The organism is Chimaeribacter arupi (genome assembly GCF_002858805.1).
GTDB lineage: Bacteria > Pseudomonadota > Gammaproteobacteria > Enterobacterales > Enterobacteriaceae > Chimaeribacter > Chimaeribacter arupi.
In genome coordinates this window covers 1-41,075 of sequence record NZ_PJZI01000042.1, presented here as the reverse complement: position 1 = coordinate 41,075, position 41,075 = coordinate 1, and the positions used below count along the sequence as shown (strand labels likewise).

Below are 41,075 nucleotides of genomic sequence, written 5' to 3'. Positions count from 1 at the left end.
AGCCGTTTTGCATGGCGCAGCCACCCGCAGGGCGAGCGCCAGGGAGGGCGCGAGTGCATCCCGACCGCACCGCCCTGATAAAAAGCAGGCCCCGATGAAAATCGGGGCCTTCTGCTTTTGTGGCGCGGGAACATGCTTTTTGCTGCCCTGATCAGAAAATTTTCTTTTTTTCGGCCGTTGCCGGGTGCTTAAATCCGGCAAAACGGCGACATTCGCGGCAAAGCGCACAGAGCTTAACCATTTGCCAACAAACAGAGAAAATCTTCTTGACCCTTTGCACCGACCTCCCTATAGTAGCGCCCCGTTGAGACGCGATAGCGACGAGACGAAAACGGTGAGGTGTCTGAGTGGCTGAAGGAGCACGCCTGGAAAGTGTGTATACGTGAAAGCGTATCGAGGGTTCGAACCCCTCTCTCACCGCCATATTCAAAAGCAGAAGGCCCTGATGAAAATCAGGGCCTTCTGCTTTTGTATCCTTTTCCTCCCTGCCCGCTAACCCGGCCCGTCCCCAAGCTGGTCCAGTTGCATAATCCGGCTGCACATCACCTGGTTTTTACCGTTGCGCTTGGCCTGGTAGAGGGCGTCATCCGCCATTTCCACCGCTTTGCTCATCACCATCCCCGGCAGATAAATCGCGGCCCCGATAGACACCGTGACGGACAAGGTTGCGCCCTCCGCCAGCCGCAGGGTACTGGACGACATCGCCTGCCGGATCCGCTCGGCGGTCTCCACGATGGGTTCGGTATTGTGGCGCTCCATAATCACCAGAAACTCCTCTCCCCCGTAGCGCCCGGCAAAATCGGCGCTGTCGATGGTCTGCATCAGCACCTCGCTCAGTTGCACCAGCAGCTGATCCCCCACCAGATGCCCGTGGGTGTCATTCACCTGTTTGAAATTATCGATGTCAATCAGCAGCAGGCCGCCCGGTTTCTGGTGGGCCTGCAGTGACATCAGTTTGAAATCGATGCTGGTGCGGTTATTGAGCCGTGTCAGGCTGTCGAGCGTGGCGCGGTCGCGCAGCGAAAAATAGGCGTGAATATGCCGCTCGGCAAAATTGAGCGCATGGTAGCAAACCGCAAGGCAGCCGGTGACCGCACACTGGTAAAACAGCACCTCATACCAGGGCACCTGCAGCGGCTGGCTATAGGCCAGCGCTATCCGGTAAAACGCGATCAGGATAATGACGCGGTAAAACAGCCGGTGGGTTTTATGCCGCCAGACGCGCAACAGCAGCAACGGCAGCAGGATGGAGGCGATCAGCAGGTTATCCAGCGAGAGCGGCTGCGTCAGCGCCACATTGACCAGAAAACTGGTGACCCCACTCAGCCAGCCACCAAAAAACGTCACCAGGATAATCGGGATCATCGCAAAGCTGAAAAAGAGATGGGTGGAAAGCGCAAGCCGGTCCGGGATCAGGTAGTACAGCGCCAGCCCGGAGAGCAGGCCGAACGCGACCCGTTTCCAGGCTTCGCTCTGCCAGGAGAACGCCGATTGGCTGCTCAGCAAAAAATAACTCAGGGAAAGCGTCGCATAGGTAACACAGATGTCCGCATAAAGTGCCGGATAGGATAAAAACAGGTGCATGATTGTTGCCTCTCCCTCTGCTGCCGCCCGGTACGCTTGCGATTTCAAGCCATTACCTCACTATAGATGAATCACACCCGCCGGGTGCCCGCGCCGCTGAGGGTGTGAGGGCGCCGACATTTTCTGCTGATAATGATAACCCCTGCTTATCAGCGCCATACAAACCCTTCTTTGCATGTGCTTTATTGCACACCCTCCCCGCCAGAGTTTGACTTACATCTATAACCCCCGTTGCTGACGGGCGTATGGTATGCGCGCTTATCCCGGCGGGCTGGTCAGGCTCCGCTTTTATTCTCTCTTTTGGGTTGTTCTGTAATGAAAATGCATGGATTCCGCGCCCTCCTCCGGGGCAATGCGCTGGCAGAGGCCTGCCGGCATGAACCGTATTCGCTTCAGCGCCTGATGAAAGATGCCGTGGCAGGCATCACCGTGGGGATTATTGCGATTCCGCTGGCCATGGCACTGGCGATTGCCAGCGGGGTGCCGCCCCAGTATGGCCTCTATACCTCGGCGATTGCCGGGCTGGTGATTGCGCTGTGCGGCGGCTCGCGCTTCAGCGTCTCCGGCCCGACGGCGGCTTTTGTGGTGATCCTGTTCCCGGTGTCCCAGCAGTTTGGCCTGGCCGGGCTGCTGGTGGCGACCCTGCTCTCCGGCGTGATGCTGGTGCTGATGGGCATCGCCCGTATCGGCAGGCTGATTGAATATATCCCGCTGCCGGTCACGCTGGGCTTTACCTCCGGCATCGGCATTACCATCGCCACCATGCAAATCAAAGATCTGTTCGGGCTGGAGATGGCAACCGTGCCGGAACATTTCACCGACAAAGTAGTGGCGCTGGCGCAGGCCCTCCCCAGTTTCAGCGCGGCAGATGCGGTGATTGGCATCACGACGCTGGCGGTGCTGGTTCTCTGGCCGCGGCTCGGTGTGCGGCTGCCGGGGCACCTGCCGGCACTGCTGCTCGGCACCGGCGTGATGGCGCTGCTGGCCACCCTGGGGCACCCGGTCGCCACCATCGGCTCACGCTTCAGTTACCTGCTGGCGGACGGCACCCAGGGCATCGGCATCCCACCGATCCTGCCGCAACTGGCGCTGCCGTGGAACGTCACCGCCGGGAATGAGCCGGCAGTGACGCTGAACTGGGCGCTGGTGTCCGCGCTGCTGCCGGCGGCGTTTACCATGGCGATGCTGGGGGCGATTGAGTCTTTGCTCTGCGCGGTGGTGCTGGACGGCATGACCGGCAGCAAACACCACGCCAACAATGAGCTGATTGGCCAGGGGATCGGGAATATTGTGGCGCCGTTTTTCGGCGGCATCACTGCCACTGCCGCCATTGCGCGCTCGGCGGCCAATGTGCGTGCCGGTGCCACCTCGCCGGTGGCGGCCGTTATCCACGCCCTGCTGGTGCTGCTGGCGCTGCTGAGCCTCGCCCCGCTGCTGGCCTATTTGCCGATGGCGGCGATGGCGGCGTTACTGCTGATGGTGGCCTGGAACATGAGCGAGGCGCACAAAGTGGTGGGCCTGCTGCGCCGTGCGCCGAAGGATGACATCATCGTGATGCTGCTCTGCATGAGCCTGACGGTGCTGTTTGATATGGTGCTGGCGATAAGCGTCGGTATCGTGCTGGCTTCGCTGCTGTTTATGCGCCGGGTGGCGCGCATGACCCGCCTGACGGAAATCCCCGGCCAGCCCGCCGGGACGCAACTTTTCCGCGTCAGCGGCCCGCTGTTTTTCGCCGCGGCCGAGCGGATCTTTGAGGAGCTGGCGGCGCGCACCCAACAGGCCGAACGCATTATCCTGCAATGGGATGCGGTGGTGGTGCTGGATGCCGGGGGCCTGAACGCCCTTCAGCGCTTTATTGACACCCTGCCCGCCGGGAAGCAGCTCTGCATCTGTGAGGTGCCTTACCAGCCGCTGAAAACGCTGGCACGCGGCCGGGTGCAGCCGGTGCCGGGGCGGCTGATGTTCTGTGCCACCTTGCCGGACGCGCTCCACGCCACGGCGGCCTGATCGGCAGGCGTAAAAAAAGGCGATACGCTTATCGCCTTTTTATGCCTGCTTTCACCCCGCCGAGGCGGTGTGTGCATTACTTGCTGGTGTCGAGTTCCGGGAAGTTTTTCACCAGGTCGTCGATGGCTTTCATCTGCATCAGGAACGGCTCCAGCTTGTCCAGCGGCAGCGCGGACGGGCCGTCACATTTGGCGTTGGCCGGGTCCGGGTGCGCTTCGATGAACAGACCGGCCAGGCCGACTGCCATACCGGCACGCGCCAGCTCAGCAACCTGACCGCGGCGGCCGCTGGAGGCCGCGCCAAACGGGTCACGGCATTGCAGCGCGTGGGTCACGTCGAAGATCACCGGGTGGCCGTTGGTGGCCTGGACCATGACGTTGATGCCCAGCATGTCAACCACCAGGTTGTCATAGCCGAAGTTGCTGCCGCGGTCACACAGGATAACCTGATCGTTCCCGCCCTCTTTGAACTTCTCAACGATGTTGCCCATCTGGCCAGGGCTGACGAATTGCGGTTTCTTCACGTTGATGACGGCACCGGTTTTCGCCATGGCTTCAACCAGGTCAGTCTGGCGTGCCAGGAAGGCCGGCAGCTGGATCACATCCACCACGTCCGCCACCGGCTGCGCCTGCCAGCTCTCGTGCACGTCAGTGATGATTTTTACGCCGAACGCCTGCTTCAGTTCCTGGAAGATTTTCATGCCCTCATCCAGGCCCGGCCCACGGTAAGAGTGGATAGAGGAGCGGTTGGCTTTATCAAAAGAGGCTTTGAACACGTACGGAATACCGAGCTTCTGCGTCACGGTGACGTAGTGCTCACACACGCGCATGGCCATGTCACGTGATTCCAGGACGTTCATGCCGCCAAACAACACAAACGGCAAATCGTTCGCGACGTTGATATCGCCAATGCTGACCACTTTTTGTTTCATGCTTTCGCCTTTATTCAGGGAGATAAATTGACTATGTCACAGCGCACGCTTAATGCAGCACAATCCGTTTCTCCTCAAGCGCATCGATTTGCGACTTGAGTACCTGCGACACCGGATCATCCGGACACTGTTCAACAAAATAGCGCAGATCGGCGTGGGCAATATGCTCACAGTCGAGGTGGGCATAGATAAGCCCCCGATCGCGCCGTTCGTACGGGTCATCCGGGTCAAACGCCAGAATGGCCTGGCTGGCTGCCAGCGCCAGCTCCATCTGCCGCTCTTCCATCAATGACGCCTTGAGCGTGTCCAGCATTCTGCGTACTACCAGGGAATTATCGCACTCATCAATGTCCTCATCCTCCAGTTGTGCGCCGAAACCCAGGTTGCCCTTGATCCACGCCTCCAGGGTATGTTCGTTGAGGGTCTCCCCGTTCAGGGGATTGATGAGCCACATTTCATTGTCGAGCCAGTCCGCCCGCAGGATGAGCTGGGTCGGGAAAATCACCGGCGAGAGCGGAAGATCAATCGCACCGGCGATGTGTAAAAACAGGGTGCCGAGGGAGACCGGCGTCCCTTCGCGCGACGCCAGCACCTTATCCAGCCAGATGGCATCCGAGAGGCGGTAAACGCCCCCTGCGCCGCCGAAGCCCCAGGTCTGGTAGAACAGCGCGATCAACGCCTCGAGCCGCTGCTCCTGACTTCCGCCCGGCGGCACCGCCTGCCGGGCCTCGGCCACCAGCGCACGCAACTGCCGCGCTACGTCGCTGCCCGGAAAATCAGCGCGTATCGCCTCGGAAATGCGGATGATCCCGGCACTCAGCGGGACATCATCAAAAGCAAACTCAGCCACACTACTCATTTATTATCCTAACAACAGCGGCACTTTCGTGACCGCCAGTTTCACAATCAGGGCCAGGCAGATCAGCGCCAGAATGAAGGCGGCCCAGCGGGCAGACTGACTGCGTGGCTTTTTGCTCAGGGCAACGAAGCCCAGCGCAATATAGATAATAACGCCGAATAACTTCTCCGTCAGCCATGCACCTTGCGGGCTGAAGGGATAAAAATGGGTGATAATGACCAGCGAGACGCCGCTGAGCAACAATACCGTGTCATTAATATGGGGGACAATCCGTACCCAGCGTTGCTGCAGGCGCGGTGAGCGGCGGCAGAGCCAGTAAAAGCGCACCACCAGCAGCGTCACGCTGAGCAGTACCGTGAGAATATGCAGATCTTTTACCCATACATAAGCAGCCATGCCATTGTCCTTAATCAGAAGTTATGCGGTGAATATCACGTCACAGAAACGGTCAGCCGGCCCAGCGGCCGAGGGTAATACGGTCATTGCCGCCATAATCCTGCCGGGTGGTGACCTCACTGAATCCCCTGTCAGTCAGGCAGGCGCGCACTGCAGCCGCCTGTTGCCAGCCATGTTCCAGCAGCAGCCAGCCGCCGGGCTGCAAAAAGCCCGGCGCAGCCGTAATGATGTGCCGCAGGTCTGCCATCCCCTGTTCGTCGGCCACCAGCGCCGACGCCGGTTCAAAGCGCACATCGCCTTCGGCCAGGTGCGGGTCAGCGGCATCGATATAGGGCGGGTTGCTGGCGATGAGCTCAAAACGTGCGCCCGCGACCGGCGTGAACCAGCTGCCCGCGAGGAACTGCACATTGCGGATGCCGAGCGTCGCGGCGTTCTGTTGCGCCAGCGCCACGGCCTCCGGCTGACGGTCCACGCCGGTGACCTGATCCTGCGGGCGCTCACTGGCCAGCGCCAGCGCAATCGCCCCGGTGCCGGTGCCGAGATCCAGCACCCGGCAGGCGCTGCCCGGCAGGCGTGCCAGCGCCTCTTCCACCAGGCATTCGGTATCGGGACGGGGGATAAGCGTCGCAGGGGACACCGCCAGCGGCAGTGACCAGAATTCACGCACGCCGACCAGATAAGCGACCGGTTCACCCTGCGCCCGGCGCGCCAGCAACGCCTCAAGCCGGGCAAGCTGCTCATCACTCAGCAGGGTTTCACCAAAGGCGAGAATAAAGGTGCGCGCCCGGCCGGTGACATGGCCGAGCAGGATTTCTGCATCGCGGCGCGCGCTGTCACTGTGGGTGAGGCGCGCTGCGGCATCCGCCAGCCAGCTGCGGAAATCCATTACTCTTGCTCAGACAGGGCAGCCAGCTGATCGGCCTGATACTCCTGCACAATCGGCTGGATTAACGCGTCGAGTTTCCCTTCCATCACCTCGTCCAGACGGTAAATGGTCAGGTTGATACGGTGATCGGTCACGCGCCCCTGCGGGAAGTTATAGGTGCGGTTACGGTCAGAACGGTCGCCGCTGCCGAGCAGGTTACGGCGGGTTGAGGCTTCCGCCTGCTGGCGTTTGGCCATTTCCGCAGCATGGATGCGCGCACCCAGCACCGAGAGCGCCTTGGCTTTGTTTTTGTGCTGTGAACGCTCGTCCTGGCACTCCACCACGATGCCGGTCGGCAAGTGGGTGATACGGATGGCGGAGTCGGTGGTGTTAACGTGCTGGCCGCCCGCGCCGGAGGAGCGGAAGGTATCAATTTTCAGATCGCCGGCGTTGATCTCCGGCAGCTCCGCTTCCGGCACTTCCGGCATCACGGCCACGGTGCAGGCGGAGGTGTGGATGCGCCCCTGGGATTCGGTTTCCGGCACGCGCTGCACGCGGTGGCCGCCCGACTCAAACTTAAGCTGGCCATACACGCCCTCGCCGGAAATTTTGGCAATCACCTCTTTGAAGCCACCATGTTCGCCTTCGTTGGCGCTCATGATCTCTACCCGCCAGCGGCGGCTTTCAGCATAGCGGCTGTACATGCGGAACAGGTCACCGGCAAAAATCGCCGCCTCATCACCGCCGGTGCCGGCGCGCACTTCCAGGAAGCAACTGCGCTCATCGTCAGGGTCTTTCGGCAACAGCAACAGCTGCAACTGCTGCTCCAGTGTCTCCAGGGTCGCCTTGCTCTCTTTAATCTCTTCCTGCGCCATGTCGCGCATTTCCGGATCGTCGAGCATCAGTTCGGCGGTGTGCAGGTCGTCCTGCACCTGGCGCCACTGCTGGAAGCAGCGGGTGACATCCGACAGCTGGGCATACTCACGCGACAGGGCGCGGAAACGATCCTGGTCGGCGATAACGCTGGCATCGCCAAGCATCGCCTGGACTTCTTCATGGCGCTCTTGCAACGCGTCCAGTTTGGCAACAATAGAGGGCTTCATGCGTGGTAGTTAACCTTGTTTCTCATAGCGGATGTCAGATGTTTTTCGTTGAAAATTATGGCTTTTCCAGCCCAAGGCTGTCACGCAGAATTTGCAGCCGCTCCACATCACCGGATTGCGCCGCCTGCTGCAACGATTTGGTCGGCGCGTGGATCAGGCGGTTGGTGAGCTTATGCGCCAGTTCATGGATCACCGCCTGCACGTCCGCGCCCTGCGCGATGGCGGCCAGCGCCCGCGCTTCCATCTCATTGCGCACGCTGTCTGCATGGGCGCGGTAATCCCGGATCATCTCCACCGCGCCCTGTGAGCGCAGCCAGGCCATGAAGTTGGTGCTCTCCTGCGCCACGATGGTTTCCGCCTGAATCGCGGCGGCCTTACGCTGGGCCAGGTTGTTCTGGATGATGGAGTGCAGGTCATCCACGCTGTAGAGGTAGGCGTTGGAGAGCTTGCCGACTTCCGGCTCAATGTCACGCGGCACTGCGATGTCCACCAGCAGCATCGGCTGGTTGCGGCGCGCCTTGAGCGCCCGTTCCACCATGCCTTTGCCGATGATCGGCAGCGGGCTGGCGGTGGAACTGATAATAATGTCGGCATCCGCCAGGCGGGCGTCGATCTCCGGCAGGGTGATCACTTCCGCCCCGACTTCGTCAGCCAGCGCCTGCGCGCGTTCCCGCGTGCGGTTGGCGATCATCATATGTTTGACGCGGTGCTCGCGCAGGTGGCGCGCCACCAGCTCGATAGTCTCGCCCGCACCGACCAGCAGCACGTTGAGGTCAGCCAGCGATTCAAAGATCTGCCGTGCCAGGGTACAGGCCGCAAACGCCACGGAGACCGCACTGGCGCCAATGTCGGTTTCAGTACGCACTCGCTTGGCGACAGAGAAGGATTTCTGGAACAGGCGCTCAAGCTCGCCCGACACGGAGTGCCCGCGTTGTGATTCCGCAAAGGCTTTTTTCACCTGCCCCAGGATCTGCGGCTCGCCCAGCACCAGCGAGTCCAGCCCGCTGGCCACGCGCATCAGGTGGCTGACCGCCTCATTATCATGGTGCCAGTAGAGGCTCTGGCGCACCTCGTCTTCGCTGAGCTGGTGGTAATCACACAGCCAGGCGACCAGTTGCTCCTTGAGGTTCTCCTGCTCTTCCACACTGAGATAAAGTTCCGTGCGGTTACAGGTAGACAGCACAACGCCCCCCTGCACCAGCGGTTGCCGGAGCAGGCTGTTCAACGCCTCATCGAGGGTATCCGGGGAGAAGGTCACCCGTTCACGCAACGACACCGGCGCGGTTTTATGATTGATACCTAATGCAAGCAGGGTCATGGGAATGGTTTTGAATAATACTTATCTTGATATGGGATTGGTCTGAACGGCATTCTACTTGATGCGCGGGATCAATAAAAGCAACACCGCATTATCAGTGCAATTGATGAAAAGCCCGTTCCCGGTCATTTTCAGCCACATAAGAAGATTGACGCTTACCGGCAAGCCCGTTAGCGTGGAAAGCTGTGTTAGCATTAACGTATCACTTTAAAGGATATGATGGATTATTATGCCAAAGCCACCGCGTAACGCCGCACGCCTGAGCCTGCTGCGCCTGCTCCCGCTGGCCAGCGTCCTGCTGGCTGCCTGTACCCTCACTGCCCCGCGCGGCCCGGCCACCAGCCCGGACTCCCCGCAGTGGAAACAGCACCAGCAGCAGGTGCAGCAACTCACCACCTACCAGACCCGCGGCGCCTTCGCCTACCTCTCTGACCGGCAGAAAGTGTACGCCAACTTCTTCTGGCAGCAGTCCAGCCCGACCCACTACCGCCTGTTGCTGACCAACCCGCTCGGCAGCACCGAAATGGAGCTGCGGGTGCAGAACAGCGTGGCGCAGCTCATCACCAAAGACGGCAAAAAGTACGTCAGTGACAACCCGGAAGAGATGCTGCAGAAACTCACCGGCATGGCGATCCCGCTCAACAGCCTGCGCCAGTGGATGCTGGGCCTGCCGGGTGACGCCACAGACTTCACGCTGGATGACCGCTACCGCCTGAACACCCTGACCTACAGCCAGAACGGCACGGCGTGGAACGTCGAATATGCCGGGTATGATGATGAGGTCACCCCTGCGCTGCCGAGCAACCTGACGCTGACCCAGGGCGAACAACGCATCAAACTGAAAATGAACCGCTGGACCCTGAAATAACATGACGCACTTCTGGCCCTCCCCGGCAAAACTCAATCTGTTCCTCTATATCACCGGCCGGCGGCCGGATGGCTACCATCTGTTGCAGACGCTGTTCCAGTTCCTCGACTATGGCGACACCGTGGGCGTGGCCCCGCGTGATGACGGCAACATCGTGCTGGCGACACCCGTGGCGGGTGTGCCGGAGGCGCAGAACCTGATGGTGCGCGCGGCCCGGCTGCTGCAACAGCATTGTGACCAGGCGCAGATTGACAGCCTGCCGCGCGGTGCCACACTGAGTATTGAGAAAGTCTTGCCGATGGGCGGCGGGCTGGGCGGCGGCTCCTCCAATGCGGCCACGGTGCTGGTGGCGCTGAACCAGCTCTGGCAGTGCGGCCTGAGTGACGACACCCTGGCCGGCCTGGGCCTGCAACTGGGGGCCGATGTGCCGGTGTTTGTGCGCGGCCATGCGGCGTTTGCCGAAGGCATCGGCGAGCAGTTGCAGCCGGCAGCGCCGGAAGAGAAGTGGTATCTGGTGGCGCACCCCGGCGTCAGTATCCCGACGCCGGTGATTTTTGCCGATCCGGCACTGACGCGTGACACCCCGGTGCGGTCGCTGGAGACACTGTTACGCAGCCCCTACGCAAATGATTGCGAAGCGATTGCAAGAAAACGTTTTTACGAGGTTGAACAGCTTCTTTCATGGCTGTTAGAATACGCGCCGTCACGCCTGACTGGCACCGGAGCCTGTGTTTTTGCTGAATTCGACACAGAATCCGCTGCCCGGCAGGTGTTAAATCAAGCTCCTGAATGGGTAAACGGTTTTGTTGCGCGAGGTGTGAATATTTCGCCGCTGCACCGTGCCCGCCGGGAGTGTGGAAACGTGAATTGATACCGGTGCGCCCGCTGCGCCTGTGTTAACCGCCCTCCACTGATATACCGTATGTATATTGCGGCCATGCCACACTTCGCCCGGTGATGTGGCCGACGATATCTTCTCTGGACGCAAGCCTGAGGTTCTTCTCGTGCCTGATATGAAGCTTTTTGCTGGTAACGCCACCCCGGAACTAGCACAACGTATTGCCAACCGTTTGTACACCAGTCTTGGTGACGCCGCTGTAAGTCGCTTCAGCGACGGCGAAGTCAGCGTGCAAATCAACGAAAATGTACGCGGTGGTGATATTTTCATCATCCAGTCCACCTGTGCACCCACCAATGACAACCTGATGGAACTGGTTGTGATGGTTGATGCGCTGCGCCGCGCTTCCGCAGGCCGCATCACTGCTGTTATCCCCTACTTTGGTTATGCCCGTCAGGATCGCCGCGTGCGCTCTGCCCGTGTGCCGATCACCGCGAAAGTGGTGGCGGACTTCCTCTCCAGTGTTGGGGTTGACCGTGTGTTGACGGTGGATCTGCATGCTGAACAGATTCAAGGCTTCTTCGATGTGCCGGTAGACAACGTCTTTGGCAGCCCGATCCTGCTGGAAGATATGTTGCAGCAGAACCTGGAGAACCCGATTGTGGTTTCCCCGGACATCGGTGGTGTGGTGCGCGCCCGCGCGATTGCCAAACTGCTGAACGACACGGACATGGCCATCATCGATAAACGCCGTCCGCGTGCCAACGTTTCCCAGGTGATGCATATCATCGGTGACGTTGCCGGCCGTGACTGTGTGCTGGTTGATGACATGATCGACACCGGCGGCACCTTGTGCAAAGCAGCGGAAGCGCTGAAAGAGCGCGGTGCCAAACGTGTGTTCGCCTATGCGACCCACCCGATCTTCTCCGGTAATGCGGTTGAGAACATCAAAAACTCGGTGATTGACGAAGTGATCATCTGCGACACCATTCCGTTGTCGCCGGAGATCCGCGCGCTGAGCAAAGTGCGTACGCTGACGCTGTCCGGTATGCTGGCTGAAGCCATCCGCCGTATCAGCAATGAAGAGTCCATCTCGGCAATGTTCGAGCATTAATCGGCGTGGCCGCCTGCGGCCACCGGGTAGTGTTCGTTGCCATAAAAAACCGCCGGTTATGCCGGCGGTTTTTTTATGTGCGGAAGCTATTGCCCGCCAGGCTCCCCGCCTGGCGCGAAAAGATTAGCGCGGGTGATGTGACCGGCTGCAGCGTTTATCAAAATGCTTCACCCACCAGTAGCGGTCGCACACCTGTTCACGCCCGCCCAGCCTGGCCCCGGCCAGCCACAGCAGCGCACCGACAAAGATGCTCATGATGGCGCCGTGGGCAAAATATTGCGGCAGGTTAAGCTGCGGCAACTGGTTGAGGATGGAGTAGCCGACGCCGACTATCATGGTCAGCAGGCCCAGCCCCATTAAAAGGTTACCCGCCAGCGTTGCATGTTTACGTCTCATTTCACACCTCCCTGAAGTCACCCGATCGGTTACCGGGGCTAATTGATGAAAGTATAGGCAGAGCTTATGGCGGGAGTTGCGGAGAGGATCACAGAAGGCAAAGAACTTTTGACAATTCTTTACTAAAACGCCGGTTTTTAATTAACATTAACAATAATATACAAAGTTCATTATTCAACTTTTAAGGTTTTTCCCCCTGCCGCGCCCCGGCTTTTGTCATCATGCCTTTCCACAGGTAAACTAGCCGGCTCTATTTCTTATGAAGCGAAATCCCGTGAGCAGCATAAAACTCATTGTTGGCCTGGCAAACCCAGGCGCTGAATATGCCCAGACCCGCCATAACGCCGGGGCCTGGTATGTCGATCTGCTGGCGCGTCAGCACAATGTCTCCCTGAAAGAAGAGAGCAAATTCTTCGGCTACACCGGCCGCCTGACGCTGGCCGGGCAGGATGTGCGCCTGCTGGTGCCCACCACCTTTATGAACCTGAGCGGCAAAGCCGTGGCGGCGATGGCAACGTTCTACCGGCTTAACCCGGATGAGATCCTGGTGGCCCATGATGAGCTGGACATCCCGCCGGGTGTGGCAAAAGTGAAACTGGGCGGCGGCAACGGCGGCCATAACGGCCTGAAAGATATCCAGAGCAAACTGGGCAATAACCCGAACTTTTACCGCCTGCGCATCGGCATCGGCCATCCGGGTGATAAGAATAAAGTGGTGGGGTTTGTGCTCGGCAAGCCGCCGGCCAGCGAACAGCAGCTGATTGACAGTGCGATTGATGAATCCCTGCGCTGCACCGAGATCCTGATGAAAGAGGGTCTGGAAAAAGCCGTACAGCGGCTGCACGGCTTCAAAGCGTAATCACAGCGGGCCTTGCGCCCGCTGCCTGTCATCAGGTGCGGCGCACGTCGCCCTCCCCGGCCTCACCGGGTTCCGGCTGGTAATCCTCTTCCGCCACAAAATAGTGCGGGTCATCCAGCTCATGGCTGCAGAACGGCCCGGCCTTCGCCAGCAACCGCACACAATCCGGGCTGAGGTGGCGCAGGCGGATGCGTTTGCCCGCCTCCAGGTAACGGGTGGTGAGCTTGTCGATCGCTTCCACGCCGCTGGCGTCCATCACGCGGGTGGCGGCGAAATCAATCACCACCTGATCCGGGTCGTTTGCCGGGTCGAACAGCTCGGCAAACGAGGCGGCCGAGCCAAAGAACAGCGGCCCTTCCAGCTGATACACGGCCAGTTCCCCTTGCTGCTGACGGTGACGCACGCTGATGCGCGCATGTTGCCAGGCAAACACCAGCGCAGAGATAATCACGCCGCTGATGACCGCGACCGCCAGATCGGTAAAGATGGTGATCAGCGTCACCGCCAGCATCACCAGCACGTCCGCTTTCGGCATCCGGCGCAGGCGGCGCAGTGAGCTCCACTCAAAGGTGTTGTAGCAGACCACCAGCATGATACCGGCCAGCGCCGCCACCGGCAGCAGACCGATATATGTCGACAAACTGACCACAAACAGGATCAGCAGCAGCGCGCCGACCACGCCGGAGAGCCGCCCGCGGCCGCCGGAGGTGAAGTTAATGATCGACTGCCCGATCATGGCGCACCCGGCGAAGCAGCCGAACACGCCGCAAAGCGCGTTGCCCGCCCCTTGCGCGATGCTTTCACGGTTGCCGTTGCCCTTCTTGTTGCCCATCTCGTCCAATACCGTCATGGTCAGCAGCGATTCAATCAGGCCCACCAGTGCAATCACCACTGCATAAGGCAGCACGATGCGCAGCGTCTCGAGGGTCAACGGCGCGGCCGGCAGGTGGAAGCTCGGCAGCGTCCCGGAGATGTCCGCCATGTCGCCTACCCGCAGGGTGTGCAGGTTAAAGCCGATCGCCACCGCCGACACCACAATCAGCGCCGCCAGGGAAGACGGGATAACCTTAGTGAGTTTCGGGAACAGGCAGACCACCAGGATCGCCAGCAGCACCAGCGCATACATCATCGGCCCCTGCCCGGCGATCATATGCAGCTGCGCCAGCATAATCACAATCGCCAGCCCGTTAACAAAGCCGTGCACCGCCGGCAGCGGCACCAGCCGGATAAATTTCCCCAGGCGCAGCACACCGATGGCGATCTGGATAATCCCGGCGAAAATTGTCGCCCACAGGACGTAGTCCATGCCGTGTTCACTGGCGAGGCTCATCAGCACCACCACAATCGACCCGGCCGCGCCGGAGACCATGCCCGGTTTGCCGCCGAACAGGGCGGTCACCAGCCCGATGATAAAGGCGGTATGCAGCCCGACAATCGGTGACAACCCGGCCACCAGTGAAAATCCGACCGCTTCCGGCACCATAGAGACCGCCACAACACAACCGGCCAGCACGTCATTTTTGACGCCGGCCAGTCTGGCGTTCGTTATTCCAGACATAAGGAATCCATATTTTATTTGGGTAGCACAACCGCTTCCCCCTAAGGGGACAATGAGATCACCGCAGGCGCAGTGGAGTGCAGCGCATCAGGCTGCCGGGAGGGGAAAGGCTCAGGGTGGACCAGGCAGAAAATACATCCGGCGCGTTTCCTGTCAGTTAAAAAGTGGTAGCAGTATCGGCAAAGCGTGCGCCAAAGGCAAGCCCGGCAGGCGGTGCCGAGATGCGGATCGAGATAAACATGCTTTCCGTGTATAATAAAGGATAAGTGTGCAATTCATTCATGCGGCCTTTGTTAAACGCATGATATTTAAGCGATTAAGGTGAGATAAACATGGGATTCAAATGCGGTATCGTCGGCCTGCCGAACGTGGGTAAATCTACGCTGTTCAACGCCCTGACCAAAGCGGGTATTGAGGCGGCGAACTTTCCGTTCTGCACCATAGAACCCAACACCGGTGTGGTGCCGATGCCGGATCCGCGTCTGGACCAGCTGTGCGAGATCGTCAAACCTCAGCGCGTGGTACCGACCACCATGGAATTCGTTGACATCGCCGGCCTGGTGAAAGGCGCGTCCAAAGGTGAAGGCCTGGGCAACCAGTTCCTGACCAACATCCGCGAGACCGAAGCCATCGGCCACGTGGTGCGCTGCTTTGAGAACGACAACATCATCCACGTGAACAACAAAGTTGACCCGGCGGATGACATTGACGTGATCAACACCGAGCTGGCGCTCTCTGACCTCGACACCTGCGAACGCGCCATCCAGCGTGTGCAGAAGAAAGCCAAAGGCGGCGACAAAGACGCCAAAGCCGAGCTGGCTGCGCTGGAAAAATGTTTGCCGCAACTGGAAAACGCCGGGATGCTGCGCGCGCTGGACCTGAGCGCGGAAGATAAAGCGGCCATCCGCTACCTGAGCTTCCTGACGCTGAAGCCGACCATGTACATCGCCAACGTCAACGAAGACGGGTTCGAGAACAACCCGTACCTGGACAAAGTGCGTGAAATCGCGGCAGCCGAAGGCTCCGTGGTGGTGGCCGTGTGTGCGGCCGTCGAGTCTGACATCGCCGAGCTGGAAGATGAAGACCGCGCCGAGTTTATGGCTGAACTGGGTCTGGAAGAGCCGGGCCTGAACCGCGTGATCCGCGCCGGTTACCAGCTGCTGAACCTGCAGACCTACTTCACCGCCGGGGTTAAAGAAGTCCGCGCCTGGACCATCCCGGTAGGTGCCACTGCCCCGCAGGCGGCCGGTAAAATCCACACCGACTTTGAAAAAGGCTTTATCCGCGCCCAGACCATCTCCTTTGATGACTTCATCACCTACAAAGGTGAGCAAGGTGCCAAAGAGGCCGGTAAAATGCGTTCTGAAGGCAAAGAGTACATCGTCAAAGATGGCGACGTGATGAACTTCCTGTTCAACGTCTGATGTGATGCCGGGCTGACCGCCCTGCCACTCGCCCCTGATAAAATCCACGCCATGGCGTGGATTTTTTTATCCCCTCTTCATGTGATCCCCACCGCCCCCCTGAAGCGCGCCAGACGCGGCAGCCCACCCGATGCGCGCGGCCAACGCGCCGCCCGGCATATTGGCCTGTTTCCATCGTTCATTGGCCGGCGGCCTGCTCACGGCCCCCGGTGCAAGCGCCCTATACTCGCCGCTCACAGGCATCCTGGCGGGTTACCGCTCGCTGCCCTATCCGCCTGGTGGGTCGTCCTGCTTTTCCGTCAGGCGTTCAGGGCACCGCACTGACCCTGCCCGGATGCCGCATTTCTTCTTTTCTGGAGCGTCACCACCATGAGAAATATGCATCGACAGGTGCTGATCCTTGCCGGTTCACAGGCCATCTTCCAGTCAATTTCGGTGTTGATCATGACTATCGGTGGGCTGGCCGGTGCCCTTTTGACGAGCAGCCCGGCGCTGATGACCGTGCCGCTTTCCATGGCGAGCCTGGGCACGGTATTGGTCATGTTCCCTGCCTCGTTATGGATGAGCCGGACAGGCAGAAAACCCGGCTTCCTGACCGGCGCGTTAAGCGGCATGGTGTCGGCGGCCATTGCCATGATGGCGATGATCCACCATTCCTTCCTGCTGCTCTGCCTCAGCATGTTCTTTCTGGGCGTTTATCAGGCATTTGCCCAGTTTTACCGGTTTGCCGCGGGTGAAGTCTCCCTGCCCGCCTGCCGTACCCACGCGATCTCCCTGGTGCTGGCCGGCGGCGTCGTGGCCGCCCTGCTGGGGCCGTTTCTGGCCAGCTGCGGAAGTACCCTGTTCAGTGTGCCCTATGTGGGTTCCTTCCTGTTTATGGGCATCATGGCGTCGGTGGGCCTGTTGCTGTTATCACGCTTGCAGATGCCGGTGCAACCTGCTGAATTTTTGGCAGAAGAGGCAGCACGCCCCTGGAAAAAGGTGGTGTCCCAGCCCGCGTATCTGGTGGCGCTTTTTTCCGGCGCATCGGGGTTCGGGATAATGGTGCTGGGCCTGACGGCGACGCCGATTGCCATGAAACATGAGGGTTTTACGCTGGCCTCCATCGCTGCGGTGGTCCAGCTTCATATCCTGGGGCGCTTCATCCCCTCCTTTTTCACCGGGAAGCTTATTGACCGGTTTGGCGTCATTAACCTGATGCTGGCGGGCATTCTGCTGATGCTGGCTTATATGGGGCTGGCGTTTTCAGGGGCCACATGGGGAAGGTTTGCCGTGGCCTTAATCCTGATGGGTATAGGCTGGAATTTCCTCTACATCGGCGGCACCAGCCTGCTTGCCACTACCTACACCTCAGCAGAAAAGGGGGTTGCCCAGGCGGCCAATGATATGAGCGTGTTTATTTTCAGCCTGCTTTGCTCGCTGGGGGCCGGCCCGCTCCTGAATACGTTTGGCTGGAAGCTCATGCATCTGCTGTTAGTGCCCTGGGCGCTGTTGCTTGCCGTGCAGCTGTTATGGCTTGCCTGGCAGAAAAAACGCTACCCACCGGCGGCGGATGAGGCCGGCCTGCCTTTGCCCTAAACGGCATCGCGGCCGGAATGCGCCGGGAAACAGGGTTGACCCGATTTCATCGATGAATGGCCCACGCGCCTGTCACGGCTGCCCCGCCCCGCCTTTATAGTAAGCCAACTCGCCGCCGCCCCGCCTGAGTGCCGGGCAGGGGCGCGGCGGCCTGAACCTGATTAATCACTGGAGCTATCAATGAAATTAACGCAAATCCGTAATGCCACGCTGGTGCTGGACTATGCCGGTAAAAAATTCCTTATCGACCCGATGCTGGCAGAGAAAGAAGCCTGGGATGGCTTTGCCGGGAATGCGCGCCCCCATCTTCGTAACCCGATGGTGGCCCTGCCGGTGACGGTGGAATCGTTACTGTCAGCAGACGCGGTGATCCTGACGCATACGCATACCGACCACTGGGACGAGGCCGCGCAGCAGGCCATCCCTAAAGAGAAGGTGATCTATACGCAAAATGAGCATGACGCCGCGCTGGTACGTAGCCAGGGCTTTCTGAATGTGCGCGTCCTGAAAGAAGAGAATGCGTTTGTCGATGGGCTGACGATCTATAAAACTGACGGCCAGCACGGCAGCAACGACTTGTATGCCGATCCGCTGTGGGGCGATTTACTGGGCGATGCCTGTGGGCTGGTCTTTACCCACCCTGATGAAAAAACGCTCTACATTGCCGGCGATACCGTCTGGGTCAAGCCTTATGTCAGAAGCCTTCAGCGTTTCCAGCCGGACGTGGTGGTGCTGAATACCGGCTATGCGGTCAACGACCTTTACGGGCCTATCATCATGGGTAAAGAGGATACGCTGCGCACCCATAAGATGCTGCCTGAAGCGACCATCGTTGCCTCGCACATGGAGTCAATCAACCATTGTCTGCTGACCCGCGCTGAGCTGCGTGAGTTTTCGCTTGAACACGGCATTCAGGATAAGGTGCTTATTCCGGCAGACGGTGAAACAATGGCCTTCTGACCGGTTTCCATCTGACGGGGAAATGCCCTGGCCCACGCCGGCGGTGGCTTTCCCCCTTCCACACGTCGTGGTGTCGCCACCGCTCAGCCGGTGGCGATGCCCTGCCAGAGGGTGATGTTTATGTCTGCACTGACGGTTGCCGTCATCGCTACGGCGGGCTTCAGCCCGTTTCACTTTTCCGTGCCCTGTATTCTTTTCGGGCAGTCCATGCCGCAGCCGGACTTATTCCGGGTGGAGATCTGTGCTGAGCAGCCCGGTGTGGTGCTCTCTGATATTGGGTTGTCAATCAATGTCGGGCATGGGCTGGAGCAGCTTGACGTGGCAGACATTGTGATTGTGCCGTACTGGAATAACCCGGACGAAAAACCCTCCCAGGCCCTGCTGGACAAGCTGATAAGCGCATGGCAACGCGGCGCTGAGGTGGTGGGCCTCTGTTTGGGGACGTACGTGCTCGCCTATTCTGGCTTACTTAACCAGCGCCGGGCGGCCACCCACTGGGAGTATGAAAAGGATTTCACTGAGCGGTTCCCGGCCGTGCATCTGGACAGGAACTCGCTCTATACCTGCGATGAGCGCCTTATTACCTCTGCGGGCACGGCAGCCGGGATTGATTGTTGCCTGAATATCATCCGTGACCATTACGGCTCGGCGATTGCCAACCGGGTGGCACGGCGCATGGTGGTGCCCCCGTACCGTGAGGGCGGGCAGGCCCAGTTTATTGAACGCCCGGTGCCGGTCTCCACGCGGGACAGCAAAATGAACGCGCTGATTGACTACCTGCGCCGCCATCTGGATAAACCCCACGACATCGACTCACTGGCCGGGTTGGTCAACATGAGCCGGCGGACGCTGACGCGGCATTTCTTCAAGGCGACCGGCACCACGCTGGGTGAATGGCTGAACGCGGAGCGCCTGCAAAGGAGCCAGGAGTTGCTGGAAACCACAGACAGCAGCATTGAACGCGTGGCTGAGATGGTGGGGTTTCAGTCGCCCGTCTCATTCCGGCAGAGTTTTAAAGCGCGGTTCAGCGTCAGCCCAAGTGAATGGCGCCGGGCCTTTCGCGGCCCGGCCCACCGGCACCCTGACGGGGAGTCAGGCCGCGTTTCAACTACGCGGCCCGGTGTGGTTTGAAGGGGGAATGGCTGATGCGCCGGCGGGCTGCGCGGTTTTTCAGCAGCCCGTTTCCCGGCCGGGGTTATTTCGCCAGCAATTCTCTGCGGACAATCTCTGCGCCTGCGCTTAACGCACTCAGTTTGCCCCGTGCCACGTGGCGGGATAACGGGGCCATGCCGCAGTTGGTGCACGGGTAGAGCTTGTCAGCGTCAACGAATTGCAGGGCCTTGCGCAACGTTTCGGCCACCTGCTCAGGGGTTTCAATGGTATTGGTGGCCACGTCAATGGCGCCTACCATCACTTTTTTACCCCGGATCAGTTCAATCAGCTCCATCGGCACATGGGAGTTCTGGCACTCCAGGGAGACGATGTCGATACTGGATTTTTGCAGCTTAGGGAAAATTTCCTCATATTGACGCCACTCGGTGCCCAGCGTCTTTTTCCAGTCGGTATTGGCTTTGATGCCGTAACCGTAACAAATATGCACCGCCGTTTCACACTTCAGCCCTTCAATGGCTTTTTCTAACGCAGCAATCCCCCAGTCATTCACCTCATCAAAGAACACGTTAAAGGCCGGCTCATCAAACTGGATAATATCAACGCCCGCCGCTTCTAACTCTTTGGCTTCCTGATTAAGGATTTTGGCAAATTCCCAGGCGAGTTTTTCGCGGCTTTTATAGTGGCCGTCATACAGCGTGTCGATCATTGTCATCGGGCCGGGCAAGGCCCATTTGATCGGCTGGTCAGTGTGCCTGCGTAAAAATTTGGCATCGTCCACAAACACCGGTTTTTGGCGGCTCACCTCACCCACCACGCTCGGCACGCTCGCCTCATAGCGGTTGCGGATTTTCATTACCTGACGATTCTCAAAATCCACGCCGTCCAGGTGCTCAATAAAGGTCGTGACAAAATGTTGGCGCGTCTGCTCACCATCACTGACAATATCAATCCCGGCCTGTTGTTGTTCTGCCAGGCTTACTTTCAGTGCATCCTGTTTGCCCTCAATGAGTTCTTCATCCTGCAATTTCCAGGGTGACCAGAGTTTCTCAGGCTGCGCGAGCCAGGAGGGTTTAGGTAAGCTGCCGGCAGTCGACGTAGGTAATAACTTTTTCATAATAGATGACCTTGTATTTTTAGTTGATCAAAGAACAGCATCAGCAAGCCATTGTTCAAGTGCAGGCTGGTAGGGTTTAATAAAGTGCGTTTCCGTAAACTTACCCTGCTCAACCGCCAGCTGGCTGCGCTCTTCCCGATCATAAACAATCCGGGTTAATGAATAATCCTGGTGCGTCAGGCTCGGTTGATATATTTCCCCTGCCGCTGAATTCGCATTGTAAATTTCAGGCCGGTAGATTTTCTGGAACGTCTCCATCGTGCTGATGGTGCTGATAAGCTCAAGGTTGGTGTAATCATGGAGCAAATCACCGTGGAAATAAAACGCCAGGGGCGCAACGCTATTGGCCGGCATAAAATAGCGCACTTGCAACCCCATTTTCCCGAAATAGTAATCGGTCAGTGAGGGTTCATCCTGCTGATATTCGACGCCCAACACCGGGTGCCGGTTATTGGTGCGCTGATAGACGTTCTTACTGGAGACACTCAGGCAGATAACCGGTGACTTTTTAAAAGCCTCATGATAAGCGGCTGAGCCAACGAAACGTTTAAAGATATTCCCATGCAAATCACCAAAGTTCGCCGGGATGCGGAACACGGGCTGGTCTTTATTATGCTCCGGCAGCACGACGCTGAAATCATAATCGCGTACGTAAGAGGAGAAGTTATTGCCGACAATCCCTTCGGTGCGCTCACCGGTTTTCTTATCCACAATGTTCGTCTTCAGGATTTCAATCACCGGGAAGGCGCTGCTTTTGCCTTCCCCCTGAATAGTCAGGTCAACGGACATGATCTCAAGCTCAACGGCATAGCGATCGGCTTTAGGGTTATCCCAATGCGCCAGGGAATTAAAGCGGTTGTTAATCATCACCAACGCGTTATGCAAATTCTCGCGGCGTTTTTCACCCCTGGCCAAATTAGCGAAGTTGGTGGTGATACGTGTATTTTCAGAGGGATTATAATTTTCGTCGAAACGAAGGCTTTTAAGCGTAAAGGCGAAATTTTTAGTCATGGTAATCTGGGTTCCTAATGGCTGATATAAACCTGGTTTGCATTTTACTTTTCAGGATGTCCCGATTTTCATTGCTTGCTTTCTCATTCCGGCGTCTTCATATTATCTTTCGTTACTAACAATGCCTCTTTTATGCCTGAGCCACTGGGTGAAGAAAAGTGATTTAATTTCACTGAACATGAACCCTTTTCATGATCGGGCGGCGCTGCCCTGCGGCATGGCACCTGCCCCCGGCACCCCGGCCCGGCAACCTGGTACAGCCCCGGAAATTACAGGTATACTTACCGGCATTATTCAACAGATTCAGAAACCAACATGACAAAACTCACCTTACAAGAGCAGATGCTGAAAGCAGGCTTAGTCACCAGCAAAAAGATGGCCAAAGTCCAGAGAACGGCCAAGAAATCACGGGTTCAGGCGCGTGAGGCCAGAGAGGCGGTGGAAGAGAATAAAAAAGCCCAGCTTGAGCGTGATAAGCAGCTCAGCGAGCAACAGAAACAGGCGGCGTTATCCAAAGAGTATAAAGCGCAGGTAAAGCAGCTGATTGAGATGAACAGAATCACCCCGCCGAAAGGGGATATCCGGTTCAACTTCACTGATAATAACCTGATTAAACAGGTGGTTGTGGATAAGGTCACGCAGGATCAGCTGATCAGCGGCCGTCTTGCCATTGCCCGCCTGGTGGTGGATAACAAACCTGAGGGTGAATACGCCATTATCCCGGCCAGCGTCGCCGAAAAAATTGCGCAGCGTGATGCCAACAGCATTGTGTTACAGAGTGCGCTGAGCCAGGCAGAGCAGGACGAAGACGACCCGTATGCCGATTTCAAAGTGCCTGATGATTTAATGTGGTAACCCGCGCCCGGCCAGGGCCGCCGTTCAGAACGGGCAGGCATGGCGGGCGTTGATCTGTTCCCCGCTGATGGGATGAATAAAATTCAACTCACTGGCATGCAACATCAGCCGCGGCGTCAGTTCGGTGCCCGGCAGCAGGCGGCCGCCATACAGGTCGCAACCTAAAATCGGGTGGCCCAGCTCCCGGCTGTGAATACGGAGCTGATGGGTACGCCCGGTCTCCGGGGTCAGCGCCACCCGCGTCACCGGCAGTAACTTCCCCTTCTCCAGCTCATGATAAACGCGCTCTATCACCCGGTAGCGCGAACGCGCGGGCTTGCCATGAAGCGGGCAAATCGACATCAGCGGGAACAGCGCCGGGTCTTTGGCAATCGCCGCCTCTATCACCCCTTCGTCCTCCTCCAGATGCCCGCAAAGCAGTGCGCTGTACACTTTGGTTACCGTGCGCTCACTGAACTGCCGGCAGAGCGCGGCATTGATCGCCTTATTGCGGGCAACCACCATCAGCCCGGACGTCCCGAAATCAAGGCGGTGAACCAGCGTGCAGCCGGGGAAAAGCCGGACCAGCCGGTGATGCACCGAATCGAGGTTTTGCGGGTTTTTCCCCGAGAGGCTGAGCAGCCCGGTGGGTTTATTGATCAGCACCAGGTGTTCGTCCTGATAGAGCGTCACAATCGGCTCATGGCACGGCGGGGCAATAAAGGTATCGGAAATCACAGACATCGGGTGGCCGGCTAAAGAGGGGGGAGCGGATGATAACGAATTTCCGGCCCCCTGGCGAATCGGGCGGTTTCCCTGAAGACGTGGCCTGGGTATTCCCTGTGCCTGAGCATGGGTGTCTTTATGTTATCGCCCCGCCTTTTGCCCTTCCCCTAAAACTGCCCCCTTCCCTGACGCTTTCTGCGCGCGCCTTCCCCCGCTTTACGCTCCCCTGCCCGACAGACGCCTTTTCTGTTGCTGCGGTTCCCGTTAAAAGTATGTTGTAACGAATTAGTCGGAAAGTCGTTGCCCGCTTCAGGCGGTGTGACCCGGCCGCCACTTTTTAGCGTAAGTTGCTGCAATGTTAATAAGCACACAGGTTTTCCGCGCGACTTCGCTTATAACTAAAACGCTGTTCCGAATTCCTGCCGCCTGCGGCCCGCCCTTTGTCATGGAGATCCCTTATGGCTACCCCGATCTTTTCCGGTGTGATTCCCCCGGTGCCCACGATTTTAACCGCCGATGAACAACTCGACCGCCCCGGCATGGCGCGGTTGATTGACCATGTGATTGAAGGCGGCGTAAACGGCGTGTTTTTCCTCGGCAGCGCCGGGGAGTTTGCGCATATGGGCAGCGCCTTACGGCATGAAGTGGCGGAGTTTTGTACCGCGCACGTGAATGGCCGGGTGCCGGTGCTGATTGGCGCGGCGCACCCCGGCACGCGTGAAACCCAGGCGCTGATCGCCCATGCCGGCAGCTGCGGCGCGGATGGCGTGGTGGTGGTAAACCCCTATTACAACCCGCTCTCTGAAGAGAACCTCGGCCGCTATTACCAGACGCTGGCTGACGATTCGCCGCTGCCGATCCTGCTCTACAATTTCCCGGCGCTGACCGGCCAGAACATCCCGGTTTCCCTGATCAAAACCCTGGCCGAGCGCTGCCCGAATATTGTCGGGCTGAAAGACACCGTCGATACCCTCAGCCACCTGCGCGAAACCATCCAGGCGGTAAAACCGGTGCGGCCGGACTTTGCAGTGTTCGCCGGTTATGACGAATACCTGTTCGGCACCCTGATCCTCGGGGGCGATGGCTGCATCCCGGCCAGTGCCAACTTTGCGCCGGAACTGACCTGCGGCATTTACCGGGCCTGGCAGGCCCAGGAGTTTGCGACCATTATCGCGCTGCAGCAGCGGTTGTCGCACATCCCGCAGCTCTACAGCCTGGATCTGCCTTTCTATAACGTGGTGAAAGAGGCGATCCGCCAGGTCGGGGTGGATATTCCGGTGCACTCCCTGCAACCGGCGCAACCGCTGAGTGAAGAGAAGCGTGAGGTGGTGCGCAACGTCCTGCGCCTGAGCGGGATGCTGGCGTAAGCCGCCTGAACCGCTGCGCCCTGCTTCCGCTGAGCAGGGCGCGTCGGCGTTACTGGCCGGGTTCCGGTTTGCTCACCCTGGCCGGCACGCTTATCCGCACCGGCTGGGCTTTTTGGGTGTCTGCCGGTGTGGCCTGCACCAGCAGTTTATCAGGGGTACAATCCCGGATGATTTTCCCGTTTTTCATCACCAGCACCCGATCAAAATATTTCAGCAGATAACGCCGGTGCGTCACCATCAACAGGGTTTTCCCTGTGACGAAGTGATCCAGGTTGTCAAAAATACGCTGCTCGGTCTGCTCATCCAGACACGATGTCGGTTCATCCCATAAAAACACGCTGGCATCGCTGCTCAGGCTGCGCGCCAGCAGCAGTTGCTGGTTTTGCCCTGACGAGAGGTTCCTGGCCATAAAACTGACGGGATAGCGTAACCCCATCGGGTGTTGCAGCACGAAGCCACAGTTGGTGACATTCAGCGCCTGCACGGTTTTCTTGCGATCTTCGCCGCTTTTTAAGGCGAAGTTGCTTTCAATGGTGCCGGTAAACAACGCGTCCTGGGTGGTGATGACGCTGATAAAGCGTGAGAAAAAGTGTTGGGCCAGCTGTTGGGTGTTATAGCCGTCATACATGATGCTGCCCTGTAACGGCGCGCTGAATCCGGAAAGCAATGACATCAGCGAGCTTTTCCCCGAGCCGCACTCACCAATTATCGCGACCCGTTGCCCGGCAGGAATATCCAGCGACAGGTTTTCGATAACCACCGGCAATTGCGGATCGTACTGATAACTCACCCCTTTCAGGGAAAGGTGCCCTTCACACTGGGAAAGTGATTGCAGCACCTGGCGGGAGGCAGGCTCCGCCGCGACAAACATTTTCAGCAGATCATTGATGGTTTTATTGGTGGTAAACACCGAGAGCAAGGTGGAAGAGAAACCCGAAATAATGCCTGACATCCGCCCGGAGACAATCACTGACGAGACAATCGCCCCGGTGGTGATGTCGCCTTTGGTGACCAGGAAGAACGCAAACAGCATCAGTAAAATCTGGTTAAGGTTCGACAACGTGGAGAGGGCCGATTGATAATAGACGTTCACCTTACGGATTTGTAAACTTAACCAGGATTGCTGGTCCGCATTATTCACCCAATCCTGCATCAGGTTACGGTTATTCAGCGTATGGATCATTTTTAAGGCGTACAGGGTTTCCGTGATGAACATATTCCGGTTACTTTGCCCCTCTTTCACCCGCTCCATCAGGATATTGGTATACCGGTAATTGGCATAGGCCAACAGCAGCGAAATAATCATGATGATAATGGGGATCACCACCAGGGCGCCCAGGTTAATGTAGATAACCACGATAAAAATAATAAATAACGGGATATCCGCCACCCGCTGGAACAGCGAATTTAATAAGACCGGCTTTATTTTCTGGAACTCCGTCCATAAGATAAAGGCCGATGACAGCGACGTATGTTTTTTATCCCCGTATAACAGTGCCTCAAAAAACGAGACATCAATATCGATATCCTCCCGGCGGGAGACGATTGACTGGTAGATGTCCCGCGACGATCTCAACAAAAACTCAAAGATAAGGAAGGTCACAACCACCCCTGCCACGCCGAACAGCGAGGCGTTAGAGGCGCTGGGCACCAGCTTATCGTAGTACAGGTTGCTGAACACCGGGATGGTCAGGGCGAAGATGGCCATAAACAGCGAGGAGATAAAATACTTTGAGTAAAAAAGCTTATTGTTCTTCAGCCCATTCTTTAAAATTTGCCCGATACGGATCGATTCTGCCACATCGCTGGTGGGTTGAAGGGTAAAGGCAGACATTTTTTTCAGCGCGTCCGGGTCGGCCTCTACCTGGCAAATATCATTCGTGTTATTTACCAGTTTTAATTTATTATCAACACAACCAACACAAATTAACCACTGCATATCAGCCGTTAACAATAACAGCGGCATACTTTCATTCAGCAAATCATCTGGCCGGCTAAACTGTACCGTGGACACCAACATGCCCAATGATAAAAAATAGTTCTTTATCTGCGCATCATGTTCCACATCATGTTTATTATATTCGGCAAGCTTTATTTCACTGTCGCCCTCCCTTATTTCAATTTTGGCACTGTGGTTTCGCGCGATATAGGCTAACGCGCCGGATAGACGTAAATTATAGGGTTCGAATTCAGAACTCATGAGGGTATCACTCAAAAAGCCCCTGCTGTAAATACAGCAGGGGCATATCAGTTATTAATAATCAGCGTGCTGATCATCCTGGTGGGACATCTCCATTGAACCGGCCATCATGTCTGCGCCCGCTACGGCAGCAGCATGGGGGTGGCCGCCGGACGCGGGACCGCTCTCTTCCGGCGCTTCCTGCATCGATGCCATTAATTTGGGTGAGGAGGTATCTACCGTCACACTGTGTTCAATGCGCTGGCTGTTGCCTGCTGTATCCACAATGTTCAGCACCAGGGCGTGCGTGCCGTCGGCCACCTCATTCAGTTCTACCGACCACTGGCCATTTTCATCCACCAGGCGCGTTACCGCTTCACCGCCATCGAGACTGACAGAGACTGTTGCCCCGGCCTCGCCGTGGCCGCGCAGGCCCAGGGTGCTGCTTTCACAGCGCCACTCATCCGGCTGATCGGCCCGGTTGGCCACTAACTGCGCATCAAACGCCTCAATCCGGGTATCCACCCTAAAGTCATAAGGCTCACTGGTGGCCTGATTACCGGCCTTGTCAGTCGCGGTGATCACCAAATGATAGTCGCCGTCTGCCAGCGGCTCAAGCGGGCTGAACGTCCACTCGCCAAGCTCATTTTTCACGGCATCGTACGCATTGCCGTTGAGGCTGACTGTCACGCTGTCGGCATCCGCGTCGACATCGGTAAACACAAAGCCCGGCGTGGTGTCGTTGATGATGTGGTTACCGTCCGGATCCGCGCCGGCGCTCACGCCCGGCTGTGACAGGGTCTGGTCAATCACCAGCGCGGTGTCGGTGGAGGCGGTGTTGCCCGCTGCATCCGTCACCGTCACGGTTATCGGCCAGGTGCCTTCGGCCAGCGCGTCCGGCAGCGTCAGGCGCCACCCCCCATCAGCCTGGGTGGCGAAACAGGTCGCCCCATTCACCGTGACCGCTACCTGCGTCACATCCGCGTCAATGTTGTCAAACAGCAGCGTCGGCGTCGCGGTGTTGATAAGCATGTCACCCCCGTCATCCCCTTCAACCGCCACCCGCGGCGCAGTGACGGACTGGTCAATCACCAGCGCGGTGGTGGTGGAGGCGGTGTTGCCCGCCGCATCCGTCACCGTCACGGTCACCGGCCAGGTGCCTTCGGCCAGCGGCTCCGGCAGCGTCAGGCGCCACACCCCGTCGGTCTGGGTGGCGAAACAGGTCGCCCCATTCTCCGTGACGGCCACCTGCGTGGCATCCGCATCAATGTTGCTGAGCAGCAGCGTCGGCGTCGCCTTGTTGGTAATGAAATCCCCTTCGGCATCCCCTTCAAGGGCCACCTCCGGCGCGCTGACGGACAGGTCAACCACCAGCGCGGTGTCGGTGGAGGCAGTATTGCCCGCCGCATCGGTCACCGTCACCGTCACCGGCCAGGTGCCCTCGCCCAGCGGCTCCGGCAGCGTCAGGCGCCACACCCCGTCGGTCTGGGTGGCGAAACAGGTTGCCCCATTCACCGTAACCGCTACCTGCGTCACGTCCGCATCGATGTTGCTGAACAGCAACGTCGGGGTTGCTGTATTGATAAGCATGTCACCCCCGGCATCCCCTTCAATCGCCACGCCCGGCGCGGAGGTGGACTGGTCAATCACCAGCGAGGTGGTGGTGGTCGCGGTGTTGCCCGCCGCATCGGTCACCGTCACCGTCACCGGCCAACTGCCTTCGGCCAGCGGTTCCGTCAACGCCAGTCGCCATACGCCGTCCGCCTGGACGACCTCATAGTCGACCTCATTCACGGTCACCACCACCCTGGTCACATCCGCGTCAATGTTGCTCAGCAACAGCACCGGGGCCGCCTTGCTGGTGATGAAATCCCCCTCTGCATCGCCCTCAAGCGTCACCACCGGGGCGGCGAGCGTCTGGTCGATGACCAGCGACACCGTGGCGGACTGGGTATTGCCTGCGCCATCGGTCACGGTGACGGTGACCGGCCAGGTGCCGTCAGGCAGCGCCTCGCCCAGGGTCAGCGTCCAGGTGCCGGCCTCATTTTTCGCGGCGTGGTAACTCTGGCCGTTCACCGTCACCACCACCTGGGTGACATCGCTTTCGATATTCCCCAGGATCAGGGTCGGTGTCGCATCGTTGGTGAGTTTATCCCCCACCCGCCCGCCGTCAGAGGCGGTATCCAGCGCCAGGCCCGGCACTGAGCGCATAATATCGAACTGCACCGCCGGGCTGAGGTTGCCCGCCGCATCTTCCGCCTGCACGCTGGCTTTACCGGCCTCCGGGTAGGTGAAGACCGCGTTCCAGTTGCCGTACTTGTCCACTGCCGCGCTGGCGATAACCTCCCCGTCCTGATTTTTGATCAGGATCCTGCTGCCCGCTTCCCCTTTGCCGGACATCACCCACAGGCCATTGGCATCGAGGTAGAGCGAGTTATCCACCACCGGCGCCGCCGGGCCCTGGGTATCAATGACGGCGTTATGCACGATCGTCTGGGTGTTGCCTGCCGGGTCTGCAATGGTAAAGCTCAGCGCATAGGTGCCGTCGGCCAGCTCAGGCACGGTCATTGTCCAGAGCCCATCCTGCCCCACGACTGCCGAGGCCATCGCCATACCGGCAACAAACAGCGTCACCGTGGCCCCCGCCTCACCGCGCCCGAAGAAGGTCGGCGTCGTGGTGCTCAGCGCCCATTTATCCGCGGCCGACGATTTATTATCCTGAACATCCACGCTGAACGTGGTGATCCGGGTATCCACCACAATGGTCATTGTGGCCTCATTCACATTCCCGCCCCGGTCCCTGGAGATGAATTTGAAATGCATCTCGCCGTCACGCAGCACCATCTGGGGAATATCCGCACTCCAGACGCCGTCAGCATTTGCCCAGGCTTCGGTGACGGTCAGCCCGTTGACCAGAATCGTCATCTTGCTGCCGGCCTCCGCCTGCCCGGTCAATGTGGCGTTGCGGCTCAGGTCTGAAAGATAAATCACGCCGTTGTGGGTGATACTCTCAACAGACTCGCCGTTGATGCCCGTCAGCTCAATCGGCGTGGTATTGACGGTATCAATCACGAAGTTTTTGGTATTCGAAGCCGCCGTGTTCCCGGCCGCATCGGTTATCTCAAAGCGCAGGGAGTGTGAACCGTCAGGCAGCACGTCCGGCACGGTATATTTCGCATCGGCAGTGGCCAGCGTAAAGGTTTCAACATACTTACCGTCAATGTAAACCGTCACCGACTGCCCTTTCTCGCCGGTGATATCAAATCTCGGCCGGGCGCTGGATGTCACGCTGTCGTTACTGAACAGGCCGTTGTCGCTGTCCATGCCGTTAATCTGGATAGCGGTGGCGGTATCGATGGTCACCAGAATGCGGGCGGAATCCGCCGTGTTTCCGGCCTGGTCTTCCGCCGTCACGCGCAGGGAGTACTCCCCATCCTTCATCGGCTCGGCCGGTTCCCAGGCCCAGAGGCCGTTCGCATCGGCGGTGACTATCGCGACCACCACTTCATCCACCAGGATGCTGACCGTCGCCCCGGCTTCCGCCGTGCCGTGGAAGCGCGGCGTGTTGTCCCGGGTAATGTTGTCACTTTTCGAGGCGGAGTTGCTCTCCTCATCGAGTTTCAGCGTCGGGTAGTTGGTCACCGTGTCCAGCGTGAGGTGGTAATCCTGCGTGGAGGCCTGATTGCCTGCGATGTCGGTCATGGTGGCGGAAATGACGTACTCCCCGTCTTTGCCCAGCCCGACCGGCATACTCCAGTTGCCGTCCGCATCGACCGTGGCCGACCCGATGATCTCGCCGTTGACTTTCACCGTCACCGTCGCGTTGGCCTCGCCGGTCCCGGTGAGTTTAATCGACTGCTTATTGCTCAGCTCAGGCGGTGCCGCCATATCAAAGCCCACCACCGCACTGTCAATCACCACCACTGACGTGGCGCTGGTGGCGGTGTTCCCCGCCATGTCCGTGGACTCGAACCGCACCGCGTAACTGCCGTCAACGCTTTCCGGCAGGGTATAGCTGACCGCGCCGGAGGCATCCGCCATCACGGTCGCCACTTTCACGTCGTCGATATAGATATCCACTGACGCGCCCGGATCGGTCATGGCCGACAGGGTCGGGCTGGTATCGTTCGTCACCAGGTCGTAGGCATCGCCGCTGTTACTGCTGCGGGCCAGCGCCACGTCCGAGAGGCTGTTTTGCGTATCGCACTGGATAACCAGGTCTTTTTGGGTTTTGTTACCGGCTTTATCCTCCGCCAGGGCAATAAACCCATTGGCCCCCTCTTTCAGATCAACGGTGTAATGCCAGGTGCCGTCTTCCGCGACCATAACGTCTGCCACGAACGTCCCGTCAGCACGCGAGAGGGTCAGGGTCGACCCGGCCTCGGCTATCCCTTCCAACTGAACCTGGGTTTTATTGGTGATCAGGTCAGTGGTGCTGCGCCCGGTATCATCCGCATCATCCAGGTTTATCGTCAGCGTGGAGATATAGGTATCCAGGATGAAGGTTTCCGCCGGCGTCGTGACCGTATTCCCGGCGAGATCCGTGATCTCGAAGTGGATCCGGTGTTCGCCTTCGCCGGTGATCGCCGGTAAGGTGACCGTCCAGCTCCCCTCGCTGGAGGTATGGGTTTCAATCACATACTGGCCATCCACGAAGATTTTTATCTGCGCGCCCGGCTCCGTCGAGCCAGTCAGGGTGGGCGTACTGTCATTGACATAACCCTCTTTCGCCCCTGACATCGCCCAGTCCAGCGCTGCAACGTGTGTATCCACCACCAGTTGGCTGCCGTCTGAACGCAGCTCCTGCAACGTGTTCGGGTCAATGATCGCCGCCTGGACGTTATAGGTGCCCTCCTCCAGCACCGGCAGCGCAAAGGTGTAACGGCCGGTGGAGTCACTCTGCACCTGGCCTGCCGCCACGTTATTCACATAAATGGTGACGGTGACACCCGGCAGGGTGATCCCGGTGAGGGTCGGTTTCACACTGTTGGTGATAAAGTCACCCAGCGCGCCGCTGTCGGTATCGCTGGTCAGCGTGATGGTCGGCGGATCCAGGTCAATCACCGGGATAATGAAGCCGAACGAGGTCTCCGGTGAGGTATTCCCCGCCCGGTCGGTGGCCGTGACCGCAATCACATGGTCACCGGAAAGCAGCGAACCCGGCGGCGTCCAGGCCCAGGCACCGCTTGAGGAGGCCGTGATACTGGCCACCACATTGCCGTCAATTCTGATCGTCAGCGTCGCACCCGGTTCCGCCGTCCCTTTGAATTCCGGTGCCAGGTTCAGCGCCTCATGGGAGTTATCCGGCTCTGACTGTGCCAGCCCCACCGTCGGTGCCTCGGTTTTGGTGTCGATGGTAAAGCGGACATTTTGCTCAATGCTGTTGCCCGCGACATCTGTGGCCATCACGTTGAGGGTGTAAGGGCCGTCAACCAGTCCGGCCGCCGTAAAGGCCCAGTTCCCCTCCCCATCGGCATCCTGTTCTACCGTCTGCACGACCAGGCCGTTCACATCTTTTATGGTCATGACCAGATGCGCATTGCTGTCGGTTTTCCCGTGGAAACCTGGGGTGGTGTCGTTGGTCAGCTGGTCGGTTTGCGATACGCCGCTGTCTGAGGCTGTTTCCATCTCCACCGAGAGGAGAATTTGGGTATCGACCACTAACGAGACGCTGCTTTCTGCCTGGTTTCCCGCCTTGTCCCTTACCGTGACGGTGGCGGTGTGTTCACCGTCCGGCAGGCTGTTTGGCTGGACTGTCCATTGCACGCCGTCAAAGGTTGCCTGGTAGCTGGTGCCGTTAATCTCAACCCTGACCGAATCCACATCCTCCGGGACGTTACTGATAACGAAGAGGGGTTGCGGCTGATTGGTGATGTTATCTGTGGCTGACATGCCGCTGTCACTCGCGTCCTGCATGTCGATAACCGGCACCGGGATCTGCGTATCCACTGTGAACGTCAGCACCTCAACCGACCGGTTACCCGCGATGTCGATCAGCTCAACCTGAAGGGTATAGCTGCCGTCGGCCAGGGTTTCCGCCGTAAAGATCCAGCGCCCGTCTTCGGGTGTTACCGCCGTAGTGACGCCATTCAACGTCGCGTTCACCGCCACCAGCGTCTCCGCGGCGGTTATCTCAAACCTCGGTGCCGTGACGCAGGTCAGGTTATCGGTCACATTGCTGCCGGTATCGTCCAGCAGCGCCAGGCCCGGTGAAAGCACCTGGGTGTCCACCACAAAACTGTAGGTGGTGCTGCTGCTGTTCCCGGCTTTATCGGTATAGGACACCACGATTGCGTGGGTGCCGTCCTCCAGCGCATCGGGAATATCCCAGTAACCTGCCTGCGGGTCTGCCTGCCAGGTTTTGCCGCCCAATGACACGCTGACCTGGTAAATATCGTCCGGCACGTTGTTGATGATGATGCGCGGCTGCGTCACATTCGTGACGTTGTCACCGGCATCCCCGCTGTTGTCCATCTCCCGCAGGCTGACCTCCGGTGGCGGGCACTGGGTATCGACAATGAAATCAAGGGTATTGAACCGGGTATTGCCGGCCTGATCCTCAATCCTGACGGTGGCGGTATGCTGCCCGTCCTCCAGGGCGTCAGTATCCGGGATCTGGCACGCCCATCCGCCGTTCACTTTCTCTGCCTGGTAGGACTTCCCGTTCAGCAGCACCGTCACTGACCATACGTCGCTCTCCACATTGCTGATGGTGAATTTGGGGGTGGCGTCGTTGATCAGGTTGTCGTTGTTCAGGTAACCGGTATCGTCCGCCAGCGCAATCTGCGGAATGTTCAGGGTGGTATCCACCGTGAAGTCCAGCGAGGTCTGGGCGGTATTCCCGGCTTTGTCGGTAACGGACACCACCAGAGTATGGTGGCCATCCGCGAGCGCCGGCGCGGTAAATTGCCACTTGCCGGTCGCATCCTTCACTACCGGCGTTTGTGCGCCGTTGTCGAGCACCAGCATCACGGTGACCACATCCTCCGGCACGGTAATGTTGAAGGTCGGCATATTTTGGGTGGTGCAGTTATCACTGTCTGAGCGCCCGGTATCATCCCCGACGGCAAAATCGACACTGACGGCGGTTTGCGTATCAATGGTGAACGCGATGGCCGAGTCTTTGACATTGCCCGCTTTGTCCGTGACTTGCACTTCCAGCGTATAGGCACCGTCCTGCAACGCCGCCGGCGGCGTAAAGCTCACCGGCGTTGACGAGAGGTTCACCGTATAGGTCTGGCCGCCCAGGCGCACGGTCAGGCTGTGTGCATCCGCAGGAATGCCGGTAAACACAAACATCGGCTGAGTGGTGCGGGTGTAGTTATCCACCTCGCTGATGCCGGAATCATCCGGATCACGCAGATCAACGGTCACCGGTGCCAGGGTCGTGTCCACGACAAAATCAAGATGCTGGGTCGCGCTGTTCCCCGCCTTATCGTTGACCTCAATGGCAAGGGAGTGCGCGCCGTCCGGCAGGGCTTCCGGGCAGTTAAAGACCCATTTCCCATTATGTTTAGTCAAGGACACCCGCGCCCCGCCATCCAGCGAGGCATAGACGTGGGAAACGTCGTCCGCCACCCGGACGGTAAACGCCGGGCGGGTATCAGAGGTCAGGTGGTCGCTGCCGGAATAGCCGGTATCCTCAGACATCTCCACGCCCTCAATCTGGACGAGGGTATCGATCTCAAAGCGCAGGGACTCGGTGCTCAGGTTGCCGGCTTTATCGGTGACGATCGCCGTTAACGTATAGCTGCCTGCCGCCAGCTCCGGCGCCGTCCACTGCCATTCACCCTGCGCATTTTTCGCGACGTCATAGGTGATGCCGTTCAGCACCACCTGGAAGGTGTACACATCCGGGTCAATATTGCTGAAGCTGAATTGCGGCTTCGTGTCATTTGTCAGGCGGTCGGTCTGGCTGTCACCGGTGTCAGACTGCGCCACCAGGGTGATAACCGGCTTCGACACGGTGGTATCGACCACAAAGGTGAAATCCTGGCTGTGGGTATTGCCGGCCCGGTCGGTGACATTCACCACCATCGTGTAGCTGCCGTCACTCAATGGCTGATCAGGGGTGAACACCCAGTTGCCTGTGCCATCCTGTTTGACCTGCACGGTTTTGCCGTCCAGCATAATCGTCATATTGACGACGTCATCATCAATATTACTGATAACAAACCCAGGGCGGTTCTTGCCGGTAAGGTGGTCGGCGGCGTCGGCCCCGGTGTCATCCCCCGGTGCGAAGGCGACCACCGGTTGGGACAACTGGTTGTCGAACGTGATCACTGTCGAGGCGGTTGAGGCGTTGCCTGCGACATCCGTCACCTGCACCACCAGCGTATAGTCGCCAGAGGTGCTCAATACCGGCGAGGTCACAGACCATTCGCCGTCTGCCGTTTTCGTGACGCTGCACGCCATACCGTTAAGGGTGGCCGTCATCGACACCACATCGTCTGACGTGGTCACCCTGAATTTCGGCTGCTCCGCATGGGTAATGTTGTCCACCGCGGAAATGCCCGTATCGTTCTGCAACGTGATGAGGTCCACAGACACCGAGGTGTCAATCACGAAGTCAAAGGCGGTGGTGCGCTGGTTGCCGGCCTGGTCATTCACCACGGCCAGCAATTGGTAATTGCCGTCCGCCAGGCCCGCCGGCGGGGTAAAGATCCAACTGCCGTCAGACTGTGCCGTCACCGGGTAGCTGACGCCGTTCAGGGTGACAAACACGCTCAGCACATCCTCCGGCACGCCGGTCAGGGCGAAGCGCGGCATCGTCTCGTTGGTGATATTGTCGTCTGCGACGCCGGAATCATCCTGGCTCAGCATATCGACCACCAGCGGTGCCAGCGTGGTATCCACCGTAAAGGCCTGATCCTGGGTGGCGGTGTTCCCGGCATTATCCGTGACGGTTACCGTCAGGGTGTGTTCCCCCTCCGCCAGCCCCTGCGGCAGATCAATCACCCAGCCCTGCTCACCATAGACAGCCTGAATCGCCTCGCCGCCATCCACGGATACCATGACAGCCTGTGCATCGTCCGGGGCGGTAATGGTGAACTGCGGCCCGGTGGTGTTGGTCATCCAGTCGTTAAGGGTGCCGGTGTCATCATTGAGCACGATGCCGTCAACGCGGGTCTGGGTGTCAATCTCCAGCGGCAGGGTCACGATGCGCGCGTTGCCCGCATCGTCCGTCACCGTGACCTGTACGGTATAGGTGCCGTCAGCCAGGCTTTCCGGCAGGGTGAAGGTTGCCGTGCCCTGGGAGACCGGCACCGGCCAGGTTTTGCCGTCCACCGTCAGGGTGATCGCTGCCACATCCGCATCCAGGTTGCCGATGCGGAAGGCAGGCTGGGTGTTATTGGTCAGGCTGTCGCTGTTGCTGATCCCGGTGTCATCCTGGCTGTTCAGGGCCAGGGTCGGCAGTGACAGGGTGCTGTCCACCGTGAAGTCCAGCGACTGATGGTGGGTATTGCCCGCCAGATCGGTGACGGTGGCCGTCACCTTATGCTGGCCATCCACCAGTTCAGCAGGCACGGTGAAGTGCCACTGGCCCGCCGCATCACGCACGGCCGCCTGCGGCACACCGCCGTCTACGCTGACCATCACCGTCACCACGTCGGCATCAGTGGCAATCGCGAAGCCCGGGGTTTTGTCGTTGGTCTGGTTGTCACCGGCGACACCGGAGTCATCACTCAGCGTGATCACCGGTTCATGGGTGACCGTATCGATGGTCACACTCAGCGGCGCAGAATCGGCGGTATTGCCCGCCACATCGCTGACCCGGACCTGGACGGTGTAGTCGCCGTCCACCAGCGCCGGCGCGGTAAAGTGCCAGCTGTCACCGGCCTTCGTGGCCGGGTACGCGATGCCGTTGATCAGCACCTCGGCCTTGACCACGTCCGCATCGAGGTTGCTCAGGACAAACGCCGGGGTAGTGTCACGCGTGACATTATCGTGCGCGCTCATCCCACTGTCTGAACTCTGCGCCAGCTCAATCACCGGCACGGTCAGCTGGGTATCGACCGTAAAACCCAGGGTGCTGGTGGCGGTGTTGCCCGCGATGTCAGTGATGATCGCGGTCGCCGTATAGGTGCCGTCCTCAAGGGCGGCCGGCAGCGTGAAGGCGCGCCCCGCACTCAGGTCGATCTCATACTCGGCGCCATTGCTCAGCACCAGTGTCAGGCCGGCCGCATCCTCCGGCAACTGGCCAAAGGTGAAGGCCGGTGTGGTATCACGGGTAACGCCGTCAGTGACGCTGCTGCCGGTGTCTGATTCGGCCACCAGCGCCAGCGTGACCGGGGCAACCTCCGTATCCACCGTAAAGGTCAGTTCGCCCGACGTCGCGGTGTTGCCCGCGTCATCCGTCACGCGTACCTGCACGGCATAATCGCCATCGGTGAGTTCCGGTGCGGTAAAGCGCCAGACACCGCCCTCGCGCGTCGCCGGGTAGGCAGTGCCGTTGATCAGCACCTCGACCGTGACTGCATCGGCGTCGATATTGCTCAGGGTAAACGACGGCGTTTTCACATTGGTGATGTTATCGCTGTTCGCCGCGCCGCTGTCTGACGCCTCGTTCAGGTCAATGGCCGGTACGCTGACCGAGGTATCGAGGGTAAAGGTATAAGCCGCGCCCTGGGTGCTGTTGCCCGCCTTGTCCGTGACGGTCACGTCCAGGGTGTGCTCCCCGTCAGTGAGCGCCGACGGCACGGCAAACGTCCACCGGCCCGCCGCATCCTGCACCGCGGCCTGCGCCGCGCCGCCGTCCACACTCACCATCACCGTCACCACATCGGTATCGGTGATGATGGCGAAGCCCGGTGTGGTATCGCTGGTCTGGTTATCGCCCACTACGCCGGAGTCATCCATCAGCGTGATGACCGGCGCGTTCGTCACCGTATCGACAGTCACGTTCAGCGCCGCCGAGGTCGCGACGTTGCCCGCGTCGTCGGTTACGCGCACCTGCACGGCGTAGTCACCATCGGCGAGTTCCGGCGCGGTAAAGTGCCAGGTGTCACCCGTCTTCATCACCGGGTACGCCGTGCCGTTGATCAGCATCTCGACCTTCACGGCATCCGCGTCGATATTGCCCAGGGTAAACGCCGGATTGTTGACGTTGGTGATGTTGTCGGCCGACGCGGCGCCGCTGTCTGACGCCTCATCAAGATCGAGCGTCGGTATGCTCAGCGTGGTATCCACGGTAAAGGCGAACGCATCACCGCGGGTGCTGTTACCGGCGTTGTCGGTCACGGTCACCACCAGGCTGTGTTCGCCGTCATTGAGGGCGGAAGGCACGGCAAAGTGCCACTGGCCCGCCGCATCCTTCACCGCGGCCTGTGCGGCGGTGCCGTCCACGCTCACCATCACCGTCACCACATCGGTGTCAGTGACGATGGCGAAGCCCGGCATCGCATCGTTGGTCTGGTTATCACCGGCGACACCGGTGTCATCACTTAACGTCACCACCGGCGCGTTGACGGTGGTATCGATCGTCACATTCAGCGCCGATGAGGTCGCGGTATTGCCCGCGTCGTCAGTGACGTTCACCTGCACCGCATACTCGCCGTCGGCCAGTTCTGGCGCGGTGAAGCTCCAGGTTTCCCCGGTTTTTGTAGCGGGATAAACCGTGCCGTTGATCAGCACTTCCACTGTTACCGCATCGGCGTCGATATTGCCCAGGGTAAACGACGGCGTTTTCACATTGGTGATGTTATCGCTGTTCTCTGCGCCGCTGTCGGACGCCTCCACCAGGTCAATCACCGGAAGCGTGACGGTGGTATCCACGGTAAAGGCGAATGCCTCAGCGCTGATGCTGTTACCGGCCACATCCGTGACCGTCACGATCAGGGAATGCTCGCCGTCACTGAGTGCCGAAGGCGTGACAAAGTGCCACTGCCCCGCCGCATCCTGGGTCGCGGCCTGCGGTGCGCCGCCGTCGATGCTGACCATTACGGTCACCACGTCGCTGTCAGTGGTAATCGCGAAGCCCGGCGTGGTGTCATTGGTCTGGTTATCACCGGCGACACCAGTGTCATCACTCAGGGTAATCACCGGCGCAGTAATCGCCGTATCCACAGTGATCGTCAGCGCGGCTGAGGTTGCGGTGTTACCCGCATCATCGGTGACAATGACCTGCACCGCGTGCTCGCCGTCTGTGAGTTCCGGCGCGGTAAAGCGCCAGACGCCGCCCTCAAGGGTTGCCGGGTAAAGGGTGCCGTCGATCAGCACCCCGACCGTCACCGCATCGGCGTCGATATTGCTCAGGGTAAACGTCGGCGTCTTCACGTTGGTAATGTTGTCGGCCGAGTCTGCGCCGCTGTCTGAAGCGTCATTCAGGTCAATCACCGGAATATTGACGGTAGTATCGACGGTAAAGGCAAACGCCTCGCCGCTGATGCTGTTACCGGCGTTGTCAGTGACGGTGACCACCAGATTATGCTCGCCATCTGAGAGCGCCGAAGGCACGGCAAAGTGCCACTGGCCCGCGGCGTCTTGTACGGCCGCCTGCGGCGCAGTGCCGTCGATGCTGACCATCACCATCACCACATCGCTGTCAGTGGCGATGGCGAAGCCCGGCGTGGTGTCATTGGTCTGGTTGTCGCCCGGCACGCCGCTGTCATCGAGCAGCGTGATGACCGGCGCGTTGATGGCGGTATCGATCAGCACCGCCGTCGAGGTGGAGATCGCGCTGTTACCGGCATCATCCGTGACAATAACCTGCACTGCGTGCTCGCCGTCTGTGAGTTCCGGCGCGGTAAAGCGCCAGACGCCGCCCTCCTGCGTCGCTGCGTAGGTGATGCCGTTGATCAGTACCCCGACCGTCACCGCATCGGCATCAACGTTGTTGAGCGTGAAGGTCGGCGTGGTGTCATGGGTAATATTATCCGCCGCGTTCGCGCCGGTGTCTGAGGCGTCATCCAGATCGATCGCTGGGGTAGTGACGGTGGTATCCACGGTAAAGGCGAACGCCTCACCGCTGAGGCTGTTACCGGCGTTGTCGGTCACGGTCACGACGAGATTATGCTCGCCGTCAGCGAGGGTGGAAGGCGTGACAAAGTGCCACTGCCCCGCCGCATCCTGCACTGCCGCCTGCGGTGCACCGCTATCGATGCTGACCATCACGGTAACCACATCCGCATCAGTTGCGATCGCAAAGCCCGGCGTGGTGTCATTAGTCTGGTTGTCACCCTGTACGCCGCTGTCATCACTTAATGTGACGACTGGGGCATTAATGGTGGTATCGACGGTGATATTCAGCGCCGCTGAGGTCGCGGTATTACCGGCATCATCGGTGACATTTACTTGCACCGCATACTCGCCGTCCGCCAGCTCCGGTGCGGTAAAGCGCCAGACGCCGCCCTCCAGCCTGGCCGGGTACGCGGTGCCGTTGATCAGCACTTCCACCGTTACCGCATCGGCATCAACGTTGTTGAGCGTGAAGGTTGGGATCTTCACATTGGTGATGTTGTCGGCCGAGTCTGCGCCGCTGTCTGAAGCGTCATTCAAATCGATGGTTGGGATATTCACCGTGGTATCGACGGTAAAGGCAAACGCCTCGCCGCTGAGGCTGTTACCGGCGTTGTCGGTCACAGTCACGACGAGATTATGCTCGCCATCACTGAGGGTGGAAGGCGTGACAAAGTGCCACTGCCCTGCTGCATCCTGGGTCGCGGCCTGCGGTGTGCCGCCGTCGATGCTGACCATCACGGTCACCACATCGCTGTCGGTGGTAATCGCAAAGCCCGGCGTGGTGTCATTGGTCTGGTTGTCACCAGCTACGCCGGTGTCATCGCTTAACGTCACCACCGGTGCGCTGATGGCGGTATCAATCAGTACCGCTGTGGATGTTGAAATCGCGGTGTTGCCCGCATCATCGGTGACGCTCACCTGCACTGCGTGCTCGCCATCCGCCAGTTCCGGCGCGGTGAAACTCCAGGTTTCCCCGGTTTTTGTAGCGGGATAAACCGTGCCGTTGATCAGCACCTCGACCGTTACCGCGTCGGCATCGATATTGCTCAGGGTAAACGTCGGCGTCTTCACGTTGGTAATGTTGTCGGCCGAGTCTGCGCCGCTGTCTGAAGC

Annotated in this window: 26 protein-coding genes and 1 tRNA gene; 12 read left to right on the top strand and 15 right to left on the bottom strand. The window is 59.1% G+C overall.

Going from position 1 to position 41,075, the window contains the following annotated elements; genetic code table 11:
• Nucleotides 1-228, bottom strand: a 228-nt coding sequence (locus tag CYR52_RS22815; protein ID WP_206605023.1) for a hypothetical protein, incomplete at its 3' end; no start/stop codon positions are given.
• Between the two features lie 105 nt (nt 229-333).
• On the opposite strand from CYR52_RS22815, the gene CYR52_RS19605 reads away from it, so the two are divergent.
• A tRNA-Ser gene (locus CYR52_RS19605) sits at nt 334-423 on the top strand.
• Nucleotides 424-492: 69 nt separating this feature from the next.
• Here CYR52_RS19605 and CYR52_RS19600 read toward each other — a convergent pair.
• A complete protein-coding gene (locus CYR52_RS19600; protein WP_072931115.1) occupies nt 493-1,584 on the bottom strand; it encodes a GGDEF domain-containing protein in 1,092 nt (363 codons plus the stop codon).
• Between the two features lie 315 nt (nt 1,585-1,899).
• Here CYR52_RS19600 and dauA point away from each other — a divergent pair, with 315 nt between their 5' ends.
• A complete protein-coding gene (gene dauA / locus CYR52_RS19595; protein WP_072931117.1) occupies nt 1,900-3,591 on the top strand; it encodes a C4-dicarboxylic acid transporter DauA in 1,692 nt (563 codons plus the stop codon).
• 76 nt (nt 3,592-3,667) lie between these two features.
• Here the strand turns inward: dauA and kdsA are convergent, their stop codons facing one another.
• Genes kdsA through hemA form a run of 6 tightly spaced genes read right to left on the bottom strand, consistent with a single transcriptional unit; the run spans nt 3,668 to nt 9,063 of the window.
• Nucleotides 3,668-4,522 (bottom strand): 3-deoxy-8-phosphooctulonate synthase, encoded by an 855-nt coding sequence (gene kdsA / locus CYR52_RS19590; protein WP_101829255.1) that lies wholly within the window; start codon nt 4,520-4,522, stop codon nt 3,668-3,670.
• 49 nt (nt 4,523-4,571) lie between these two features.
• Nucleotides 4,572-5,381, bottom strand: coding sequence for an invasion regulator SirB1 (sirB1, locus tag CYR52_RS19585; RefSeq protein WP_072931122.1), 810 nt, complete (start codon nt 5,379-5,381; stop codon nt 4,572-4,574).
• 3 nt (nt 5,382-5,384) lie between these two features.
• Entirely contained in the window at nt 5,385-5,777 is a 393-nt protein-coding gene (locus tag CYR52_RS19580; RefSeq protein ID WP_072931124.1) for a SirB2 family protein, read from the bottom strand.
• Nucleotides 5,778-5,829: 52 nt separating this feature from the next.
• Nucleotides 5,830-6,663 carry a peptide chain release factor N(5)-glutamine methyltransferase gene (prmC, locus tag CYR52_RS19575; protein WP_101829254.1) on the bottom strand — a complete coding sequence of 278 codons (834 nt, stop codon included), beginning with the start codon at nt 6,661-6,663 and terminating at the stop codon, nt 5,830-5,832.
• Nucleotides 6,663-7,745 carry a peptide chain release factor 1 gene (gene prfA, locus CYR52_RS19570; protein ID WP_072931129.1) on the bottom strand — a complete coding sequence of 361 codons (1,083 nt, stop codon included), beginning with the start codon at nt 7,743-7,745 and terminating at the stop codon, nt 6,663-6,665. Before prfA ends, prmC begins: the two co-directional genes overlap by 1 nt.
• Nucleotides 7,746-7,800: 55 nt before the next feature.
• Nucleotides 7,801-9,063, bottom strand: a complete 1,263-nt coding sequence (gene hemA / locus CYR52_RS19565; protein ID WP_072931131.1) for a glutamyl-tRNA reductase — start codon at nt 9,061-9,063, stop codon at nt 7,801-7,803.
• A gap of 229 nt (nt 9,064-9,292) precedes the next feature.
• On the opposite strand from hemA, the gene lolB reads away from it, so the two are divergent.
• The 3 genes from lolB to prs all read left to right on the top strand — a co-directional run bounded on the left by lolB (nt 9,293) and on the right by prs (nt 11,883).
• Nucleotides 9,293-9,931: a lipoprotein insertase outer membrane protein LolB gene (lolB, locus tag CYR52_RS19560; protein WP_072931133.1), complete on the top strand. Its 639-nt coding sequence runs from the start codon at nt 9,293-9,295 to the stop codon at nt 9,929-9,931.
• 1 nt (nt 9,932) lies between these two features.
• Nucleotides 9,933-10,802, top strand: a complete 870-nt coding sequence (gene ispE / locus CYR52_RS19555; protein WP_072931135.1) for a 4-(cytidine 5'-diphospho)-2-C-methyl-D-erythritol kinase — start codon at nt 9,933-9,935, stop codon at nt 10,800-10,802.
• Nucleotides 10,803-10,935: 133 nt separating this feature from the next.
• The gene (gene prs, locus CYR52_RS19550) at nt 10,936-11,883 is read left to right on the top strand and encodes a ribose-phosphate diphosphokinase (RefSeq protein ID WP_101816112.1); all 948 of its coding nucleotides are present in this window, start codon (nt 10,936-10,938) and stop codon (nt 11,881-11,883) included.
• Nucleotides 11,884-12,006: 123 nt separating this feature from the next.
• Here prs and ychH read toward each other — a convergent pair whose 3' ends face one another.
• Complete coding sequence (gene ychH, locus CYR52_RS19545; protein ID WP_072931136.1) at nt 12,007-12,279, bottom strand: stress-induced protein YchH; 273 nt, start codon at nt 12,277-12,279, stop codon at nt 12,007-12,009.
• A gap of 274 nt (nt 12,280-12,553) precedes the next feature.
• Here ychH and pth point away from each other — a divergent pair, with 274 nt between their 5' ends.
• Nucleotides 12,554-13,138, top strand: a complete 585-nt coding sequence (gene pth / locus CYR52_RS19540) for an aminoacyl-tRNA hydrolase (protein WP_175558173.1) — start codon at nt 12,554-12,556, stop codon at nt 13,136-13,138.
• 31 nt (nt 13,139-13,169) lie between these two features.
• On the opposite strand, the gene CYR52_RS19535 is transcribed toward pth, so the two are convergent.
• Nucleotides 13,170-14,696: a SulP family inorganic anion transporter gene (locus CYR52_RS19535; RefSeq protein ID WP_101829252.1), complete on the bottom strand. Its 1,527-nt coding sequence runs from the start codon at nt 14,694-14,696 to the stop codon at nt 13,170-13,172.
• A 332-nt stretch (nt 14,697-15,028) separates the two neighbouring features.
• On the opposite strand from CYR52_RS19535, the gene ychF reads away from it, so the two are divergent.
• The 4 genes from ychF (at nt 15,029) to CYR52_RS19515 (ending at nt 19,789) form a co-directional block, all read left to right on the top strand.
• A complete protein-coding gene (ychF, locus tag CYR52_RS19530) occupies nt 15,029-16,120 on the top strand; it encodes a redox-regulated ATPase YchF (protein WP_072931143.1) in 1,092 nt (363 codons plus the stop codon).
• 369 nt (nt 16,121-16,489) lie between these two features.
• The gene (locus CYR52_RS19525) at nt 16,490-17,698 is read left to right on the top strand and encodes an MFS transporter (RefSeq protein WP_101829251.1); all 1,209 of its coding nucleotides are present in this window, start codon (nt 16,490-16,492) and stop codon (nt 17,696-17,698) included.
• 180 nt (nt 17,699-17,878) lie between these two features.
• Complete coding sequence (locus CYR52_RS19520; protein ID WP_072931147.1) at nt 17,879-18,658, top strand: MBL fold metallo-hydrolase; 780 nt, start codon at nt 17,879-17,881, stop codon at nt 18,656-18,658.
• 120 nt (nt 18,659-18,778) lie between these two features.
• Nucleotides 18,779-19,789, top strand: coding sequence for a GlxA family transcriptional regulator (locus CYR52_RS19515; RefSeq protein ID WP_072931215.1), 1,011 nt, complete (start codon nt 18,779-18,781; stop codon nt 19,787-19,789).
• A gap of 64 nt (nt 19,790-19,853) precedes the next feature.
• Here CYR52_RS19515 and CYR52_RS19510 read toward each other — a convergent pair whose 3' ends face one another.
• Together CYR52_RS19510 and CYR52_RS19505 are read right to left on the bottom strand one after the other, a co-directional pair.
• The gene (locus CYR52_RS19510) at nt 19,854-20,885 is read right to left on the bottom strand and encodes a methionine synthase (protein ID WP_072931149.1); all 1,032 of its coding nucleotides are present in this window, start codon (nt 20,883-20,885) and stop codon (nt 19,854-19,856) included.
• Nucleotides 20,886-20,912: 27 nt separating this feature from the next.
• Complete coding sequence (locus tag CYR52_RS19505; RefSeq protein WP_101829250.1) at nt 20,913-21,896, bottom strand: DUF1852 domain-containing protein; 984 nt, start codon at nt 21,894-21,896, stop codon at nt 20,913-20,915.
• 315 nt (nt 21,897-22,211) lie between these two features.
• On the opposite strand from CYR52_RS19505, the gene CYR52_RS19500 reads away from it, so the two are divergent.
• Entirely contained in the window at nt 22,212-22,751 is a 540-nt protein-coding gene (locus CYR52_RS19500; protein ID WP_072931155.1) for a DUF2058 domain-containing protein, read from the top strand.
• A 24-nt stretch (nt 22,752-22,775) separates the two neighbouring features.
• Here the strand turns inward: CYR52_RS19500 and CYR52_RS19495 are convergent, their stop codons facing one another.
• On the bottom strand, nt 22,776-23,474 hold the full coding sequence (locus CYR52_RS19495) for an RluA family pseudouridine synthase (protein ID WP_101829249.1): 699 nt from the start codon (nt 23,472-23,474) through the stop codon (nt 22,776-22,778).
• Nucleotides 23,475-23,914: 440 nt separating this feature from the next.
• Between CYR52_RS19495 and CYR52_RS19490 the strand changes: the two genes are divergently transcribed.
• Nucleotides 23,915-24,823 carry a dihydrodipicolinate synthase family protein gene (locus CYR52_RS19490; RefSeq protein WP_101829248.1) on the top strand — a complete coding sequence of 303 codons (909 nt, stop codon included), beginning with the start codon at nt 23,915-23,917 and terminating at the stop codon, nt 24,821-24,823.
• A 49-nt stretch (nt 24,824-24,872) separates the two neighbouring features.
• On the opposite strand, the gene CYR52_RS19485 is transcribed toward CYR52_RS19490, so the two are convergent.
• Nucleotides 24,873-27,023, bottom strand: coding sequence for an ATP-binding cassette domain-containing protein (locus CYR52_RS19485; protein WP_101829247.1), 2,151 nt, complete (start codon nt 27,021-27,023; stop codon nt 24,873-24,875).
• Nucleotides 27,024-27,077: 54 nt separating this feature from the next.
• Nucleotides 27,078-41,075, bottom strand: a 13,998-nt coding sequence (locus CYR52_RS19480) for an Ig-like domain-containing protein (RefSeq protein ID WP_101829246.1), incomplete at its 5' end; no start/stop codon positions are given.

What these genes read in the sequence shown, in the direction of transcription:
- CYR52_RS19600 (WP_072931115.1), bottom strand. Translation starts at nt 1,584, where the DNA reads ATGCACCTGTTTTTATCCTATCCGGCACTTTATGCGGACATCTGTGTT.
- dauA (WP_072931117.1), top strand. Translation starts at nt 1,900, where the DNA reads ATGAAAATGCATGGATTCCGCGCCCTCCTCCGGGGCAATGCGCTGGCA.
- kdsA (WP_101829255.1), bottom strand. Translation starts at nt 4,522, where the DNA reads ATGAAACAAAAAGTGGTCAGCATTGGCGATATCAACGTCGCGAACGAT.
- sirB1 (WP_072931122.1), bottom strand. Translation starts at nt 5,381, where the DNA reads ATGAGTAGTGTGGCTGAGTTTGCTTTTGATGATGTCCCGCTGAGTGCC.
- CYR52_RS19580 (WP_072931124.1), bottom strand. Translation starts at nt 5,777, where the DNA reads ATGGCTGCTTATGTATGGGTAAAAGATCTGCATATTCTCACGGTACTG.
- prmC (WP_101829254.1), bottom strand. Translation starts at nt 6,663, where the DNA reads ATGGATTTCCGCAGCTGGCTGGCGGATGCCGCAGCGCGCCTCACCCAC.
- prfA (WP_072931129.1), bottom strand. Translation starts at nt 7,745, where the DNA reads ATGAAGCCCTCTATTGTTGCCAAACTGGACGCGTTGCAAGAGCGCCAT.
- hemA (WP_072931131.1), bottom strand. Translation starts at nt 9,063, where the DNA reads ATGACCCTGCTTGCATTAGGTATCAATCATAAAACCGCGCCGGTGTCG.
- lolB (WP_072931133.1), top strand. Translation starts at nt 9,293, where the DNA reads ATGCCAAAGCCACCGCGTAACGCCGCACGCCTGAGCCTGCTGCGCCTG.
- ispE (WP_072931135.1), top strand. Translation starts at nt 9,933, where the DNA reads ATGACGCACTTCTGGCCCTCCCCGGCAAAACTCAATCTGTTCCTCTAT.
- ychH (WP_072931136.1), bottom strand. Translation starts at nt 12,279, where the DNA reads ATGAGACGTAAACATGCAACGCTGGCGGGTAACCTTTTAATGGGGCTG.
- CYR52_RS19535 (WP_101829252.1), bottom strand. Translation starts at nt 14,696, where the DNA reads ATGTCTGGAATAACGAACGCCAGACTGGCCGGCGTCAAAAATGACGTG.
- ychF (WP_072931143.1), top strand. Translation starts at nt 15,029, where the DNA reads ATGGGATTCAAATGCGGTATCGTCGGCCTGCCGAACGTGGGTAAATCT.
- CYR52_RS19525 (WP_101829251.1), top strand. Translation starts at nt 16,490, where the DNA reads ATGAGAAATATGCATCGACAGGTGCTGATCCTTGCCGGTTCACAGGCC.
- CYR52_RS19520 (WP_072931147.1), top strand. Translation starts at nt 17,879, where the DNA reads ATGAAATTAACGCAAATCCGTAATGCCACGCTGGTGCTGGACTATGCC.
- CYR52_RS19515 (WP_072931215.1), top strand. Translation starts at nt 18,779, where the DNA reads ATGTCTGCACTGACGGTTGCCGTCATCGCTACGGCGGGCTTCAGCCCG.
- CYR52_RS19510 (WP_072931149.1), bottom strand. Translation starts at nt 20,885, where the DNA reads ATGAAAAAGTTATTACCTACGTCGACTGCCGGCAGCTTACCTAAACCC.
- CYR52_RS19505 (WP_101829250.1), bottom strand. Translation starts at nt 21,896, where the DNA reads ATGACTAAAAATTTCGCCTTTACGCTTAAAAGCCTTCGTTTCGACGAA.
- CYR52_RS19500 (WP_072931155.1), top strand. Translation starts at nt 22,212, where the DNA reads ATGACAAAACTCACCTTACAAGAGCAGATGCTGAAAGCAGGCTTAGTC.
- CYR52_RS19495 (WP_101829249.1), bottom strand. Translation starts at nt 23,474, where the DNA reads ATGTCTGTGATTTCCGATACCTTTATTGCCCCGCCGTGCCATGAGCCG.
- CYR52_RS19490 (WP_101829248.1), top strand. Translation starts at nt 23,915, where the DNA reads ATGGCTACCCCGATCTTTTCCGGTGTGATTCCCCCGGTGCCCACGATT.
- CYR52_RS19485 (WP_101829247.1), bottom strand. Translation starts at nt 27,023, where the DNA reads ATGAGTTCTGAATTCGAACCCTATAATTTACGTCTATCCGGCGCGTTA.